A 46,952-nucleotide genomic window follows, 5' to 3' on the forward strand; every position below is an offset into this window, starting at 1 on the left:
TCCGGGTCAGGGGCGGCGCCAGGCGAGGGCGGCGGCCCACACGGCGGCGCCGGTCAGGACCAGCGCCAGCGGGACGTGCGCCTGGAGCGGGCCGTAGGTGCCCAGCGCCGCCTGGGGGAACCCCAGCAGGAACGCCAGCCCGCTGACCAGCAGCAGCGTCCGGGGGATCCCGGCGCCCCGGCCCGCCGAGTTCCAGTACCAGAGCGCCGCCGCCACCTGGAGCACCGCCATCGCGTGCACCCCGAACGCCCCGTAGTAGTGCAGCGGCAGCGCGGCCTCGTTGAACGTCACCAGCTGCCCCGCCGTCGCCCCCTCCCACAGGATCGCGGCCAGGTGGGCCAGGGCGGCGACGCGCACCGCCCACAACTGTGCCGGTATCGCGGTGGTCGGAGTGGTCCTGTCGTCCATGGCGGGCCTCTTCGTCTGTGCTCTTCTGCGCGGATACAGCCGACCCGGCCATTGTCCCTCCGAGGGGTGTCCCCGCTCTGCCTACAAGACGACACAGGCGCCACATGTCGCAGACCGGCTCCGGGCCCTTCCCCGCTCCCGAATCCCGCTACGATCGGTGCCCATGTCCCGTCTCGACAGCAAGGCCGTGCTCCAGGGCCGCCGCTCCCGCCATTCGATCACCCTGATCCTGGGCATCACCGTCAGCCTCGTCTGCATGGCGGGCATGCTCATCTACCTGTGGCTCCTGGCCCTGGCGGGCGGCGCCGCCGCGGGCATCGACGGCGCCACCGGGTTCGTCGTCGCACTCGTCGCCGCGGTCATCCCGGCCGGGATCCTGGTCCCGCTCATCCTCATGCTCGACCGCCTGGAACCCGAACCCGGCTGGGTGCTGTTCTTCGCGTTCGTCTGGGGCGCGGGCGTGGCCGTCGTGGCGGCCCTGCTGCTCAACACCTGGGGGTTCGCGGCGATCACCGTCCCGCTGTTCGGCCAGGAGGTGGGCGACTTCCTGGGCACCTCGGTGGTGGCGCCCCTGGTCGAGGAGAGCGCCAAGGGCGTGGTGCTGCTGATCCTGCTGTGGCGGCGGCGCAACGAGATCGACACGTTCACCGACGGGGTCGTCTACGCGGGCATGGTGGCGACCGGCTTCGCGTTCACCGAGAACATCCTGTACTTCCTCAGCGCCTTCTTCGACGGGACCCTGGTCGCCACGTTCGCGATCCGCGGCATCGTCGCCCCGTTCGGGCACCCGCTCTACACGGCGATGATCGGCATCGGCGTCGCCTACGCGGCGATGCGGCCGGGCTTCGGGCGCCTGTTCGCGCCGATCGTCGGCTGGGTGTTCGCGGTCCTGCTGCACGGCATGTGGAACGCCTCCACCTACTTCGGCTGGACCGGGCTGGGCCTGGCCTACCTCGTGCTGTTCGTCGTGCTGGTGGGCATCCTGGCGCTGGCCGCCAACGACCGCCGCGGCCAGGTGCAGGCGATCGCCCACTACCTGCCGCCCTACATCCCCACCGGGCTGGTCACCCCGGCCGACATCTCCATGCTCAGCACCCTCAAGGGGCGCAGCCAGGCCCGCGAGTGGGCGGCGCGCAACGCGGGCGCCAAGGGCCGCGAGGCGATGCGCGAGTACCAGCTCGCGGCGACCGAGCTGGCGCTGCTGCACAAGAAGCTGGACGCGGGGCTGCGCCGGGAGGACTGGAAGGTGCGCCGCGACGCGTTCCTGGCCCTGATGCACGTGTCCCGGGACGCGTTCCTGGGCCGCCTCCCCCAGCCGGTGACCCCGGGCTGGGCGGAGCGGCCCACGGACTCGGGTTTCCTACGCCGTGCGGACTTCGCCCACGTCATCGCCCAGGCGCGGGCTCAGCAGGAGTACTCTCCGCGGCACGGTCGCTGAGGGCGGGGCCATCGCCCGCCGGGACCAGGCGGGTGGTGGCGAAGTACAGCCGGGAGATCGCGATCCAGGTCAGCGCCGAGCCCAGCACGTGCAGGACGACCAGGCCCTCGGGCAGGGCCAGCGCGTACTGGACGTAGCCCACGACCCCCTGGCCGACCACCACGGCGACCAGCAGCAGCGAGCTGGTCCTGGCGGGGCGGCCGGCCCCGGTGCGGAACGCCAGCACGGCGGCCAGGACCGCGCAGGCCAGCGTGAGCCAGGCCAGCGCCGAGTGGAGCTTGGTGACGGTCTCCAGCACGAAGCCCCAGCGCGGCGCGGCGGCGTCGCCGCCGTGCGGGCCGGTGCCGGTGACGACGGTCCCGGCGACCAGCAGCAGGAACCCGATGACGACCAGGCCGATGCTCAGGGTGTGCAGCATCGGGTTCACGGAGACCCGCGGCGTGCCCTCGGGCTCGCGGGAGCGCACGTACAGCGCCACCGTGATGAACACCATCACCATGGACAGCAGGAAGTGCGCGGCCACGGACGCGGGGTGCAGGTCGGTCCACACGGTGATGCCGCCGACCACGCCCTGGCCCAGAACGCCGAAGGGGATGATCGCGGCCAGCCGCACCAGGTCGCGGCGGCGCGGCCGGGCCCGCAGGAACGCCACGAACGTGATGACGGCCACCGCGAGCACGATGAAGGTCAGCGTCCGGTTGCCGAACTCGATGGCGGCGTTGAGCGCGGCGTGCCCGGTGTCGATGGGCACGAAGCTGTCGGGCGTGCACCGGGGCCACTCCGAGCAGCCCAGCCCCGAGGAGGTCACGCGCACGGTGGCGCCGGTGACGGCGATGCCCGCGTTGACGGCGATGTTGCCCAGGGACCACAGGCGCAGGGACTTCGCGGTGGGGTTCCAGATGCTGCGTGCCAGCAGGACCAGGGCCAGCACCCCGGCGGCCGCGACGGCGATCTGCCATCCCCACAGGGGGACGCCGAGCAGGGCGATGTCCTCCGACGCGAGCGCGGGAGGGGTGATCGCGGCGGTCGCCGCGGAGGCCGGGGAATCAGACATACGACAGAGCGTAGTACACGGGTCGGGGAGTCGTGACGCGACCCCGCCGACCGGCGCGACCTGCACCGACGAGGAGGGCGCGGGGAGTTCCCGGCGGCGGCCGGGCACGTCGTGGTGCACGCGTCCCCGGGAACCGGGACCGGTCGACCGCCGTCTCACCCCCAGGACCGAACACCGGTCCACCCCGGCGCCCCCACCCCTTCGCGGCCCCGCTCGCCGCTCCGCACGTACAGGAGCCCTCATGTCCTACGGTCCCCCCACCGGCGGCTACTACCCCCCGCCCGGCGGAGGCGGTAACCAGCCGCCCACCGGCGGCTATCCGCCGCCCGGCGGATACCCCCCGCCCGGTGGCGGACAGCCCCCCAAGCAGGGGATGTCCACCGGCGCGAAGGTCGGCATCTTCGGCTGCGGCGGCTGCCTGCTCCTGGTGGTCCTGGGCTTCGTCGTCCTGATGGCCTTCGGCGCCTTCGTCACCACCACCAGCAGCGAGACCGGCACCGCGACGCCCGGGGCCCCGGTCCCCGCGGAGGAGGTCGACGGGGTCGTCATGACCGCCGTGCACGCGGGCACCGCGGGCGACACCATCGACGACACCGTGTACACCGTCATCGACATCGAGATCATCAACAACGGCGACGAGGCCCTCGAAGTCAACCCGGTCTACTTCTCGGTGACCCTGGAGGACGGCACCGTCGTCTCCCAGTGGGCCGACACGCTCTTCGCCGACATCGACCACCTCGACGCCGTCACCCTGCTCCCCGGGGAGAGGGCCGCCGGCCAGATCGCCGTCGTCGGCGAGGCCGACGTGGCGAGTGTCCGTATGGAGGAGCTCCTGGGCATGGGCCAGGACATCACCGCGGTCGTGGAGTAGCCCCGGGCCCCGGCGCGGCGCGGCCGCGCCGGGGCACCCCGCGCCTGCGAGGCCTGCGAGCGAGGCCTACGAGGTCTGCTCGGCGGTGCCCGAGGACGCGGAGGTGCGCGTGGACCCCGCGCTGGCGAGGATGACGCAGCCCACCGCCAGCCACTGCCAGACGGTGAGCATCTCGCCCAGCAGGACCAGGCCGACCAGGGCCGCTGCGGCCGGTTGCAGGCTCATCAGCACCCCGAACACCCGCGGCGGCATCCGGCGCAGGGCGTTCAGCTCCAGGGTGTAGGGGACCACCGACGACAGCACGCCCACCGCCAGGCCGAACAGCAGCACCCGCCAGTCCAGCAGTGCGGCCCCGCCCTCGGCGATGCCCGCCGGGGCCATCAGCAGCGCGCCCACCACACTGGCGATCGCGAGCCCGGACGCCCCGTCGAACCGCTGGCCGGTGGCGGCGCTGAGCAGGATGTACCCGGCCCAGGACACCGCGGCCAGCACCGCGAAGAGGATGCCGAGCGGGTCGAGGGAGCCCGACTCCAGGCCCAGGGCGGCCACGCCCAGCCCGGCCAGGCCCGCCCACAGCAGGTCGACCCGGCGGCGCGAGCCCAGGACCGCGATGGCCAGCGGGCCCAGGTATTCGATGGTCACCGCGATGCCCAGGGGGATGCGCGCGAACGCCTGGTAGATGAAGAAGTTCATCATCGCCAGCGCAACGCCGTAGCCGACCACCACCAGCCAGTCGCCGCGCGTGTACGCCTTCCAGGCGGGGCGCACCACCAGGGCGAGCAGCAGGGCGGCGGTCAGCAGCCGCAGCCAGACCACGGCGGCGGGCGGCAGCACGTCGAACAGGTTCTTGGCCACCCCGGCGCCGGTCTGCACCGAGACGATGCCGATGAGCACCAGCCACACGGGCGGTATCGCGTCCGCCGCGGTGCGCAGGGAGAACGGTGCCTTCGGTGTGGTCGGGGTGCCCATGGTCATTCATCCTACGTTTTGTGGCGCGTGCTCCGGGAGCCCGTCCTCCTCCACGGCCGCCGCGCCGACCGGGGCCCGCCCGGGGAAGACCGCGGCCCACAGCAGCAGGCCCCACGCCACCAGGGACACCGACGGCTGGACCAGCGTCATCACCAGCCCGTACACCGTCCGCTCCGCCTGGTCGACGACGACCTGCACCCCGATCCACAGGAACGGCAGCGCCGCCGCGAGCAGGTTCACCGCCAGCGCCGCCCAGATCGGCCCGGGGCGCGGCGGCCGCCGCCACAGCAGCAGCGCTCCGCCGGCCACGAGCAGGAACACGGGCGGGCCGAGCAGACGCACGGCTATGAACCAGGGCACTCCGAGGGCTTCCATGCGGGGACTGTACCGAGAACACCCCGCGCTCCCCGATTCCCGGGGGAACACAACAAAAGGCACGAAACGGTATGGCATGCTTCCTGGTGGACCGTCCCCCGCCGACTGGAGCCCGTTCCCCATGTCCCGATCCCGCCGCCGCGCCGCCCCCCGGGCGGCGACGGAACGGTACATCCCGCACTGGCCGGTGCTCGCCGGCGCCACCGCGCTGGTCCTCATCGCCGCCATCCTCGGCTACGTGGGCGGCCTGTTCGCCGCCGACGGCGCCCGCGCCGACGAGAGGGTGCTCGCCGTCTCGGGTGTCCTGGTCCAGCCCGGGGCGCCGGAGCCGGAGGAGTCCCCCGAACCCTCGCCGGAGCCCTCCCCGGAACCGGCACACCCCGCCGGAATCGACCCCGAGGTCGTCTACGTCCTGCAGAACGTGCACGGCGGCCGCGCCATGGACGTCGCCCAGGCCGCCACCCACAACGGCGCCCCCCTCCACCTGTGGGACCGCCACGACCAGGGCAACCAGCAGTGGCGGTTCATCCCGGTCGAGGACGGGTTCTACGAGATCGAGGGCGTGGCCAGCGGCAAGGTCCTGGAGGTCCCGGCCGATCCGGCCGCGCCCCCCGTGGCCAGCCTGCTCACCAGCACCGGGTCCGCCAACCAGCACTGGACCGTCGTCGACATGGGCGGCGGCATCGTCCGCCTGGTCAACCGGGCCACCGGCCAGGCCCTGGAGGCGCAGGGCGGCGGCCCGGACAACGGGACCGCCGTGACCCAGGCCCCCGACGGCGGACACGCCTTCCAGCAGTGGCTGCTCGTCCCCCTGGGCTGAACACCCCCGGAACCCCCGGGCCGAACGCCGGGCCGCGGCTCAGGCGAGCAGCAGCTCGCGCACCGTCTTCCAGCAGGTCTCGTCGGCGGCGTTGAGCAGCCCCAGCACGTCCTGGTCCTGGTCGGGCCGGTAGGGGGTGCCGTCCGGCCGCCGCGAGACCCCGCCCGCCTCGGCCAGCAGCAGCGCGCCGGGGGCGTGGTCCCAGGGCAGGGTCCGGTGGAACAGCAGGAAGTCCTGGCCGCCCTCGCACAGGAGCGGGTAGTCGACGGCGGAGCAGTGCGAACCCGCCCCCACCCCGGCGAACCGGGGCGCCGCCGCATCCGCGCGCCGCCTCGCCTCCGGGTCCAGGAACCGGGTGAGCACCGCGCCGCGCATCAGCCCGGGGTCGGCCGGCGCCGGATCCCGGTGCAGCCGCACCCCGTCGCGCCAGGCGCCCGCCCCGCGCTCGGCGGCGTAGGCGCGGTCCCACTCGGGCTGCACGATCCACGCCGCGACGGTCTCCCCGCCGCGCACCAGCGCCGCCATCACCCCGTACTCGCGGCGGCCCTCGACGAAGTTGCGGGTCCCGTCCAGCGGGTCCACCAGCCACGCCACCGGCTCGGTGCGCAGCACGTCCACCAGCGCGGGGTCGGCGGCCACCGCCTCCTCGCCCACCACCGGGGCGTCGAGCAGCCCCCGCAGCCGGTCCGTGATGACCCGCTCGGCCTCCTGATCGACGACGGTGACCAGCTCGCCCGGGGTCTTCTCCATGACCTCGCCCTCGGACAGCGAACGGGCCCGGGGCAGGATCACCTCACGGGCCACATCGCGCAGGATTCCGGTCACCGCGTCCATGTCGATCATGCCCGTCATCCTAGGGCGGGGCCCGGACACGCCTGATACCCTGGCCCCGTGTTCCACCCCTGTGCGTGATCCGGCACCGAACCGCCGCACCCTCCGTGCCCGCGGTTCCTCCGGTGTCCGTGCACATCCGCGGCGCCCCCGCGCCGCCGCCCCCTGAGGGAACACACCCATGTCATCGCCCCGCCGGGCCGACTCCTACCGTGCCGTCCTGCGCACGCCCGGAGCGGTCCGCTTCTTCGCGCCCGCCATGCTCGGGCGCCTGTCCTTCGGCCTGCTGGGCCTGTCCCTGGTCCTGGCCGTCACCGCCGCGGCCGACTCCTACGCGGTGGTCGGCGCGGCCACCGCCGCCTACGGCGCCACCGCCACCGCGCTGGCCCCGGCACGCGCCCGCCTCATCGACCGCCACGGCCTGCCCCGCACCCTGGTCCCGATGGCGGTCCTGGCCGCCGCCGGCCTGCTCGCCCTGGCGTGGCTGACCTGGCGTCCGGGCGCCCCCGCCTGGTCCCTCATCGCGGTCCCCGCCTTCATCGGGGTGGTGATCCCTCCGCTGGGGCCGGTCACCCGCACCCTGTGGAGCCGCCTGTTCCACGACCGCGACGGCCTGCGCCAGCGGGCCTTCAGCCTGGACTCGGTGGTGGAGGAGGCGGTCTTCCTGGCCGGTCCGCTGCTGCTGGGCGCCCTGCTGCCGTTCGCGCCGCCCGCGGCCGGCCTGGCCGGGGCCGCCGTCCTGCTGGTGGCCGGGGTCGTGTGGCTGGCGGGCGCGCCCCTGGCCAGGCGGGGGCCGCGGGAGGCCCGGGGCGCGGACACCGGTCCGGACGGCGGCCCCATGCCCTGGCGGGCCCTGCTGCCCGTGATGTCCCTGGCGGCGGCGCTGGGCCTGGCCCTGGGCTCGGCCGCCCTGGTCCACGTCGCCTTCGCCGAACGGCACGGCGACGCCGCCCTGCTGGTGTGGTTCGAGACCGCCCAGACCGCGGGCGGGATCATCGGCGGGCTGGTCTACGGGGCGGTGCTGTGGCGGTGCGGCCCGCGCACCCGCCTGATCGGGCTCGGCCTGGGCGTCGGGGCGGCCACGGCCCTGGCGGCGACCGCGTCCGGCCCGCTCGTGCTGTCGGCCCTGCTCTTCGCCGCGGGCGCCCTGGCCACCCCGGCGATCACCACCGCCTACCTGGCGGCCGACGCGGCGGCGGGCCCGGGGCGGGCCGTCCGGGCGGGCACCTGGGTCAACACCGCCTTCAACGCCGGGTCGTCCTCGGGCGGCGCGGCCGCGGGCGTGCTCGTCACCCTGGTCGCGCCCGCCCAGGGCTACCTGGCCGCCGCGCTGCCCCTGGTGGTCGTGGCCCTGCTCGCCGCCGGGGCCGCGGCGCTCACTCCCAGCGGAAGAGGCGGGCGGCCAGCGCTCCGCCGCCGACGGCCCACAGCAGCGGGACCGCGAACGTGCTCAGAGAGGGAAGGGAGCCGTCCGCCAGCACCGTCCGCAGACCCTCGCTGAGCGCGGTGATCGGCAGCGCAGAGGACACCGCCTCCAGCGGTCCGGGGAACGCGCTGACGGGGAAGAGCACCCCGCCCAGCCCCAGCAGCAGGATGTAGACCAGGTTGGCGGCGGCCAGCGTGGCCTCGGCCCGCAGCGTCCCGGCCATCAGCAGTGCCAGCGAGCTGAACGCGGCGGTCGCCAGCAGCACCAGGGCGGCCGCCGCGGCCGCGCCGGCGCGCGACAGCGCCGGGGACCAGCCCAGCGCCAGCGCCACGGCGCACAGCACCGCGATCTGGATGGCCTGCACGCCCAGCACCGCCAGCGTCTTGGCGGCCAGCAGCCCGAACCGCGACAGCGGGGTGGCGCCCAACCGCTTGAGCACCCCGTACCGGCGCTCGAACCCGGTGCCGATGGCCAGCCCGGTGAACGACGTCGACATGATCGCCAGCGCCAGGACGCCCGGGGTGAGCGCGTCCACCCGGGGGCCCTCGCCGACGTCCAGGACGGAGGTGAGGCTGAAGCCGACCAGCAGCAGCACGGGGATGACCATGGTCAGCAGGAACTGCTCGCCGTGGCGCAGCATCACCCGCAGTTCCATCCGGGCCTGCGCGGCGACCATCCGCCACATCGGCGCGGCGCCGGGGGCGGGGGCGAACGGGGAGGCGCCGCCGTCCGCCGGGCGCACCGCGCCCGGCGCGGGCGCGGTGGTGCTGGAGATGTGCTCGCTCATGATTCGCGCAGTTCCCTGCCGGTGAGTTCGAGGAAGACGTCTTCGAGGGTACGCCGTCGCACGCGCAGGTCCTCGGCCAGGACACCGGCGGACGCGCACCAGGCGGTCACCGTGGCGAGGAACTCCGGGCCCAGCGCCTCGGGGTCGTCGGTGCCGATCACGTACTCGCGGCACCCGCCCGCGCCGCGCGCGGAGGCGATCCGGGTCCCGGCGGGCAGCGCGTCGCGCAGGGCGTCGGCGTCGATGGGGGCGTCGGTGGAGAAGCACACCTCGCGGCGGCCCCCGGCCAGTCCGGCGGGGGTGCCCTCGGCCACGACGGCGCCGCGGTCGATGATGACCACGTGGTCGGCGAGGCGTTCGGCCTCCTCCATGTGGTGCGTGGTGAGGATGACGGCCACGCCCGCCTCGCGCAGTTCGGCGACCAGGTCCCAGGTGGCCATCCGCGCCTGGGGGTCCAGGCCCGCGGTGGGCTCGTCGAGGAAGACCAGCTCGGGGCGGCCGATCACGGCGCAGGCCAGGGACAGGCGCTGCTGCTGGCCGCCGGACAGGCGCCGGAACGGGGTGCGCGACACCGAGGTCAGGCCCAGCCGCTCCAGCAGCAGGTCCGGTGGGACGGGGGTGGCGTGGAAGGAGGCCATCAGGCGCAGCCACTCGGCCGCGCGGGCCCCGGTGGGCACGCCGCCGGACTGGGGCATGACCCCGACCCGGGGTTTGAGGGCGTCGGCGTCTGCGACCGGGTCCAGGCCCAGCACCCGCACGCTGCCGCCGTCGGCGCGGCGGAAGCCCTCGCAGATCTCGATGGTGCTGGTCTTGCCCGCACCGTTGGGTCCGAGCAGGGCCGTCACCGCGCCCCGGCGCGCCCGGAAGGTGAGGCCGGAGACGGCGGTGGTGGCGCCGTAGCGCTTGACCAGGTCGATGACCTCGACGGCGGCTGTGTCCATGGGCCCAGAGTCTACGTGCGCCCGCGCGAGGCCCTTCACCGCCCCGCGCGCACGGCGGGCGAGGGGGTGGTGGCGCGCCCGGGGGGAGGACCGGCGCGCCGTCCGTATCGCGGGACGGCGGTCTCATTCTCCGAGACGATCGACCAAAGGTGGGATGACCTGCGGTTATCCCGGCGAGGTTTCGCCGCGGTGAACTCCCAGTTAGGCAAGCCTGACCTTCGTGACGAAAGGCATGAAAGCGGGTTTGCCACGGTGGACTGATTTACGCCACACTGATGTTGTCAAAACCAGGAGCCGTTGTCCGAAGGGAGGGGATCGTCGTGCCCGAGGCCACCAACGTACCCCGCCCCCTGACCGGACCCGAGCGCGGAGCCGAGACCGGCACACGCGCGCGCGTGGCCCGGCTCATCCTGGAGCAGGGGCCGATCACGGCCTCCGCCCTGGGGGAGCGGCTCGGTCTGACCCCGGCGGCCATCCGCCGCCACCTCGACAACCTGACCGGCGAGGGCATGGTCGAGGCCCGCGACGCCCGGCCCCCGGGCGGCCGACGCGGCAGGGGCCGTCCCGCCCGCGTCTTCGCCATCACCGAGGCCGGTCGCGACGCCTTCGTCCACACCTACGACGACCTCGCCACCAGCGCGCTCCGCTTCCTCGCGGAGACCGCCGGTCCCGAGGCCGTCGGAGAGTTCGCCCGCAGTCAGGTCGCCGACCTGGAGAGGCGCTACAAACCGCTGCTCGACGCCGTTCCACCCGAACAACGCGTCCGGCTGCTGGCCGAGGCCCTGTCCAACGACGGCTACGCCGCCACCTCGGGCCGGGCACCGGCCCCCGGCGGCGGCGACCAGCTGTGCCAGCACCACTGCCCTGTCGCCCACGTCGCAGCCGAGTTCCCGCAACTCTGCGAAGCCGAGATCGAGGCCTTCGCGCGGCTGCTGGGCACCCCGGTGCGCAGGTTGGCCACCATCGCCCACGGCGACGGTGTGTGCACCACGCACGTCACCCCCAGGGGTGACGACGGGGCGGGCGGGGACGACCACGCCCCCGCCACCACCAGCGCCCGCCGCACGGCGGGCGGAGGACCGCAACACCACTAGGACGTCTGAGTCCAGGAGGAGTCCGCGCATGACGTCTATCGCGCATCCCGAACTCGAAGGGATCGGTAACTATGAGTACGGCTGGGCCGACTCGGACCAGGCCGGTTCATCGGCCCGCCGCGGTCTGAACGAAGAGGTCGTCCGCGACATCTCCGCCAAGAAGGACGAGGCGGAGTGGATGACGAAGCTCCGGCTCAAGTCGCTGAAGCTCTTCGACAAGAAGCCCATGCCCAACTGGGGCGCGGACCTGTCCAAGATCGACTTCGACAACATCAAGTACTTCGTGCGGTCCACGGAGAAGCAGGCCACCTCCTGGGAGGACCTGCCCGAGGACATCAAGAACACCTACGACAGGCTGGGCATCCCCGAGGCGGAGAAGCAGCGCCTGGTCGCCGGTGTCGCCGCGCAGTACGAGTCCGAGGTCGTCTACCACCAGATCCGCGAGGACCTGGAGGAGCAGGGCGTCATCTTCCTGGACACCGACACCGCGCTCAAGGAGCACCCGGAGCTGTTCCAGGAGTACTTCGGCACGGTCATCCCGGCCGGCGACAACAAGTTCGCCGCGCTGAACACCGCCGTGTGGAGCGGCGGCTCCTTCATCTACGTTCCCAAGAACGTGCACGTGGAGATCCCGCTCCAGGCCTACTTCCGGATCAACACCGAGAACATGGGCCAGTTCGAGCGGACGCTGATCATCGTCGACGAGGGCGCCTACGTCCACTACGTCGAGGGCTGCACCGCGCCGATCTACAAGTCGGACTCGCTGCACTCCGCGGTCGTCGAGATCATTGTCAAGAAGAACGCCCGCTGCCGGTACACGACCATCCAGAACTGGTCGAACAACGTCTTCAACCTGGTCACCAAGCGCGCCATCGCCGAAGAGGGCGCGACCATGGAGTGGATCGACGGCAACATCGGCTCCCAGGTGACCATGAAGTACCCGGCCGTCTACCTGATGGGCGAGCACGCCAAGGGCGAGACCCTGTCCATCGCCTTCGCGGGCGAGGGCCAGCACCAGGACACCGGGTCCAAGATGGTGCACTGCGCGCCCAACACCTCCTCCACCATCATCTCCAAGTCGGTGGCACGCGGCGGGGGCCGCGCCTCCTACCGGGGCCTGGTGCAGGTGCAGGAGGGTGCCCACAACGCCAAGTCCTCCGTCAAGTGCGACGCGCTGCTGATCGACACCATCAGCCGCTCGGACACCTACCCCTACAACGACCTGCGCGAGGACGACGCCGAGCTCGCGCACGAGGCGACCGTCTCCAAGGTCAGCGAGGACCAGCTCTTCTACCTGATGAGCCGGGGCATGGACGAGGACGAGGCCATGGCCATGATCGTGCGCGGGTTCGTCGAGCCCATCGCGCGCGAGCTGCCCATGGAGTACGCGCTGGAACTGAACCGGCTGATCGAGCTTCAGATGGAAGGAGCGGTTGGTTAAGTTGACCGGCCCGAGCATCGAACCCAAGGCCCACAGCCACGGCCTCGGGGAAATCCCGTTCTCCAAGCTCGCGACCCACGGGTCGTTCGACGTGAACGACTTCCCCGTCCCCAACGGCCGTGAAGAGGAGTGGCGGTTCACCCCGCTGCGCCGCCTCAAGGGCCTGCACGACGGCAGCGCCGTCGCCGACGGCACCGACAAGGTCGACATCGACGCCCCCGAGGGCGTCACCGTCGAGACCGTCGACCGCGGCGACGCCCGTCTGGGAACCGCCGGCACGCCCGCCGACCGCGTCATCGCCCAGGCCTACTCGTCCTTCGAGCAGGCCACGGTGGTGACCGTCGCCCGGGGCACCGCGCTGGAGCGCCCGATCACGATCGACCGGGAGGCCCAGGGGGGCACCCGCTACGACCAGTTCGTCATCGACGTCCAGCCGCTGGCCGAGGCCGTCATCGTCCTCAACCAGACCGGCACCGGCGTGCGCGCCGGCAGCGTGGACGTCCACGTCGGCGAGGGCGCCCGGCTGACCCTGGTCAGCCTCCAGGACTGGGACCGCGACGCCGTCGACGTCACCCAGCACAACACCCAGGTCGACAAGGACGCCACGTTCAAGTCGATCGTCGTCACGCTCGGCGGCGACCTGGTCCGGCTCTCCCCGAAGGTGGCCTACAAGGGGCGCGGCGGCAACGCCGAGCTGCACGGCCTGTACTTCACCGGTGACGGCCAGCACCACGAGCACCGCTCGCTCATCGACCACAACGTCTCCAACACCCGCTCGCGGGTGGAGTACAAGGGTGCGCTGAGCGGCAAGGGCGCCCACGGCGTGTGGATCGGCGACGTCATCATCGGCGTGGGCACCACCGGCACGGACTCCTACGAGCACAACCGCAACCTCCAGCTCACCGACGACACCCGTGTGGACTCGGTGCCGAACCTGGAGATCTTCACCGGTGAGGTGGAGGGCGCCGGCCACGCCGCCGCCAGCGGTCGCCTCGACGACATCCACCTGTTCTACCTGCGTTCGCGCGGCATCCCGGAGGACGAGGCGCGCCGCCTGGTCATCCGCGGCTACTTCCTGGAGCTCATCAACCGCATCCCGGTCGAGGGGCTCGCCGAGGAGATCATGGCCAAGGTCGAGCGGAAGCTGGCCGCACATGAGTGATGCCGGTCGCTGGGTGAAGGTCGCCGAGCTCGACGAGATCCCCGAGGAAGGGGTTCTCGGTGTCGAGACCGACGACGAGACGCCCATCGCACTGGTCCGGTCCGAGGGCGAGGTGTTCGCGCTGCGGGACGTGTGCTCGCACGCGGAGGTCCGCCTGTCCGAGGGCGAGGTCGAGGACGGCACCATCGAGTGCTGGCTGCACGGCTCCTGCTTCGACCTGCGCTCGGGGGCGCCGATCAACCCGCCCGCCACCCGGCCGGTCCCCACCTATGACGTGAAGATCGACGGCGACGACGTGCTCGTGTCGTTGGACGAGAAGAATTCCTGAGGCTTGAAATGACGAAGTTCGAAATCCGCGGTCTGCGCGCCGACGTCCTGATCGGTGAGGACGAGCGCCGCGAGATCCTCAAGGGCGTCGACCTCACCATCAACTCCGGTGAGACCCACGCCATCATGGGCCCCAACGGCTCGGGCAAGTCCACGCTGGCCTACGCCATCGCCGGGCACCCGCGCTATGAGATCACCGACGGCGAGGTCCTCCTCGACGGCGAGAACATCCTCGACATGAGCGTGGACGAGCGCGCCCGCGCCGGCGTCTTCCTGGCCATGCAGTACCCGGTCGAGGTCCCCGGTGTGTCCATGTCCAACTTCCTGCGCAGCTCCGTCACCGCGGTGCGCGGCGAGGCCCCCAAGCTCCGCCAGTTCTCCAAGGAGCTGCAGGGCGCGATGAAGGACCTCTCCATCGACCCGGCGTTCGCCGCCCGCGGCGTCAACGAGGGCTTCTCCGGCGGTGAGAAGAAGCGCCACGAGATCCTCCAGCTGGAGCTGCTCAAGCCCAAGGTCGCCATCCTGGACGAGACCGACTCCGGCCTGGACGTCGACGCGCTCAAGGTCGTCTCCGAGGGCGTCAACCGCGCCAAGGAGAACAACGACCTGGGCGTCATGCTCATCACGCACTACACCCGGATCCTCAACTACGTGAAGCCGGACTTCGTCCACGTCTTCGCCAACGGCCGCATCGCCGAGTCCGGCGGCTCCGAGCTGGCCGACACCCTGGAGGCCGAGGGCTACGAGCGTTTCGTGAAGGCGGGCGCATAACCCATGACCACGGTCCGCGAGTTCGGTGGGGCCCAAGGCCCGCTCGACGTCGCGGCGATCCGGAAGGATTTCCCGATCCTGTCCCGGACCGTCCGCGACGGGCGTCCGCTGGTGTACCTGGATTCCGGGGCGACCTCGCAGAAGCCCCGCCAGGTGCTGGACGCCGAGCGTGAGTTCTACGAACGCCACAACGCGGCGGTGCACCGCGGTGCGCACCAGCTCGCGGAGGAGGCGACCGACGCCTACGAGGCGGCGCGGGAGACCATCGCCCGCTTCATCGGCGGCGACGCCGGCGAGGTGGTGTTCACCAAGAACGCCACCGAGGCGATCAACCTCGTCGCGTACGCGATGGGCAACGCCGCCACGGCGGACGAGGGCCTGCGCCGCTTCCAGGTGGGTCCCGGCGACGAGATCGTCGTGACCGAGATGGAGCACCACGCCAACCTGGTGCCCTGGCAGGAGCTGTGCCGTCGCACCGGGGCCACCCTGCGGTGGTTCCCGGTGACGGACCAGGGCCGCCTGGACCTCTCGGACCTGGGCACCCTCGTCAACGAACGCACCAGGGTGGTCGCCTTCACCCACCAGTCCAACGTGCTGGGCACCGTCAACCCGGTGGCCGACATCGCCGCCCGGGCCCGCGAGGTGGGGGCCCTGACGGTGCTGGACGCCTGCCAGTCGGTGCCGCACATGCCGGTGGACGTGGCGGAGCTGGGCGTGGACTTCCTGGCCTTCTCCGGGCACAAGATGCTCGGGCCCAACGGCATCGGCGTCCTGTGGGGGCGCCGGGAGCTGCTGGAGGCCATGCCGCCGTTCATCACCGGCGGGTCCATGATCGGTGTGGTCCACATGGAGTACTCCACCTGGGCCGAGCCGCCGCAGCGGTTCGAGGCCGGGGTGCCGATGGCGCCGCAGGCGGTGGCCCTGGCCGCGGCCTGCGACTACCTGTCGGCCGTGGGCATGGACCGGGTCGCCGCCCACGAGCACACGCTCGTGGAGTACGCGCTCAAGGCGCTCTCCGACGTCGAGGGGCTGCGCATCATCGGCCCGGCGGACGCCGTGGACCGCGGCGGCGCGGTGTCGTTCGAGGTGGAGGGCATCCACCCGCACGACCTGGGCCAGGTGCTCGACGACCGCGGGGTGGAGGTCCGGGTGGGCCACCACTGCGCCTGGCCGCTGCACCGCACCCTGGGGGTGCAGTCGACCACGCGTGCGTCGTTCTACCTCTACAACACCACGGAGGACGTGGACGCGCTCGTGGCGGCCATCAGGGACGCGCAGGGGTTCTTCGGAACCCGGGGCTAGGGCCCGCACCCGAACCCCGTTACGACGCGACCACCGAACGAGGAAAAACCCGCACATGCAGCTGGACGCGATGTACCAGGAGATCATCCTGGATCACTACCGGAACCCGCACCACAAGGGGCTGCGGGATCCGCACAACGCCGAGGCGCACCACATCAACCCCACCTGCGGGGACGAGGTGACGCTCCGGGTGGCGCTGACCCCGGCGCAGGGGGGCGGAGCGCTCGACGACCAGGCCGTCGTCAGCGACGTCTCCTACGAGGGCATGGGCTGCTCGATCAGCCAGGCCAGTACCTCGGTGCTGACCGACCTGCTGATCGGGCGCACGGTGGCCGAGGGGATGCGGACCCTGGAGGCCTTCAACGAGCTGATGCACTCCAAGGGCAAGGGCGAACCCGACGAGGAGGTCCTGGAGGACGCGGTCGCGTTCTCGGGGGTGTCCAAGTACCCGGCCCGGATCAAGTGCGCCCTCCTCGGGTGGATGGCGTGGAAGGACGCGGTAGCGCAGTCCCTGGAGAAGGAAGGCGTCTGATGTCAGTGAGCGAGAACGAGACCCCGACGACCGAGGCCGCCCCGGCCGAGGTCCCGCTGTCCCCCGAGGCCGAGGCGCTCATGGAGGAGATCGGCGAGGCCCTCAAGGACGTCATCGACCCCGAGCTGGGCGTCAACGTCGTCGACCTGGGGCTGTTGTACGGGGTGAACGCCGACGACTCGGTGATCACCCTGGACATGACCCTGACCAGCGCCGCCTGCCCGCTCACGGACGTGATCGAGGACCAGGCCACCAGCGCGCTGGAGGAGTTCGACCGCGAGGTCAAGATCAATTGGGTCTGGATGCCGCCGTGGGGTCCGGACAAGATCACCGACGACGGGCGGGACCAGCTGCGCATGCTGGGCTTCAACGTCTGAGTCGTCCGACGGCCGAACGGGCCGGGCACCCCTCGCGGGTGCCCGGCCCGTCGTCGTTCCGGCGCGCCTTCCCGATGACGGCGACACGGGCCGAAGCCTAGAAGGGGCCGCAGGAGTCGGGCAGGCTCGCCAGGGCGTGCACCTCGGCGGCGACGTCCTCGGGCCCCTCGGCGGGGCGGTCGAAGGGCAGCCGGACGTCGTGGTCGCCGTCGGGGCCCTCGAAGCGCAGGGTGATGCCGTAGCGGTCCACGCCCAGGGGGCGGGGCGGGACCGGGGGGACGTCCTCGGGGCAGGCCTCGGCCAGGGCGGCGAGCAGGTCCGGGTGGTCCTCCTCCAGGTGGCGCAGCCAGGGGCCCTCCCAGCGGCCCAGCGGGTCCGGCCGGGCGCGGAGGAACTCGTCGTTGCCGAGCAGGTGGCAGCCCTCGGTGTCGGAGTGCACCACCAGATACGGGTCCAGGGCGACCATGACGCGGCTGTGGCCGATGTCGAGCAGGCGCTCGTCGGGGTCGTCGCGGATGAGCCTCAGGGCCCGCATGCGCGCCGTCGCCTCGTCCAGGGCGGTGAGGGTGCCGCTGATCCACAGCAGGGAGCGCGTGGGGTCGCGCAGCGCCACCGCGCTGGTGTCCGTGAACTCGACGGTGGCGGCGGTGCGCCCGCGGGCCATCTCGTCCAGCAGGTGGTGGCGCCGGGGGAGTAGCAGGCTCACCGTGCCGCCGGGGTGGACGTGGCAGACCGGGTCGACCAGGTGGAGGGTGCCGCTCTGGGTCGTGACGGTGGCCGGGTTGGGCCGGCCCAGGACCGCTCTGGCGCGGTCGGCCGGGGAGGGGGCCAAATGCCGGGAAGTATGCAGGGGAACCACCTCAACTGTGCTTAGGTAAGGCTAACCTATAAGAATGGTGAGGTGGAGGGAAAGTCCCCGGGTGGTAAAAAACCAGGCCCCCGGTCGTGGGACCGGGGGCCTGGGAGGCGGATCTAGTGGGCGGCGAACAATCCGGCGCGCAGCTCGCCCGCGATGTCGTTGTCGCCCCGCCGCGTGAGCAGCTCGACCAGGGACTGCGGATCGGTCGGGGCCCGGTCGTCGCTGTCGGTGATCCGGCGGGAGAGGATCTTCAGCGCCTCCTCGGTGGAGGACGGCGCCGTGTACCCGCTCAGGTGCAGCGCCCGCGCGGTCGGCGAGTAGTTGCTCAGGTCGGTCGCGGGCAGCTTGCGCGCGTCCAGGCGGTCGCCCGACACGGTGATGAAGACGCGGTCGCCCGGCTGGGCGGCCTGGCGGCGCAGCAGCGGCCGCAGCGAGTCGAACGCCGGCTGGTCCCGCCAGACCAGGACCAGCAGGTCCGCGCCGGGCGCGGTCAGGCACAGCAGCCGTCCGGGCTGCAGGCCCAGGTGGGTGGCGTACCCGGCGGGCACCGCCACCGGGGCGCCGTTGAGGTGGTCGGCGGTGATGTCGATGCGGTGCCACCAGCGGCCGTCCGGTGCCCGGAAGCAGCGGGCCGCCATGGCCGGGTCGCCCGGGATCGGACGCCCCGGAGCGGCGGGCGGCGCCATCGGCGCGGGGGAGGGGGCCGTCGGGGGCGCCGGCATCCGCATGTCCGCGGGGACCGGGAACGGCGCGGGTGCGGGCGCGGGGCGTGCGGGCTCGGGCGCCGCACCGTCCAGGCGGCGGCGGATCGGCAGCCCGTTCTCCGTGGTGGCCCCCGAGTCGTCCGCGGTGTGCCCGGGCTGGCCGCCGGGCGCCTCCATCGGCACCGACGGGTCGACGAGCACACACCCGTCCTGAAGGCTCACCCCGGGGGTGCTCAGCAGCCAGGCGCGCAGCTCCTGCTGGCGGATGCCGATCCGGCCCAGCCGGATGCCCGCCTCGGTCAGGCCGGGGCCGTCGGACAGCAGCTCGCGGGTCTGCCAGCGCAGGCGGCCCGGGTCGTCGGCGATGAGCCAGCCGTTGTGCATGCGCCGGTCGGTGAACAGGGTGATGACCACCCGCCACAGCGGCGTGCTCAGGGTCGGCACCTCCACCGGGTGGTCCGGGTGGGCGTTGATCAACCGGTCGATCGTGGTGGCCGAGCCGAGCTGCTCCGACAGGTCCCGCAGGTGCTTGGTGATGGGGGCGCCCTCGGGCGAGTTCAGCCAGCGCAGCAGCCGCTCCTCGACCTTGCGCTGGGCGGACCGGATGTCGGTGACGTCCACGGCGATCTGCTCGGACAGCACCCGGATGCTGATCGGGTCGGTGGCGAACAGCCGCTCGGCGGCCACCGTGCGCTCCAGGTCGGGCCAGGAGCGGAACATCTCCTCGACCATGTCCACCAGGGGGTGCTCGCCCAGCGCCGGCGCCGGCGGGCGCTCCTCCGGCTCGGTCCGGTGCTTGGGCGGCCCGAAGCTGGGTCTGCGCAGGGTCCGCCCGGGACCCAGCAGCGAGCTGCGGAACTGCGAGCGCAGGTCGCCCACGCCGTTCGCGGCCGGGGCCTCGGCCTCCAGCGCCGACCCGGGGATCATCGCGGCGGAGCTCACCATGGCCATCGGCACCGGCTCGTGCCCGCCGACGGCGGCCGGCAGGACGGTCTCCTGCCGGTCCTCCTCGCGCTGGGCGCGCAGCGCCCGCAGCGTGCGGATGGCCCGGGTGGCCGGGGTCTGCGGCGGCGCCGGCTCGTTTCCGGCACCCCCGGAGGCCGCGGCCTGGTCGGAGCCGGTGGCGGTGGTCAGGTAGTCCAGGGCGTTGCGCACGTGCTCGGGCGCAGTGTCGGGCAGCCAGTGCGCGATGGTGCGCACCGCCTCCAGCATCAGCGCGGCCGAGGGGGTGGGCCCGCCGGGCAGCTCGCCGCAGGGCTGTAGGGCCCGCCAGGCCACGGTGCTCACCACGTCCATCAGGCGGCAGTCGCCCAGCGGCCAGGAGGCGATCTCCTGGGGCGGGCTGGAGACGAGGTGGTCCCAGTCGCCGGCCGTCGACAGCACCGCGGTGCGCACCGGCTCGGCGAGGTCCTCGCAGCGCACCTCCTGGGTGCGCAGGTTCGGCAGGAACTCGGCCAGGGGCACATGTCCCCACTGCTCCACGGCCAGACGTGCGATCCCGTGCGCCAGCCAGGGCGGACCGGCGATCTCCAGGACCCTGGCGACCGGCAGCGACTGCCACCAGCCGTCGATCAGCCGGTCATGGTGGAGCAGGGGTGCCACGTCCGGCGACCTCGACCAGCGCAGCGCGGGCGCGAGGTCGACGAGGCAGATCGGAGAGACGGCGTTCATCCGCTGGGGACCTCGACCTCCTGGTGTCTGCACGTGAATTGGGGAGGAACCGCACGGGCCTTCGGTTCGATGCACCACAGTACGCGCCCTTCACCCGCCGGGGGGACCCGCCCGGAAGGCGGATGGGGATGCCACGGGTGGGCACGGCGGCCGGGGGACAGGGGTGCCGTGAGCACTTCCCGAGATCGTACGTCCCTTGACGCCACATGGGTACCCCCAGGCCGCCCCGGTCCTCGCGGAGAACACCCCGTTCGTGGTGCGTCGGTCACCTCAGCACGGGATTCGCGCCACGGGGAACCGCAAGAATATGTGATCCACCTCATAAGGGACATTCGGCTCTTCCCCCGCCGTGCGGTCGTTGTTGTTCACGGAGCCTTCACGCCCGCTCCCCGTTCCCGAAACGGGGGCGAGCGATGGGAGGCGGAGGATGCGGGCGCGCCCACCAGCGCGTTCGGTGATCGGCACGGCCTTGCCGGTCCCGGGTATGCTGGACGGGCACTGTCCTCGCCCGAACGACCTTCGAGCCGGGTGGCCGCCCGCGGCCGCAGGGGTCGACGGTGTTTCGGAGACGGGGGGCGACCCACCGCGACCCGTACCAGGATTCCGTACCCGCGCACCCTACGGCGCCCAGTCGGCGTGGGACGGTCGAGCCGGATGATTGGTTGACGTGACAGACCTTGAGATGAATCCCCCCGTGACCGCTTCCTCGCACAGACCGGAGCCCATCCGGTCCTATGTGGCGATCGGTGACAGCATCACCGAGGGGATGGAAGACGACAGCGGCCCCGGCGGCCAGTACCGCGGCTTCGCGGACCGGCTCGCCGAGCACCTCGGCCAGGTGACCGCGGACTTCCGCTACGCCAACCTGGGCGTGCGCGGCCGCCGCATGAAGCACATCTTCGGCGAGCAGCTCGACCGGACCCTGGAGTGGAAGCCCGACCTGGTCACCGTGCTGGCCGGCGGCAACGACGTGCTGCGCCCGGGCTCCCACCTGGACGACATCGCCGAGGAGTTCGAGCGGGGCATCCGCCGCCTGCGTGACGCGGACATCCGCACCGTCATCATCTCCGGGCACGACACCGGCTGGATCCCCGTGCTGCGCTACTACCGCGGCCGCATCGCCGTGTTCAGCATGCATATGCGCGCGATCGCCGAGCGCACCGGGACCGAGATCGTCGACATGTGGGCGCTCAACGCCCTCACCGACCCCCGCGCCTGGAGTGACGACCGGCTGCACCTCAACGGCTCCGGCCACCAGATCGTGGCGGCCCGCATCGCCGACCTGCTGGGCTTCCCGATGGGGCCGCGCGAGTCCTGGGCCGACCCCTGGACCACCCCGCCCCGGCAGCTGCCCGCCATCCTGCGCCGCCGCGAGAACCGCCGCTGGGCCCGCCAGTACCTGGTGCCGTGGCTGCGCCGCCGCGCCATGGGCCGCTCCTCCGGCGACGGCCTGCTGCCCAAGCGCCCCGAGCTGGACTACCTCAACGACGAGGAGACCCGCGCGCGCATCGCCCGCGCCATCGCCGAGGGCCACTCCCCGCTGTCCCCGGTGGAGGACGCCGCCGAGCAGCCCACCAACAGCCCGTCCGGCGTCAAGGGCCCCGAGCCCCGGCGCTGACCCCGACCGCGCGCGCCCCGCCCCGGACCCCCGGCGCGGGGCGTCGCCGTTCCCGGTCACCGTCCGCGTCAGCTGCGGGAGAGGGACTGGATGAGGTCGCTGATGTGGACCACGCCCAGGCACTGGCCGTAGGTGTTGACCACCACGAGGTCGTCGTAGACGCGCTCGGTGTCCTGGCCGGCGATGCGCAGCGCGGCGATCGCCGACATCCACGCCGGGACCGTGCGCGGCGACTCCGCCAGCCGGATCGCGGGGCGCTTGGCGTGCAGGGCGTGCCCGTAGCGGCCGGTCACCGACAGCAGGAACCGGGTCCGGTCGATCACGCCCACCGGCCGCTCCCGGTGGTCGATGAGGATGGCGCTGTTGAGCGCCTTGTCGTCGGTGAACGCCTCGATGATCTGCTCGGTGGTGGTCTCGGCGTCGAACCCCACCGGCGGGACCATGAACTCGGCGACCCGCGGGCCGTCGTCGTCCGTCCGCCCCTGCCCGGCGGTCGGCTCGGGCACCGGGTTCACCTGTTTCCCGGGCCGCCAGGCGGCGTCGGCGAAGAACGGGCCGGTGCCCACCTTCACCCCGCAGCGGCGCAGCCGCACCACGTCCTCGGCGGTGTCCACCCCCGCGGCCATGGCGTACACCCCGCTGCCGCGGCCGATCCGGGCCAGGCCCTCCACCACGGTGGCGTGCCGCTGGTCGGTGGCCACCCCGGCGACGACGCCCGGGTCGATGCGCATCAGGAAGGGCGTCGCCTCGACCACGAGGTCGGGACGCACCATCGCGGTGCCGAAACCGCACCGGAAGCCCGCGCTGCGCAGCCGGGCCACCCCCGACACCAGGACCTTGCGGGGCAGGTCGGCCAGCTCGGCGCCGAGCATGAACGTGATGTCGCGGGGCCGCCGCCCGGCCCGGCGCAGCAGGCTGTCCACCAGGTCGACGAACCCGTTGCGGGCCATCAGGGCCCGCGCGGGCAGCGGCAGCACCAGCGGCAGCAGGCTCTCGGTCTCCGCGGACTCGCGCACCAGGGCCAGCAACCACTCCGCGATCGCCTCCAGTTCCCCCGGAGGCATCTCCAGGGGCCCGCTCCGGACCCCGGCCGGGGCGGGCGAGATGATCTCGACGGCCACGACGGTGCCCGAGTCCAGGTCGACGATCGGCTGGAAGCCCAGGGGCGGCCGGTCGGGAGCGGGCATGGGTCCGGTCGATCGGGGAGCGGTCACCGTGGGGGCCCGGTGCGGGTTCGCTGTGGTCACCCCTCCATGGTGGCGACAGGCCCGGCCGACCTGAAGGCGTTTTCTCGGGTGTTCAGCTCACCTTCACGGGCCGTTGGCCGGGTGCTCCCCCAATGAGGACAAGGGCCCCGCCAACCCGGCGGGGCCCTCGTGCGTCCGCGGACGCGGTGTCCGGGTCAGGCCCGGCGGAACACCAGCGCCACGTTGTGGCCGCCGAACCCGAAGGACTCGTTGATCGCGGCGACATCGCCGGAGGGCATGTCCCGGGGCTTGTCGCGGACGATGTCCACGGCCACCTCGGGGTCCAGCTCCTGGATGTTGATGGTCGGCGGGATGCGGCCGTCGTGCAGCGCCAGGATGGTGGCGATCGACTCCACCGCGCCCGCACCGCCCAGCAGGTGGCCGGTCATGGACTTGGTGGAGGTCACCGCGATCCGGTCGGCGGCCGAACCCAGCGCGGCGCGGATGGCGCGGGTCTCGCCCACGTCGCCCGCCGGGGTGGAGGTGGCGTGCGCGTTGACGTGCACGATGTCCTCGGGCGCCAGGTCGGCGTCGGCCAGCGCCTGGGTGATGGCGCGGGACTGGCCGGCGCCCTCCGGGTCGGGCTGGACGATGTCGTAGGCGTCGTTGGTGTAGCCGACACCGGAGGCGTGGGCGTACACCCGGGCGCCGCGCTTGGCGGCGTGCTCGGCCGACTCCAGGATGACGATGCCCGCGCCCTCGCCCATGACGAAGCCGTCACGGTCCTTGTCCCAGGGGCGCGACGCCGTCTGCGGGTCGTCGTTGCGGGTGGACAGGGCGCGCATCGACGCGAACGAGGCGATGTTGAGCGGGTGGATCGCCGCCTCGGTGCCGCCCGCGATGACGATGTCGGCGCGGCCGGCGCGGATCATGTCGACACCGTTGGCGATCGCCTCGGCGCTGGAGGCGCAGGCGCTGACCGGAACGTGCGAACCGGCGCGGGCGGTGTACTCCAGGCTGATGGCGGCGGCCGGGCTGTTGGGCATGAGCATGGGCACGGTGAACGGGGAGACCCGCCGCCAGCCCTTCTCACGGAAGGTGTCGTACTGCTCCAGGATGGTCAGGATGCCGCCGATGCCGCTGGAGACCACCACGCCCAGGCGCAGCGGGTCGACCTCGGGGGCCCCGGCGTCGGCCCAGGCCTCCTCGGCGGCGATGAGCGCGAACTGCTGCGTGCGGTCCAGCCGGCGCAGCCGCGGCTTGGGGAGCTTCTCCGAGGGTTCCTGCGCGATGCGCCCGGCGAAGTGCACCGGGAGGCTCTCGTGCCATTCCTCGGGCAGCGTGCTGATGCCGGAACGGCCGTCGAGGAGCGCGGACCATGTGGTGGCGACATCACCCCCGAGCGGGGTGGTGGCGCCGAGGCCGGTGACGACGACATCGGTCTTTGTCATGATCCGATCGCCCTTCGTGGGTCGGTCCCGGCTGCGGGGCCGGGCGTGGCGGAAGGCTGTGACTGGGGTGGTCCGGCGGGGTGGGCCGGTCGGGTCGCCGGGGCCGGGGTGACGGCCTCCCGGCGACCCGGACGGGTCACTTCTGGATGAAGGTGATGACGTCCTGGACCGTCTTGAGGTCCTTGAGCTGCTCGTCGGGGATCTCCACGCCGAACTTGTCCTGGGCGGCGACGGCGATCTCCACCATGGACAGCGAGTCGATGTCGAGGTCGTCCACGAAGCTCTTCTCCGGGGTGACCTCGGAGGGCTCGGTGCCGACGATCTCCTCGATGATGACGCCGAGGCCTTCCAGGATCTCCTGCTCGCTGTGAGCCATGTGCTTCTTCTCCTTGTTGCGTGTGTTCTGTGAACGGGGAGGCGGTCCGGATCTTCGGCCGCGTGCCGTCAGGGGATGCGGATCACCTGTGCGGCATAGACCAGCCCCGCGCCGAAGCCCAGGGTGAGGACGGTGCTCCCCGACGGGAGCTCCCCGCGTCCGATCATGCGCGACAGCGCGAGCGGGACGGATGCGGAGGAGGTGTTGCCAGCGGTGACGATATCGCGGGCCACGAGTGCCTGGGGCGCGCCCAGCTTCTTGGCGATCGACTCGACGATCCGCAGGTTGGCCTGGTGCGGGACGAACGCGGTGAGCTCCTCGGGAGCCACCCCCGCCCGCTCCAGCGCTTCCAGCGCGGTCTTGTACAGCTCGGTGGTGGTCCAGCGGAAGACCGCCTGCCCCTCCTGCCAGAGGTACTTGTGGTCGCGCAGGTAGATCTTGTCGGCGCGCTCGCCGGAGGAGCCCCACACCACCGGGCCGATGGCGTTCTCCTCCGAGGCGGAGACCACGGCCGCGCCGGCGCCGTCGGCGAAGATCACACAGGTGGAGCGGTCCTGCCAGTCCACCCAGTCGGAGAGCTTCTCCGAGCCGATGACCAGGACGTTGCGGGAGCTCCCGCCGCGCACCATGTCGGCGGCCACGCCCAGGGCGTAGCAGAACCCGGCGCAGGCGGCGTTGAGGTCGAACGCGCCCGGGGCGACGATGCCCAGCCGGGCGGCGACGGTCGCCGCGGTGTTGGGGATCTGGTCCTGCGGGGTGCAGGTGGCCACGATCACCAGGTCGATGTCCTCCGGGGACAGCCCGCCGGCGGCCAGGGCCTTGCCGCCCGCGGCCACGGCCATGCTCGCCACGGTGTCCTCGGGACCGGCGATGCGCCGCTCCTTGATGCCGACGCGGCTCTGGATCCACTCGTCGCTGGTGTCGACCCGCTGCTCCAGGTCGGCGTTGGTGACCACCTGGGCGGGCTGGTACTCGCCGAAGGAGCGGATCGCCGCGCCGCCGGGCACGCTCGGGGTGGGGAACATGAGGTCAGCCTTCCTGGTCGGTGCCCGCGGCGGAGGTCCCCGCGTGCTCCTTGATGAGGGCGCCGGCGCGCTCGATGTCCTCGGGCGTCTTGACCGCGAGGGTGTCGATGCCGCGCAGGGCGCGTTTGGCCAGACCGGTGAGGGTGCCCGCGGGGGTCAGCTCGATGAGGGCGGTGACGCCCAGATCCGCCAGGGTCTGCGTGCAGGCGTCCCAGCGCACCGGGGAGGAGATCTGGGAGACCAGCCGGTCCAGGTACTCCTTGCCGCTCTCGACCACCGCGCCGTCGGCGTTGGACAGGATCGGCACCACCGGGTCGGAGGGCGACAGGGTGTCGGCGGCCGCGCGCACCCGCTCCACGGCCGGGGCCATGTGCTCGGTGTGGAAGGCGCCCGCCACTGACAGGGGGCGCAGCCGGGCCTTCTCCGGCGGGTTCTCCGCGAACGCCGCCAGCTGCGCGGTGGTGCCCGCGGCGACGATCTGCCCCGAGCCGTTGTCGTTGGCCGGGGTGAGCCCCGCGGCGGCGATGGCCGCCAGCACCTGCTCGCGGTCGCCGCCCAGGACGGCGGTCATACCGGTCTCGGTGCGGGCGGCGGCGTCGGCCATGCCGCGGCCGCGTTCGGCCACCAGGGACAGCGCGTCCTTGGGGGAGAGCACACCGGCCACCGCGGCGGCGGTGAACTCGCCGACACTGTGTCCGGCGACGGCGTCCACGAGGGAGGCCTCCGCCGGCAGGGCCGGGGAGGGCGAGGTGAGCGGACCCAGGACCGCCGAGGCCGCGACCAGGCCCGCGCCGACCAGCAGCGGCTGGGCGACGGCCGTGTCGCGGATCTCGTCGGCGTCCGCGGTGGTGCCGTAGCGCACCAGGTCGAGCCCGACGACCTCCGACCACGCGGCGAGCTGCGCGGCGACGCCGGGCAGTTCGAGCCACGGGGAGAGGAAACCGGGGACCTGGGCACCTTGGCCGGGAGCAACGATTACAAGCACGACATCCACCTTGCCCTGTAGGAGATCACCGGTTGGAGGGGGAGGCACACGAAGTTCGCTCGGAGGTGCTTGTGGGAACCCCACAAACCCGTGTCCGACGTGTGTCCACAAGCCCGCAGGCCGGTGAGAGGGGTCACCCTCCGACGGTACATCCCCGCAGTCAGGGGGCCTTCCCGCCGCGTCCCGGAGGGCTTCAGCCCCGGAGCGCCGGGGTTGAGAGCGATCCCCGGGGGCGGGGGATGCGAACCTAGAGGGGTGAACACCGATGAGAACGCCGGGATCGACGAGCAGGAGCGCGTCCGCGCCGAAACGGTCCGCCGCCTGGAGCGCTCCATGGGCACCCTGGGCACCGCCGCCGTCGCCCGTATGGAGGAACGCCTGGGCTGGTTCCGCCGCATGTCGGCCCAGGACCGCTCCTGGGTGGGCCTGGTCGCGCAGTCCGGGGTGGCGGCCTTCGTCGACTGGTTCCGCAACCCCAGGCGGGGCCGCCCCGCCATCACCGTCGAGGTCTTCGGCACCGCCCCGCGCGAGCTGACCCGCTCGGTGTCCCTACAGCAGACCGTCGACATGATCCGCGTCGTCATCGACGTGGTCGAGGGCCAGGTCGACGAGCTGGCCGCCCCCGGCGGCGCCCAGCAGTTGCGCGAGGCCGTGCTGCGCTACACGCGCGAGGTGGCGTTCAGCTCCGCCAAGGTCTACGCCCGCGCCGCCGAGGCGCGCGGGGCCTGGGACGCCCGGCTGGAGGCGCTCATCGTCGACGCCCTGCTGCACGGCGACCGGGAGGACGGGCTCCAGACCTGGGGGTCGGCGCTGGGCTGGTCGCTCGCCCCGGTGATCACGGTGGCCGGGGAGATCGCCGAGGGCGACGACGAGGCCAAGGTCCTGGACGACCTGCGCTCGGCCGCGCGCCGCCTGAGCCACGACGTCCTGGCCGGAACCCAGGGCCGGCGCGTGGTCGTCGTGGTGGGCGTGGGGGAGCGCTACCCGGCCGAGGACCTGCCCGGGGCCGCCGCCGAGCCGCTGACCGGGCTGTTCGGCCCGGGGCCCGTGGTGGTCGGCCCGGTCGTGCCCGACCTGCGCTCGGCCGGGGCGTCGGCGCGGGCCGCCGTCAGCGGGCTGCGGGCCGCGGTGGCCTGGCCGGACGCGCCGCGCCCGGTGTCGGCCGCCGACCTGCTCCCGGAACGGGCGTTCCAGGGGGACGCCGAGGCGCGCGCCCAGCTGGTGCGGGAGGTGTACCTGCCGCTGGCCGGGGCCGGGTCGCCGCTGCTGGACACCCTGTCGGTGTACCTGGAGCACGCGTCGTCGCTGGAGGCGACGGCCCGCATGCTGTTCGTCCACCCCAACACGGTGCGCTACCGGCTCAGCCGGATCGCCGAGCTGACCGGCCACACGCCCTCCGACGGGCGGGGCTCGTTCGTGCTGCGGGTCGCCGTCGCGCTGGGGCGACTCTCCGAGGCCGCGGAAGGTTGACGTGGGATGTGTCATTCGTCCTGAAACCGCCGGGACCCTACCGGGAAGGGAACCCGGGACGTAACCTGATCGTTAGTCCACGATGCGCGCCCCCTTATCCGAGTTTCACCTGCGCCGGGTATGTCTATTACTGCCCGTGTGCGCCCGGGGACCGCATGAAAAGGGATAGCTTTGTAACGGTGAAGCGCGAGGTCCGTCCGGTCTGAGGGCACTCCCGGGTGGGGGCCCGCGCACACCGTCGGGTCACGACGTTCTTGGGGGGTCAACGCTGTGGTCGAACGGCCGAGGAAATGGTCCTGGACGGATAATCCGGTGACCGAGTTCGTGTTCCAGCCGACACAGGAGGGCGAGCTGCGCAGACGGGTGCTCTTCTGGCTGCCCGCGCCGCTTCCCGTGGTCGGTCTGGTCGCCCTGCTCGTGGGCGGTGCGCTGTCGGCCTCGGGGTGGACGATCCTGCTGGCGACGAGTGTGGGCGTTGGCACGCTGCTGATGTCCCTCATCGTCCAGCCCACACCGCTGCCCGAGGGGCTGGCTCCGCCGGTGTCCGCCCGCCGGGCGCTGCACCGGTTCCGCCAGTTCACCGGGCTGCGCATCGCGCTGGCCCTGTCCACGATGGTGATCGGCGCCGCCGCGGCGCTGGTGGGCGGCGGGCTGTACCCGCTGCTGGCCGCGCTGGCGCTGGCACTGCCGCAGCTGCTGCTGGCGATGCCCACCTTCTTCACCATCACCCGGGCCCGCCGCGCCATGGAGGCGTGGGGGACCACCGCCTACCTGTGGCACGCGCTCTCCCGCCCGGCCAAGGTCACCTGGCCGGTCCTCACCCCGGCGGCCAGGGCCTGGCGTTCGCGCCGGGTCGAGCGCTCCCGCGAGTCCATGCGCCAGAAGCTCGCCGAGCGGGCCTGGCGCAAGGCCGTGAGCGAGGAGGTCGAGCAGGCCGCGCAGGAGGACGCGGTGTCCGCCAACGAGCGCACCGACCTGCTGCGCCCGGTGGCCCCGCCGACCGTGTCTGCGGCGCCCGCGGCGCCTACGGCCGGCCCGGACGAGCCCACCGCGGTCGTCCCGCACCTGGGCGGCGACACGGCCGGGAAGGACTCCGGGAAGGACGGTGAGGAGCCCACCGCGGTCCTGCCGCACCTGACCGAGGAGAAGCCGACCGCCGTGCTCCCGCACCTGGGCGGGCCGGCCGCCGACGAGGACGGGCCGTCCGCCGACGGGGAGTCCGAGGACGCGGCGCAGAAGAAGCGCGAGGGCTCCGGGCCGCGCGCCACCGTCAACCGGGCCGCCCGGCAGTTCATCGAGCGCGGCAGCGGGGCCCTGGGCCTGGCCGTCCGCAAGACCCGCCGCGGCCACTCCAGCACCCGTCCCCACCCGCACAAGCCCTGACTCGTACGAGCTCTGATCCGTACGAGCACTGAGCCGTTCCCGAGCCGGCCGCCCCGACCCCGCGGCCCGCTCCGGACCCGCCCGGCCCGGCCCTGTGGCCCCGGAGGGCACCACGGGATTTCCGGCGGGTCAGACGTCCACGGTGGAGTGCACCTCGGGCAGGGCGTCGGGCCCGCCCTCGACCACGTGGTACCAGCGGGCCTGCGCGGTGCGGCCGGTGAAGGACACCTCGCCGATGGTGTTGCCGAAGTAGAGCCCCGAGGACAGCCGCCAGCGCAGCGACGGGGACGGCACCCGAGCCAGCCACGTCAGGACCCGCCCCGCCAGGTGCACCGGCGCGCTCGCCGACAGCCGCGCCATCCGGCGGAAGTTCACCGGCAGCCGGTTGCACAGCGGCGAGGACACCAGCTGCAGGATCGTCGACCCGCCCGCGCCCACGTCCCGGTGCCGGGCCGGGGCGGTGTAGGAGAAGTGGACGTCGCCGCTGAGCAGCAGCACCGACGCCGGGGCCGGACCGCGCTCGCCGCGCGCCACCCGGCCCACCGCGTCCGCCAGCCGCTCCAACGAGTACCGGAACGCACCCCAGTGTTCGAGGTCCAGGGCCTGGCGCAGCCGCTCGGCGGGGCCGCGCAGCCACCCGCCCCAGGCGCCCGCGCACACCGCCTCGTTCCACGCCTCCAGGTGGTGCACCGCGGGCGGCAGCAGCACCGGCACCGTCGAGGCCACCACCACGTGGTCGGGCCCGCCGGTCAGGTGCTCGTCCAGCCAGGCGTGCCCCGACGCCCCCAGGATGGACCGGGAGCCGTCCGAGGGGTCGCCCTCGCCCAGGGCGCGGCCGCACCGGGTGTCGAGCATCAGCACCCGCACGCCGCCGATGTCGTGGCGGTGGCTCCACCGGTAGGACTCCGGCTCCTCGTGCGCCCGCAGCGCGAACGCGTCCACCTCCTCCCCGGCGTCGGCCCGCGCGGCGCGCACACGCGCCCACAGGGGGTCCTTGTCGCGTTCGTCGGGGGAGAGGTTGCCCAGGTGCTGGTAGACCCAGTAGGCGCCCAGCCCCGCCGTGATCCGGGTGCGCCACCAGGGGTGGCCGTCCATGGCGCGCCGCCAGGCCGCCGAGGTGTTCCAGTCGTCCCGGACGTCGTGGTCGTCGAACACCATCAGGGTCGGCACCGTCGACAGCAGCCACCGCACCTGCGGGTCGCTCCACGACTGCCGGTACAGCTCGGCGTACTCGTCGAAGTGGACGACCTCGTCCTCGGGGCCCTCGCCGCCGGTCTCCTCCCGGTGCCCGCGCAGGAACGCGCGCATCGACTCCTGGATCTCGTCGGCGTACACCTGGTCGCCGATGAGCAGCAGCACCAGGTTGTCCTGCGCCGACTCCGCGGCCAGCCGCCGGGCCGTCGCCCGCAGCAGGTCCGGCCCGTAGCGGACCACCCCCTCGGGGGCGCCACCGGTGGGGGTACGGCACGAGCCGTACAGCAGCCGGGCCGGGGCGTCCGGGTCCAGGGTGCGCAGCGTGCTCGGCGGGAACGCCGACCCCGGCTCCGGCCACACCCGCTCCTCGTCCAGGAACACCTCGTACGGCAGCGCCGAGCCCGGTTCCAGGCCGGTGATCTCGCACACGGCGTAGTGGTGGCCGTGCACGGTGAACGTGTCCGCGGCCGCCGTCACCCCGCCGTCCGCCACCACGCGGACCCGGCCGGGCGCGGACGCCTGCACCCACACGGTCGCGGTGGTCGGGCCGACGTGCCGCAGCACGGGCCCCAGCGGTAAAGAGGCGGTCACCGTTCTCCCTCGTTTCGGCCGGGTCAGCACACGTAGTGGACGAGTATGGCCCCTCCCGGACCGTATCGCCATCCACAGGCCGAAAACGGGATGGTTGCACGAGAGCCCAGCCTGCGCGAAGGTGACGCTATGCGGACACAGATCCTGGAGTTGCACACCGGCGGATCGGAGAGCATCACCGACATCACCCGCCAGTGCGACGAGTTCGTCGCCGATAATGGAGGCGACGGCCTGCTCAACGTCTTCGTCCCGCACTCCACCGCGGGTGTGGCGATCATCGAACTCGGCGCGGGCTCCGACGACGACCTCCTGGCCAACCTCGACGACCTGCTCCCCGCCGACGACCGGTGGCGGCACGCACACGGGACGCTGGGACACGGCAGGTCGCACGTCATGCCGGCCTACGTCGCCCCGCAGACCACCGTTCCGGTGTTCTCGGGCCGCCTGGGACTGGGAACATGGCAGTCCATCGCGGTGGTCGACCTCAACGTGGACAACCCCGACCGCACGGTCCGGCTGTCCTTCCTCCCCTCCGGGTGAGGCGCTGGGGCGGCCCGGCGACGGGAACACGTTGACGGACGGGCCCGCTAGCGTGTGAACTAGGCCATCAGCGATGGTCGCGGGCACACGTGACGGGTGGCGGAAAAGGCCCGGCATCGTTGTGACAACTGCTTCGTGCAGGCAAGATTGAGAAAAACCATCTGTGGAGGAGAACTTTCGTGAGCGCGACCGCGGGCCAGGCACAGAGCGAGCGTGACTTGGCTGACCGACTCGGATTCAAGCCGGGTCAGGTGGTGCAGGAATTCAGCTTCGACGACGACGTCGACGAGAACCTGCGCGCATCCATCGCCGAGCTCACCGGTGAGGAGCTGGTCGACGAGGATTACGACGGCGACGTCGACGCCGCACTGCTGTGGTGGAGGTCCGACGAGGAGGGCGACCTGACCGACGTCCTCGTGGACGTGGTGACCACCATCGCCGACGGCGGCACGATCCTGGTCCTGACCCCCAAGGCGGGCCGTGAACTGCACGTGTCCCCCAACGATGTCGCCGAGGCGGCCACCACCTCCGGTCTGTCCCAGACCAGTGCGGTGAGCGTCGGAGCGGACTGGTCGGGAACGCGCCTGGTCGTGCCCAAGCGGTGACGGACATCACCCGTACGGGGTGACGCATCCGGTGCCGCGCGTCCCGCCTGCGGGCGCGCGGCGCTGACGGACGCCCGCACACGACCGAACGAACGAGTAGATGACCGACATCGTGCCGGGGGCCGCCGCCCCCGACTTCACCCTCCCGGACCAGTACGGGCGGGACACCGCGCTCTCCGCGCTGCGCGGCCGGCCGGTCCTGGCGGTGTTCTACCCGCTGGCGTTCTCCGGCGTGTGCTCCGGCGAGCTCGCCGAGCTGAGCGCCCGCCACGCCGAACTCGCCGAACTGGGCACGGTGCTGGCCATCTCGGTGGACTCGGTCTTCGCCCTGCGCACCTGGTCGGACCGGGAGGCGTTCCCGTTCGCCCTGCTGTCGGACTTCTGGCCGCACGGGGCCGTCGCCGACGCCTATGGGGTCTTCGACCCCACCCGCGGCACCGCCCGCCGCGGGACCTTCCTCATCGACGCCGAGGGCGTCGTCCGCTGGAGCACGCTCACCCCGATCTCCGAGCCCCGCGACACGGACGCCTACCTCGAACACCTGCGCGCCCTGGCCTGAACCGGGACGCGAAAACCGCGCGCGGGCCGCCGCCCCGAAGCGGTATGATCGCCTGCGACGCAGGGGCGCGTAGCTCAGCTGGTTAGAGCAATTGCCTTACAAGCAATAGGTCAGGGGTTCGAGTCCCTTCGCGCCCACTCCACTCTCACACGACCCTGCTCGGGGGCCTCCGGCCACCTCGCAGGGTCGTTGCGTCCCGCCTACCGGGGGGAGACCCCCCGAACCCCCCGAGGTACCCCCCTGCGGCCGGGACCGCGGTGATCGGCGGGGTGGATGGGGCCCTCTCTTACAACGCGAGGCCGCGCCTCGTGGGTTGTAGTTGGTTTGCGCAGGGTCCATTCCACTCTCACACGACCCTGCTCGGGGGCCTTCGGCCACCTCGCAGGGTCGTTGCGTCCCGCCTACCGGGGGGAGACCCCCCGAACCCCCCGAGGTACCCCCCTGCGGCCGGGGCCGCGCAGATCGGCGGGGTGGGCGGAACGATCCCTGACAACGCGAGGCCGCGCCTTGACGGCCCCGCCGGACCGCTCCGTCGCTTCGGCCGGGGTCAGGGTGCCGGGTATGCGGATGCTGCACCTGGGCCTGCGGGTCACCGACCTGGAGCGCTCGCTCGCCTTCTACACCGGGCTCGGGTACGTCGAGCTGGGCCGGCTGCCCGACGACCCGTTCGTCAGCCTTGAACTCGTGCACGACCCGGCGCGGCCGGTCCGGGGCACCGGGGCTGTGAACCACCTCGTCATCCAGGTGGACGACCTCGACGCCGTGATCGCCGACCTCGCGGGCAGGGGCATCGGGGCCGGGTTCCCCGCGGAACCCGGCCCGGGGGGCCGGACGTCCCGGGTGGACGACCGCGACGGCCACCGCGTCGAGCTGGTGCGGTGGCCGCCGGGTCGTCCCGCGGGGATGACGGAGGCCGACTTCGCCTGAGTCCGTCCCCCCGCGGGCGCTAGTCGGTGATGGTCCAGGTGCCGCGGCGGTGGTTGCGGGCGTTGCCGTCGGGGTTGTAGCCCCCCTCGACGTTGCCCGCGATGTCCACCGCGAACCAGTGGACGGTGGTCGTCTCCTCCAGGGTGAGGGTCTCCAGGTCCCCGCGCACGCCCGTCAGTTCCAGGCGGGGCGAGCTGTAGTCCGGGCGGCTGCCGTCGAGGGTGTAGTAGATCTCGGCGGGTTCGTTGGTCCGGAAGGCGACCTCCACCGGGCCGGTGTGCGCGCCCGCGCGCGGGGAGGCGTCCGAGCGCGGCCTGTACCGGTCCTTCTGGTATGCGAGGGCGACTTCGAGCATGTCGTAGAGGCCGTTGGCGTACTCCATGCCCTGGGCGTGGGCCTCGTCCCAGGGCGGCTGGAAGCCCGCCTGGCCCAGCTCGAAGTTCCAGGCGAAGATCCCGTTCTCGTACCAGAGGTGATCGCCGGAGTTGCCCGCCGCGGAGTACAGCACGTCGATGATCGGGCCGGTGCGGGCCGGGGTCACCACGGTGCCGCGGTGCTCCTTGATCGCGCCGAGGATGCTCGCCGACGACTCCCAGAAGTAGGCCTCCTGCATCGCGGTCGGCCGGGGCGTGGGGACGCGCCCCTCGACGATGTAGGCGCCCGGGGACCACATGAAGTAGTCGCCGGAGGAGTGGATGTTCATGGAGAAGTCGATGTTGTCGTGGGTGTCGACCAGCCACACCAGGTTCTTGTTCTCGGGCTGCGACAGCGGCCCCAGCTCCTCGGGCCCGGCGAAGGTACCACTGGTGCAGCTGAAGGAGGCCCCGGAGTAGCCGTCCCACAGGGTGTAGGCGCCGTAGTTGCGGTTGTTGTCCACACCCCACTGGGCGCCCTGTTCGACGGCCCACTGGTCGCGGGCGCCGTCGGTGGGGCAGTAGTTGGTCATGTTCTTGCGGTGCAGCGGCACGTCGTAGAACGAGTAGTTGGCGCCGTCGGGGTTGAACGACGGCATCAGGAAGATGTCGAGCTCGTCCACCAGCTCGGTGGTGGTGTCGTGGATGCCGTAGTTGCGCACCAGGCGCTCGGCGGTCTCGATGGTCACCAGCGGGGTCTGCCACTCGCGGGCGTGCTCCTGGGCGTAGCCCAGCACGCCGGTCTTGGAGCCGTCCCGGGTGGCGCCGATGCGCAGCGCGTAGACCGGCGCGGGTTCGCGGGAGACGTCGTCGGGCGCGTTGAGGAAGTCGCTCGCCCGGACCCGCTCGGCCTGCACCACCCCGGCGCCGGCGTTGTTCCGGTAGGTGAAGGCGCGGACCAGGCCGCCGGCCTCGGCGTTGACCGCCGCCACGACCTGGGCCGCGGTCGTGGTGACCGCGCCGGAGCCGTCGGTGGCCAGGGACACGGTGATCTCGGAGCCGTCCACGCCCACGGACAGCCCCGCGTCGGGGGCGCCGGGGTCGACCAGGTCCACGACGACGTCGTTGCCGCCCTCGTGGCCGTAGGCGAGCGACTCCACGATGACGCCGCGGTTCGCGTTCTGGCCGTTGACGCCCACGCCGAGGATCGCCTGCGCGTGGCGCCGGTAGCCGTTGGTGCGGTGCGGGAGCTCGATGACCTCGGCGATGTCGGGGTACTCGGCGGCGATCTGGTGGATCCGCTCATAGAGCTCGCCCGGGGTCATGTAGGCGTTGAGGAAGTCGGTGTAGGGCAGCGGGTCCCCGGGGCCGCGCGGGTCGGGCAGCCATTCGGTGACCTCCGCGACGGCGGTCCCCCCGTGCGGGCTGGTCACCCGGATGCGCTCGGGCCGCTCGTCCACCGTGGCCTGGCCGCGGTGGTACATGTACACCCCGACGTCGACGAACCGGCTCAGGGTCTGGGTCCCCCCGTCGCCGAACTCGGTGCCGGGCCCGGCGTCGCGCTCCACGGTCAGCTGGAAGTTCTCGGCCTGCCCGAAGTCGGAGCGGACCTCCACGGACAGGTGGTCGCCGGTGCGGCTGCGGAAGTAGTCCGCCCGCAGGATCTCCAGCCCGTCGGTGGCCGCCAGCGTCCGGGGGGTGTCGTGCGGCCCGTTCTCGGCCTGGAGCCGTTCGATGGTCTCCTCGCGCTCGTCGATGCGGTCCTGCGCGTCGGCCTCGGTGTAGATCACCTCGCCGAAGGTGAGCCCGGCGTCGCTGTAGGCCTCCACGTCGAAGGGGCCGACCACGGCCTGGGCGACGAACCCGCCGCCGTCCGCCGCGTCCAGCCGGGCGATGTCGCCGCCCAGTTCCACGAGCCGGTCGAGGTCGGCGCGGTCGTCCAGGAGGACCTCCACCACCGCGGGCCCGTCGAGGTCCGGGGCCGTCGCCCGGGGTGCGGCCGCCGCGGGCACCGCCGTCGGCAGCAGTAGCGCTGCGGCCGCCCCGAGGGCGAGCCCGGTGCGGCCCGCACGCCGCGACCCGTTCCATGTCATGCGTCCCATTGCGTCCTTTTCGCTCGGCGCGGAGCGGGCGGATGGCCCGGCGTCCACGGCAAGTGGCGCCACCGCCGTTCGGGCGGGGGCGGACGGGAGTGATCGGATCGGCCGCGGGACCACGGGACGGCACTCACACCGGAAGGGGGTCGACTGCTCGGGATCGGGGGGGCTGGGTCGGGGGAGGGGGACGTGGGGGAAGTGCCCGGGTGGACGGCGCGGCCGCCGTCGCACACCCGAATCGGCTGTCGGTCAGAGGCTTCCGTGGTGCCGGGGGCGCGTCAAGGACGGTAAGGCGAAAAATGTGCGCGGAGTGCCCCCGGGCTCACCGGCGCCCGCCCGCGCGGTAGCGCGTCGGGGTGACGCCCAGGCTCCGGCGGAAGACGCGGCGGGCGTGGTCGGGGTCGCTCCAGCCAGCGCGCCGCGCCACGACGACGACGGGGTCGTCGGTGGTCCGCAGCAGGTGCGCCATGCGTTCGGTCCGGACCGTGGCCAGGTACGCCATCGGGCCGCAGCCGAAGGCCTCCGCGAACACCCGGCCGAGCTGGGACGGGGACAGGTGCACCCGGTGCGCGAGCCCGTCCAGCGTCCAGGGCCCGGCCGGGTCCTCCCGGAGCAGGGCCGCGGCGCGGCGCGCCTCCGCGCGCAGGGACGCCAGGTGCCCCGCGGGCGGGTCGGTGCGCCGGGAGCGCCGGCGCCGTTCCGGGGAGGCGAACGTCGCCGCCCCGACGAACGGGCGGACCAGGTCGAGCACGGTGAACAGCAGGGCCTGGGCGCGGTAGAAGGCGGCGGGGCTCGGCTCCCGGCCGCTCAGGTCCGCCAGCTCCTCCAGGAGCGGGAAGACCCGCCCGGCCGTCTCCTCGTCCAGGGAGAGGACGCGCGCGGGGCGGACGTAGACCGCGTCGAGGATGTCGTGCGCCTCGTCCCGGCCGTCCACCCACGGCCGGTGCTGCCAGTACAGCTGGTCGAGCACGTAGTCGCGGTCCAGCGCCACGGTCACGACCTCGACGGCGGTGTCCGGCTCCCAGCCGCACAGGGCGTGCGCCCCCAGCATGACGACGCCGCCCCGCTCCACCCGCCGCTCCCCGAACCCGCCCAGGAGCACGGCCGCCCCCGACCGTACGAAGGCCAGGGTGATCCGCTCCGAGGCGGTCGGCCGCACCGGCGCGGTGACGGTCCGGACGTCCACGGTGACCGACTCCGGTCGCGCGTCCCCGTCCGCCGTCCCCCGCCGCCCGTTCCGCACGGGACGAGCATAGGCGCGGCTACAGCCACTCCCGCAGCCGCCCCGCGAGCAGGTCGGGCCGCTGGAGGGGGATGCCGTGCCCGCACCCCTCGACGATGTCGGCCTCGCTGCCGGGGAGCGCCTCGTGGAGCACGCGGACGGAGTCACGCATGAACCTCCGCTCCCGGGCGCCCGCGAGCACCAGGGCCCGGCCGGGGAAGTCCGCCCAGCCCGCGGGCACCGTGAACCGGATGTTCTCGCCGACGACCGCCGTCAGGGTCCGCCGGGAGATCCCCGCGGAGGTGCGCAGGTAGTCATCCATCAGCGGCTCGGGGATGAACAGCTCCCTGGCCTGGAGTTCGGCGAACCGCCTGTGGCGGGCGAGCCCGGCGGTCGCGCCGACCAGGCCGACCGTCAGCGCGGGGAACGGGGTGGGCACCGCCTGCGCGCTCACCACCACGGCCCGGTCGACGAGGTCGGGCCGGTGCGCGGCCAGCAGCACCGCGAGCTGGGCGCCGAGCGAGAACCCGACGACCGCCGCGGGGCCGCCCCGCTCCTGTTCGAGGAGGTCGGCCAGCTCCCGCACCGTCCGCTCGTGCGAACGGTACGGTGCGTCGGCGCCGCGGTCGTGCCCGGGCAGGTCGGGGACGACCAGCCGCACCCCGTCCCCGAGCCGCTCCCGCAGCGGGTCCCACATCCACCCGGCGACGCCCCCGCCGTGCAGGAGCAGCACGGCCGGGGCCCCGGCCGGCCCGAACGTCCTCACGTACACCCTCGGATCCCCTCTGCGCGCGGGTGCGGGCCGCCCCCGGCACCTGTACCGATTCTGGTCCCGCCGGGCCCCGTGCGCCGCCGATCCGGGGCCGCGCGCGCGGATCCGGCGGCTCCCTGCGCGGATCCGCCGGTTCCGGCCGCCTCGCGCCGCCTCGCACCGCCACCGGCGGCGGGCACGCGAAAGGGCCCGGCGGCCCATATGAATTCACACGGCGCCGGGCCCTCTCAGGCGCCGGTCAGCGCTTGAGGCCGTGCTCGATGGCCTCGATGATCCGCGGCCGCAGCTCCGCCGCGCCGATGATCGCGTCCACCGAGCCCACCTCGACCGCGCGCTGGATGCTGTGCACCCGGTCGAACTCCGCGGCCACCTCGCCGAGCTTCTCGGCCCGCACCGAGGCGCGCACCTCGGCCAGGCTGGTGTTGAGCCCGGCCCGCTCGGCGCCGCTGGTCTCGGCCACCCGGTTCTGCAGCTCCACCACGCGCGGGTCGCGCGCGGTCCGGTTGTCCACCTCGCCGGAGAACACCACGGCCGCCGCCGGGGCGCCGCCGAGCACCGACGCGAACGAGCCCTCCAGGGCCAGCACCGTCATGTTCGGGTTCAGCGCCTTGGAGAACACCACGAACGCGCCGCCGTGGTAGCGGGAGATCACGCAGAACACGATCGGGCCGTCGAAGTTGACGATCGCCCGGCCGATCTCCGCGCCGTACTCCAGCTGGAGGGCGCGCATCGACTCCGGCGAGCCGTCGAACCCGGACAGGTTCGCCAGCACCACCAGCGGCCGGTTCCCCGACGCCGCGTTGATCGCCCGGGCGACCTTCTTGGACGACTTGGGGAACAGCGTGCCCGCCGTGTAGGTGTCGGGGCCGTCGGCGGGCGGGAAGCCGCGCCGCGGCACCGACCGCGACTCGATGCCGACCAGGCAGACCGGCTGCCCGCCCAGGTGCACGTCCTGCACCACCGCGGTGTCGGCGTCGGCCATGCCCGCCCAGCGCTCCAGCACCGGGTGGTCCAGGTCGGACAGGGCGCGCATGACCGTGCGGATGTCGAAGGGCTTCTTGCGGTCCGGGTTGTGCTCGGCGGAGAAGATCTCCCCGACCGTGGTGAAGTCGCTGCCGTCGACCCGGTGCGGGTAGTCGGACACGTCGCGGCCGACGGGGTCGGTCGTCTGCGCCCGGCGCGGCTTCTCCTCGCCCGGGGCGATGTAGGTGTGCTCGTAGTGCGCCATCAGCACGTCGCGGGCGGCCGGCAGGTCGGGCGCCCAGTACTGGGCCTGGCCGTTGGGGCCCATGACCCGGTCGTGGCCGCCGATGCCGAAGTTGTCCTCGGCGGACACGCCGCCGGAGAAGTCCAGCGACTGCTTGCCGGTGAGCACCATCGCCGAGTCCGGCGTCATCACCAGGATGCCCTTGGTGTGCATGAGCATCGTCGCCTCGGCGTTCCAGTACGGCTGGGCGCCGACGTTGATGCCCGCGACCACGATGTTGATCTCGCCACCGGCCTGGGTGAACTCGACGATGCGCCGGAGCGCGGCCGCCACCCAGTCCATGTTCTCGGTGCCCGAGGACATGGAGATGCGGGCGCCCGCGGACAGGGCGAACCACTCCAGCGGCACCCCCATCCGCTCGGCCAGGTCCAGGGCGGCGATCACCCGCGAGCACTCGGGCTCGGACAGGGCGCCCAGCGCCTTGGTCGGGTCGCCGAACAGCACCACCCGGGTGACGCCCTGCGGGTGCAGCGCGGTGGGCGTGGTGACGACGCCCGCGACGAGCGCCGCGGTGTTGCCGCCCTTGGGGCGGTCCACCGGCACCAGGTTCCCGTCGCCGTCGAGGTCGTGCTCGACGAAGGAGCCCTGAGGGCCGGTGAGCATGCCGGTGAGCTCGTAGGGGTAGACGGTGCCGCGGCGGGCCGCGCGCAGCACCTTCTGGCGGTAGTTGTCCAGGACCGGGACCGGCTCGGTGGAGGGCCGGTCGATGTGCACCTGCGGACCCTGGGCGGGGTCCAGGGTGATCCGCACCGCGACCTCGGCCAGCTCGCCGCCGGCGTTGCGCTGGCGGGCCACGAATTGGACCTCCTCCAGCCCGGCGCCCTCGGTGGTGGGCAGGATGCGCTGCACCAGGGTGTCCAGCTCATCGAGGTCGATCTCGGTCGACGGCCAGACGTACATGAGGATGCGGTTGGTGTCGAACCTCTTGTGCTGGGGCCGCCGCGCCTGGACGTTGCGGATGGCCTCCAGGCAGCCGCTGAGGGTGTCCTCCACGGCGGGCAGCGCGATGAGGCGGCCCTCGGAGTCGCGCAGCGGGGTGAGGTCGCGGACCTGGCTCAGCGCGATGAGCCGCTCGTCGGCCGGGTTGCTGCGGGCCACGGCCTTGAACAGATAGATCTCCTCGTCGGCGGAGGACAGCCGGGTGAGGTCGAACTCCTGGAGCCGCTGCAGCTGGAGCCGCTGGGCCAGCTGGGGGTGCAGGCCGCGGATGAGCCGGTCCTCGGACAGGCCGTCCTCTCCGGGGCGGAACGTGAAGTGGTGGTGCATCACGGTGCCGCCCGCGCCGGCCACGGTGGTGGTGATGCGGCGCACGCCCGCCGGGAACTCCCGGCCGGCCAGCAGCTCGCCCAGGCGCACCGCCATCGCGTCCACGTCCGGCTGGTCCTCCCAGCCGATGTAGAGGTCGGCGACCAAGCCCCGCTCGGGCGCGCCGACCGCGGCCGCGGCGACGGCCTCCAGCGCTGCGGGCAGCGCGGAGATGTCCACCGCGGTGGTGAACAGGCGGGTGGCGCCCCGCGGGTCGGCGTGGTCGGCGGTGACCGTCCGGCAGCCCGCGGTCTCGCCGACCGAGACCGCGGACAGGCCGCGGTTGCCGTAGTAGCGGCGGGTCAGCACCTCCAGCAGCGGCCCGTGGTCGCGGCCGGGTCGCCCGATGCGCTGCCCGATGAGGCGGACCAGCGGCTCGGACCCGGCCACCATGGCCTGGATGCGCTCGGCGCGGTCCGGGGCGTCGGGGTTCTTGTCCAGGTGGCGCAGGTCGTCGCGGACCGCCGCGTACACCTCGGCGCGGTTGCGGCGCAGCAGCGGCTGGGTGAACCAGCGGAACACGGCGCCGCGGGCCAGGTCGGACACGGCCGGGAAGCGGACCTGGGTGGCGGCCACCAGGTGCTCCAGGGTGAGCCCGGCGCGCTCGGCGATGGCCTGGGCGGGCTGTGCCCCGGCCAGCCAGGCGCGCAGCAGCCCGGACACGGCCTCCACGTGCGCGGCCATCCGCTGCTGGGTGAGGAAGATCCGGAAGACCGCGTCCTCCAGCTCGGGGGTGCGGTCCAGGCCGGTGACGCCGTAGCGGGCCAGGACCGCGGTGAGTGTGGCCTCGAACGCCGGGGTGACCGCGGCGCGCTCCACGTCCAGGCTCTGCAGGTAGCCGTGGAACAGCTCGCGGGGGCTGTGCACCTGGGCGTCGCGCTCGGCGTCGGAGGCCCCGGCGGGCCGGTTGCGGCTCAGTTCGGACAGGTCGGCGAACAGCGCGACCAGCTCCAGCTCGCCCTCGGAGGGGCGGTCGCCCAGTTCGGCGCGGGCGGCCAGGTAGCCGGCCAGCGCCCGGTCGACCTCGGCGCGGTCGAAGTCGTAGCCCAGCAGCGCGGCGCGCAGGTCCCGCAGGCCGCGTTCGGCGCGCTCGGCGGCGGTGGGGGCGGCGGCCTCGGCGGGCAGGTCGATCTCCACGGCGGAGCCGGACTCCTGCGCGGTGCCCTCGTCCTCGTCGGCCAGCGGCTCCAGGCGCATCAGCGGGGCGCCGGTCTCGACCTGGCCGCCCACGGACACCGGGCACTCGCGGACGCGGGCGCGGAACGGCGCGCGCAGCACCGTCTCCATCTTCATGCTCTCCAGCACCAGGATGGGGGCGCCCGCCTCGACCTCGTCGCCGACCGCCAGCGGGGTGGCGACCACCAGGGCGGGGGCGGGGGAGCGGACCACGCCGCCCTCGTCGAGGCTGATCCGGTGGGTGACGCCGTCGATCTCCACCAGGTGGACGGGGCCGTGCACGGCCGACACCATCCGGTACCGGTGGCCGTTGACCGTGATCCGGCCGCTGTAGGCGTCGAAGCGCTCCAGCGAGACGTCGGCGGGGTGGACGTCGCCGCCGCCGGAGACGCCGACGCGGAAGCGGTCCGGCCCGGTCCGGGCGACGCTCACCCGGTAGCCGACCCCGCGGAGCTTGAGGTCCAGGGGGCGGCCCGGGTCGTGCTGCACCTGGGGACGGCCGCCGTGCGCGGTGGACAGCAGCCGGCGGCGGCTCACCTCCTCGGTGTCCAGGTAGGCCTCGATGGCGGCCGCGGCCAGGGCGACCGCGGAGTGCCGGTGGTCGACCAGGCGGCCCTCGGCGCGCACGCGGTCGATCCAGCCGGTGTCGGCGCCGGCGTCGATGACCTCGGGCTGGTCCAGGAGTTCGAGCACGAAGCCCTTGTTGGTGGCGCCGCCCTCGATGACGACGGTGGTCTCGGCCATCGCGCGGCGCAGCCGGGCCAGCGCCTGCTCGCGGTCACTGCCGTAGGCGATGACCTTGGCGATCATCGAGTCGAAGTCGGCGGGGATCTCGTCGCCCTCGCGCACGCCGGTGTCCACGCGGATGCCGGGGCCGACGGGGAAGCGCAGGTGGGTGATGCGGCCGGGGGAGGGGGCGAAGTCGCGGTCGGGGTCCTCGGCGTTGAGGCGGGCCTCGACGGCGTGGCCCTCCTCGCGGGGCGGGGCGCCCTCGAGGCGGCCGCCGGAGGCCACGTGCAGCTGGAGCCGGACCAGGTCGGTGTCGGTGGTGACCTCGGTGATGGGGTGCTCGACCTGGAGGCGGGTGTTGACCTCCAGGAACGCGAACAGCTTCTCGCCGGGGTGGTAGAGGAACTCCACCGTGCAGGCGCCGCGGTAGCCGACGGCGACGGCGAGCCGCTCGGCCGAGGCCTTGAGGTCGGCGACCTGCTCGGGGGCCAGGACGGGGGAGGCGGACTCCTCGATGATCTTCTGGTTGCGGCGCTGCACGGAGCAGTCGCGCACGCCCAGTGCCCAGGCGGTGCCCTGGCCGTCGGCGATGACCTGGACCTCGACGTGGCGGGCGCCGGTGACCAGGCGCTCCAGGAAGACGACGCCGGAGCCGAAGGCGCGCAGCGCCTCCTGGCCGGTGCGCTCGTAGGCCTCGGCCAGCTCCTCGCCGGAGGACACCTTGCGGATGCCGCGCCCGCCGCCGCCCGCGGTGGCCTTGAGCATCAGCGGGTAGCCGATCTCCTCGCCCGCGCGCAGCGCGTCCTCCAGGGTGGCGACCTCGCCGCGGCTCCACGGGGCGACCGGGACGCCGACCTCCTCGGCGATCAGCTTGGCGCCGATCTTGTCGCCCAGGCGGCGCATCGCGTCGGCGCTGGGGCCGATGAAGGTGACGCCGACCTTCTCGCACAGCTCGGCGAAGGCCGGGTCCTCGGCGACGAAGCCCCAGCCGACCCAGGCGGCGTCGGCGCCGGTCTCCACCAGGGCGCGTTCGAGGACGGCGAGGTCGAGGTAGGGGCGGGCCGCGGCCGGGCCCAGGGAGTAGGCGATGTCGGCCTCGCGCACGAAGGTGGCGTTGCGGTCGGCGTCGGTGTAGAGGGCGACCGTTTCGATCCGTGCCCCGGTTTCGGCGGAAAGCTCTCGGACGGCGTGGATGAGCCGCATCGCGGCCTCTCCACGGTTGACGATGGCGACACGACCGAACACCGGCCGACCTCCCCGATTGTTTGACGACAGAAGGCGACCTCCGGGGTGTGGAGGCCGCCTTTCCCAGCTTGTTCCTCTACTCTCCTGGATCACTCTCGGGCATGCGATATTCCGAATCACTCACAGCTGGGGCCGAACCTTGTGGGAACTCCACAAATGGCACTCGGGTCCATCCGCTTCACGTGACCGATCCCACCCGGGGCCGCGCCCCCGGCGTCACCTGGGGGCGTGCCGGGGACCCGCCGGGGGCCGGAGCGGCCTTCAGGCCGGGGCCCCGCCGCGGGCGGCGATCACCGCGCGCCCGCGCTCGGAGTCGGGGAAACGCGTGATCATCTCCCGCAGCTCCCCGGCGCCGACGTTCGCGCCGAAGGCCGGGGTGCCCGGCTCCAGGCGCACGCCCGCGGCCAGCGGACCGGCCACCACCGGGTCGAACCCGAGCGCGTCCACCAGGCCCGCCACCAGGTCCACGTCGGCCGGGTCGTCCCCGGCGACCGCGATCGCCCGGCGCCCGGGGGAGCCGGCGGGCAGTGCCCCGTCCTCCAGGTCGTGGTAGCCCATGTGGTTGAACGCCTTGACGACCCGGGCCCCGGACAGGAACCCCTGGACGATCTCGCTGGAGGAGGTGCGCGGGTCCACCAGGTCCTCGCGGATCCCGTCCACCTCCCACCAGTAGTTCATCGCGTCGATGACGACCTTGCCGGCCAGCGCCCCGGCCGGGATCGCCCGGTACTTGCCCAGCGGCAGCGCCAGCACCACCACGTCGGCCTTGTCCGCGGCCTCCTCCCCGGTCACCGCCTCGGCGCCCGGGGCGAGCACGGACACCGTCAGCTCGATCTCCGCGGGGTCGCCCGACCCGGCGATCAGCACCCGGTGCCCGGCGGCCAGCGCCAGCCGGGCCAGCACCGTGCCGACCTTGCCCGCGCCCAGGACGCCCAGGGTGAGGGCGCCCGCCTGTTCCATCCCGTTCATGGGTCTTCGCCTTTCCGGTCGGGAGTCAGCCTGCGAGGATGTCGCGGACCATCGGGACGACCCGGGTCCCGTACAGTTCGACCGCGCGCATGCGGTCCTTGGCCGGGGTCGACCCGGAGGAGTAGATCAGGTCGAACCGGCCCACCCCCAGGGCCCGGACGGCCGCGGCCATCTTGCGGGCCACGGTCTCGGGCGAGCCGACGTACATCGACCCGTGGGCGATCTCGGACTCGAACTCCTCCGGGCGCAGCGGCGGCCAGCCGCGCTGGGCGCCGATCCGGTCGCGGATGACCTTGTACCGCGGGTAGAAGATCTCCCTGGCCCGCTCGTCGGTGTCGGCGACGAACCCGGGGGAGTGCATCCCCACCGGGTGCGCGACCGTGCCGAACTGCGCCGCGGCCCGCTCGTACAGCTCGGTGTAGGGCTTGAAGCGCTCCGGGGACCCGCCGATGATGGCGAGCATCAGCGGCAGCCCGTGGCGCGCGGTGCGGATGACCGACTGGGGCGAGCCGCCGACTCCGACCCAGGTGTTCAGCCGCCCGGACTCGGTCTTGGGGAACACGTCGGCGTTCTCCAGGTCGGCGCGGACCGTGCCGCTCCAGGTCACCGGCTTCTCGTCGAGCAGCTTGACGAAGAGGTCGATCTTCTCCTCGAACAGCACGTCGTAGTCGCGCAGGTCGTAGCCGAACAGCGGGAAGGACTCGGTGAACGAGCCGCGGCCCAGGATGACCTCGGCCCGCCCCCGTGACAGGGCGTCCACGGTGGCGAAGCGCTGGAAGACCCGCACCGGGTCGTCGGAGCTGAGCACGGTCACACCCGACCCGAGTTTGATGCGGGAGGTGCGTCCGGCGATCCCGGCCAGCACGGTCTCCGGGGTGGAGATGGCGTACTCGGGCCGGTGGTGCTCGCCCAGGGCGATCGCGTCGACGCCGATCTCGTCGGCGAGGACGGCCTCGTCGACGACCTGGCGGATGGCCGCCCCGTAGGAGAGCAGCTCTCCGTTGTCGCCCTCGGGGACGTCGCCGAAGGTGTCGAGTCCGAACAGCAGGTCAGACATGGGTGTCCTCCTTGACGGGGAGGCGTCGGCCCCCGGCCGCATATTGATTGACGCGTCAATTATGCAATCATATGATTGACGTGTCAATCAGGTGGTCGAGAGGGAGGCCCTCAGATGAGCGACGACACCCGGGTGCGGCGGCGCCGACGCCTGCCCACCCGCGGGGAACTGCACGACTGGCGCGCGTTCACCGAGACCACGGAGGCCCTGCGCGCCGAGCTGGCCGCGCGCCTGCAGAACGAGACCGGGCTCTCGCCGTCCGACTACACGGTCCTGCTCGCCCTGTCCGAGGCCGAGGGGGAGAGACTGCGCTCCTCCGAGCTGGCCGACGCCGTCGGCTGGGAGCGCAGCCGCCTCTCCCACCACCTCAAGCGCATGGAGCGGCGCGGGCTGATCCGCCGCGAGGACTGCGCCGTCGACAACCGGGGCGCCGAGATCGTCCTGGAGAAGGAGGGGGCGGCGGCCTTCCACGGCGCGACCGTCCCGCACCTGACCGCGGTCCGCGAGCTGTTCGTCGACGCCCTCACCCCGGAGCAGATCGCCGCCGCCGGGGAGATCGCCCGCGCCCTGCGCGCCCACCTGGACGTGCACGCCCCCTGACCCGCCCCGCCACCCGCCGCCGGGCCGCGGGGCGGGTGCGACCGGGAGACGGGGGCGGCCGGGCGGGAGGGCGCCGCACGCCCTCCCGCC

General features: G+C 73.1%; 40 protein-coding genes, 1 tRNA gene and 1 pseudogene. 21 read left to right on the forward strand and 21 right to left on the reverse strand.

Annotated elements, in window-relative coordinates; translation table 11 throughout:
• Positions 1 to 6 precede the first annotated feature (6 nt).
• Positions 7 to 408: a hypothetical protein gene (locus ACJOT3_RS09445; RefSeq protein ID WP_406970969.1), complete on the reverse strand. Its 402-nt coding sequence runs from the start codon at positions 406 to 408 to the stop codon at positions 7 to 9.
• A 163-nt stretch (positions 409 to 571) separates the two neighbouring features.
• On the opposite strand from ACJOT3_RS09445, the gene ACJOT3_RS09450 reads away from it, so the two are divergent.
• A complete protein-coding gene (locus ACJOT3_RS09450; RefSeq protein ID WP_406970971.1) occupies positions 572 to 1,846 on the forward strand; it encodes a PrsW family intramembrane metalloprotease in 1,275 nt (424 codons plus the stop codon).
• Here the strand turns inward: ACJOT3_RS09450 and ACJOT3_RS09455 are convergent.
• The gene (locus ACJOT3_RS09455) at positions 1,794 to 2,900 is read right to left on the reverse strand and encodes a COX15/CtaA family protein (RefSeq protein WP_406970973.1); all 1,107 of its coding nucleotides are present in this window, start codon (positions 2,898 to 2,900) and stop codon (positions 1,794 to 1,796) included. The two genes, ACJOT3_RS09450 and ACJOT3_RS09455, sit on opposite strands and share 53 nt — an antisense overlap.
• Before the next feature lie 241 nt (positions 2,901 to 3,141).
• Between ACJOT3_RS09455 and ACJOT3_RS09460 the strand changes: the two genes are divergently transcribed.
• Positions 3,142 to 3,771, forward strand: coding sequence for a hypothetical protein (locus ACJOT3_RS09460; protein ID WP_406970975.1), 630 nt, complete (start codon positions 3,142 to 3,144; stop codon positions 3,769 to 3,771).
• A gap of 66 nt (positions 3,772 to 3,837) precedes the next feature.
• Here the strand turns inward: ACJOT3_RS09460 and ACJOT3_RS09465 are convergent, their stop codons facing one another.
• Both ACJOT3_RS09465 and ACJOT3_RS09470 read right to left on the reverse strand, forming a co-directional pair.
• Positions 3,838 to 4,740, reverse strand: a complete 903-nt coding sequence (locus ACJOT3_RS09465) for an EamA family transporter (RefSeq protein WP_406970977.1) — start codon at positions 4,738 to 4,740, stop codon at positions 3,838 to 3,840.
• A 6-nt stretch (positions 4,741 to 4,746) separates the two neighbouring features.
• The gene (locus tag ACJOT3_RS09470; protein ID WP_406970979.1) at positions 4,747 to 5,115 is read right to left on the reverse strand and encodes a hypothetical protein; all 369 of its coding nucleotides are present in this window, start codon (positions 5,113 to 5,115) and stop codon (positions 4,747 to 4,749) included.
• A 121-nt stretch (positions 5,116 to 5,236) separates the two neighbouring features.
• Between ACJOT3_RS09470 and ACJOT3_RS09475 the strand changes: the two genes are divergently transcribed.
• On the forward strand, positions 5,237 to 5,935 hold the full coding sequence (locus tag ACJOT3_RS09475) for an RICIN domain-containing protein (protein WP_406970981.1): 699 nt from the start codon (positions 5,237 to 5,239) through the stop codon (positions 5,933 to 5,935).
• Positions 5,936 to 5,974: 39 nt separating this feature from the next.
• Here the strand turns inward: ACJOT3_RS09475 and ACJOT3_RS09480 are convergent, their stop codons facing one another.
• Positions 5,975 to 6,778, reverse strand: a complete 804-nt coding sequence (locus tag ACJOT3_RS09480) for an inositol monophosphatase family protein (RefSeq protein ID WP_406970983.1) — start codon at positions 6,776 to 6,778, stop codon at positions 5,975 to 5,977.
• A 247-nt stretch (positions 6,779 to 7,025) separates the two neighbouring features.
• On the opposite strand from ACJOT3_RS09480, the pseudogene ACJOT3_RS09485 reads away from it, so the two are divergent.
• Positions 7,026 to 7,649: pseudogene (locus ACJOT3_RS09485) on the forward strand (MFS transporter); the annotation flags it as partial.
• 493 nt (positions 7,650 to 8,142) lie between these two features.
• On the opposite strand, the gene ACJOT3_RS09490 reads toward ACJOT3_RS09485, so the two are convergent.
• Entirely contained in the window at positions 8,143 to 8,979 is an 837-nt protein-coding gene (locus ACJOT3_RS09490; RefSeq protein WP_406970985.1) for an ABC transporter permease, read from the reverse strand.
• On the reverse strand, positions 8,976 to 9,920 hold the full coding sequence (locus ACJOT3_RS09495; RefSeq protein WP_406970987.1) for an ABC transporter ATP-binding protein: 945 nt from the start codon (positions 9,918 to 9,920) through the stop codon (positions 8,976 to 8,978). Before ACJOT3_RS09495 ends, ACJOT3_RS09490 begins: the two co-directional genes overlap by 4 nt.
• A gap of 275 nt (positions 9,921 to 10,195) precedes the next feature.
• Here ACJOT3_RS09495 and ACJOT3_RS09500 point away from each other — a divergent pair, with 275 nt between their 5' ends.
• From ACJOT3_RS09500 to ACJOT3_RS09535, 8 genes are read left to right on the forward strand one after another with little or no spacing between them, the layout of a single operon-like run.
• The gene (locus ACJOT3_RS09500) at positions 10,196 to 11,014 is read left to right on the forward strand and encodes a helix-turn-helix transcriptional regulator (protein WP_406970989.1); all 819 of its coding nucleotides are present in this window, start codon (positions 10,196 to 10,198) and stop codon (positions 11,012 to 11,014) included.
• 28 nt (positions 11,015 to 11,042) lie between these two features.
• Entirely contained in the window at positions 11,043 to 12,455 is a 1,413-nt protein-coding gene (gene sufB / locus ACJOT3_RS09505) for a Fe-S cluster assembly protein SufB (protein WP_406970991.1), read from the forward strand.
• A gap of 1 nt (position 12,456) precedes the next feature.
• Positions 12,457 to 13,617 carry a Fe-S cluster assembly protein SufD gene (gene sufD / locus ACJOT3_RS09510; RefSeq protein WP_406970993.1) on the forward strand — a complete coding sequence of 387 codons (1,161 nt, stop codon included), beginning with the start codon at positions 12,457 to 12,459 and terminating at the stop codon, positions 13,615 to 13,617.
• Positions 13,610 to 13,945 carry a non-heme iron oxygenase ferredoxin subunit gene (locus ACJOT3_RS09515; protein WP_406970996.1) on the forward strand — a complete coding sequence of 112 codons (336 nt, stop codon included), beginning with the start codon at positions 13,610 to 13,612 and terminating at the stop codon, positions 13,943 to 13,945. Before sufD ends, ACJOT3_RS09515 begins: the two co-directional genes overlap by 8 nt.
• An 8-nt stretch (positions 13,946 to 13,953) precedes the next feature.
• Entirely contained in the window at positions 13,954 to 14,715 is a 762-nt protein-coding gene (gene sufC, locus ACJOT3_RS09520; RefSeq protein ID WP_406970998.1) for a Fe-S cluster assembly ATPase SufC, read from the forward strand.
• A 3-nt stretch (positions 14,716 to 14,718) separates the two neighbouring features.
• Positions 14,719 to 16,017 carry a cysteine desulfurase gene (locus ACJOT3_RS09525; protein ID WP_406971000.1) on the forward strand — a complete coding sequence of 433 codons (1,299 nt, stop codon included), beginning with the start codon at positions 14,719 to 14,721 and terminating at the stop codon, positions 16,015 to 16,017.
• A 55-nt stretch (positions 16,018 to 16,072) separates the two neighbouring features.
• Positions 16,073 to 16,549: a Fe-S cluster assembly sulfur transfer protein SufU gene (sufU, locus tag ACJOT3_RS09530; protein WP_406971002.1), complete on the forward strand. Its 477-nt coding sequence runs from the start codon at positions 16,073 to 16,075 to the stop codon at positions 16,547 to 16,549.
• 5 nt (positions 16,550 to 16,554) lie between these two features.
• Entirely contained in the window at positions 16,555 to 16,926 is a 372-nt protein-coding gene (locus tag ACJOT3_RS09535; RefSeq protein ID WP_406971051.1) for a metal-sulfur cluster assembly factor, read from the forward strand.
• 97 nt (positions 16,927 to 17,023) lie between these two features.
• Here ACJOT3_RS09535 and ACJOT3_RS09540 read toward each other — a convergent pair whose 3' ends face one another.
• Together ACJOT3_RS09540 and ACJOT3_RS09545 are read right to left on the reverse strand one after the other, a co-directional pair.
• A complete protein-coding gene (locus tag ACJOT3_RS09540; protein ID WP_406971004.1) occupies positions 17,024 to 17,758 on the reverse strand; it encodes a DUF2470 domain-containing protein in 735 nt (244 codons plus the stop codon).
• A gap of 140 nt (positions 17,759 to 17,898) precedes the next feature.
• Positions 17,899 to 20,160, reverse strand: coding sequence for a hypothetical protein (locus ACJOT3_RS09545; RefSeq protein ID WP_406971007.1), 2,262 nt, complete (start codon positions 20,158 to 20,160; stop codon positions 17,899 to 17,901).
• A gap of 682 nt (positions 20,161 to 20,842) precedes the next feature.
• Here ACJOT3_RS09545 and ACJOT3_RS09550 point away from each other — a divergent pair.
• Positions 20,843 to 21,778 carry an SGNH/GDSL hydrolase family protein gene (locus ACJOT3_RS09550; protein ID WP_406971010.1) on the forward strand — a complete coding sequence of 312 codons (936 nt, stop codon included), beginning with the start codon at positions 20,843 to 20,845 and terminating at the stop codon, positions 21,776 to 21,778.
• Between the two features lie 68 nt (positions 21,779 to 21,846).
• Here ACJOT3_RS09550 and ACJOT3_RS09555 read toward each other — a convergent pair whose 3' ends face one another.
• The 5 genes from ACJOT3_RS09555 to ACJOT3_RS09575 form a co-directional block, all read right to left on the reverse strand.
• A complete protein-coding gene (locus ACJOT3_RS09555) occupies positions 21,847 to 23,025 on the reverse strand; it encodes an EAL domain-containing protein (RefSeq protein ID WP_406971012.1) in 1,179 nt (392 codons plus the stop codon).
• Between the two features lie 155 nt (positions 23,026 to 23,180).
• Positions 23,181 to 24,416 (reverse strand): beta-ketoacyl-ACP synthase II, encoded by a 1,236-nt coding sequence (gene fabF, locus ACJOT3_RS09560; protein ID WP_406971015.1) that lies wholly within the window; start codon positions 24,414 to 24,416, stop codon positions 23,181 to 23,183.
• Positions 24,417 to 24,552: 136 nt separating this feature from the next.
• Positions 24,553 to 24,792: an acyl carrier protein gene (locus ACJOT3_RS09565; protein ID WP_406971017.1), complete on the reverse strand. Its 240-nt coding sequence runs from the start codon at positions 24,790 to 24,792 to the stop codon at positions 24,553 to 24,555.
• Between the two features lie 68 nt (positions 24,793 to 24,860).
• Positions 24,861 to 25,817, reverse strand: coding sequence for a beta-ketoacyl-ACP synthase III (locus ACJOT3_RS09570; protein ID WP_406971019.1), 957 nt, complete (start codon positions 25,815 to 25,817; stop codon positions 24,861 to 24,863).
• A 4-nt stretch (positions 25,818 to 25,821) separates the two neighbouring features.
• Positions 25,822 to 26,802 (reverse strand): ACP S-malonyltransferase, encoded by a 981-nt coding sequence (locus tag ACJOT3_RS09575; protein ID WP_406971021.1) that lies wholly within the window; start codon positions 26,800 to 26,802, stop codon positions 25,822 to 25,824.
• A 255-nt stretch (positions 26,803 to 27,057) separates the two neighbouring features.
• Between ACJOT3_RS09575 and ACJOT3_RS09580 the strand changes: the two genes are divergently transcribed.
• Together ACJOT3_RS09580 and ACJOT3_RS09585 are read left to right on the forward strand one after the other, a co-directional pair.
• Positions 27,058 to 28,272: a PucR family transcriptional regulator gene (locus ACJOT3_RS09580; protein WP_406971023.1), complete on the forward strand. Its 1,215-nt coding sequence runs from the start codon at positions 27,058 to 27,060 to the stop codon at positions 28,270 to 28,272.
• A gap of 312 nt (positions 28,273 to 28,584) precedes the next feature.
• Positions 28,585 to 29,655 (forward strand): hypothetical protein, encoded by a 1,071-nt coding sequence (locus tag ACJOT3_RS09585; protein WP_406971025.1) that lies wholly within the window; start codon positions 28,585 to 28,587, stop codon positions 29,653 to 29,655.
• A gap of 129 nt (positions 29,656 to 29,784) precedes the next feature.
• Here ACJOT3_RS09585 and ACJOT3_RS09590 read toward each other — a convergent pair whose 3' ends face one another.
• Complete coding sequence (locus ACJOT3_RS09590) at positions 29,785 to 31,440, reverse strand: alkaline phosphatase D family protein (protein ID WP_406971027.1); 1,656 nt, start codon at positions 31,438 to 31,440, stop codon at positions 29,785 to 29,787.
• A gap of 129 nt (positions 31,441 to 31,569) precedes the next feature.
• Here ACJOT3_RS09590 and ACJOT3_RS09595 point away from each other — a divergent pair, with 129 nt between their 5' ends.
• The 5 genes from ACJOT3_RS09595 (at position 31,570) to ACJOT3_RS09615 (ending at position 34,071) form a co-directional block, all read left to right on the forward strand.
• On the forward strand, positions 31,570 to 31,980 hold the full coding sequence (locus ACJOT3_RS09595; RefSeq protein WP_406971029.1) for a secondary thiamine-phosphate synthase enzyme YjbQ: 411 nt from the start codon (positions 31,570 to 31,572) through the stop codon (positions 31,978 to 31,980).
• A 179-nt stretch (positions 31,981 to 32,159) separates the two neighbouring features.
• On the forward strand, positions 32,160 to 32,585 hold the full coding sequence (locus ACJOT3_RS09600; RefSeq protein WP_406971031.1) for a DUF3052 domain-containing protein: 426 nt from the start codon (positions 32,160 to 32,162) through the stop codon (positions 32,583 to 32,585).
• 100 nt (positions 32,586 to 32,685) lie between these two features.
• Positions 32,686 to 33,144: a peroxiredoxin gene (locus tag ACJOT3_RS09605; RefSeq protein ID WP_406971033.1), complete on the forward strand. Its 459-nt coding sequence runs from the start codon at positions 32,686 to 32,688 to the stop codon at positions 33,142 to 33,144.
• Between the two features lie 63 nt (positions 33,145 to 33,207).
• Positions 33,208 to 33,281, forward strand: a tRNA-Val gene (locus ACJOT3_RS09610).
• Positions 33,282 to 33,705: 424 nt separating this feature from the next.
• Entirely contained in the window at positions 33,706 to 34,071 is a 366-nt protein-coding gene (locus ACJOT3_RS09615) for a VOC family protein (protein ID WP_406971035.1), read from the forward strand.
• Between the two features lie 19 nt (positions 34,072 to 34,090).
• Here ACJOT3_RS09615 and ACJOT3_RS09620 read toward each other — a convergent pair whose 3' ends face one another.
• From ACJOT3_RS09620 to ACJOT3_RS09645, 6 genes are all read right to left on the reverse strand, one after another.
• Positions 34,091 to 36,526 (reverse strand): M14 family metallopeptidase, encoded by a 2,436-nt coding sequence (locus ACJOT3_RS09620; RefSeq protein WP_406971037.1) that lies wholly within the window; start codon positions 36,524 to 36,526, stop codon positions 34,091 to 34,093.
• A 316-nt stretch (positions 36,527 to 36,842) separates the two neighbouring features.
• Positions 36,843 to 37,763, reverse strand: coding sequence for a helix-turn-helix transcriptional regulator (locus tag ACJOT3_RS09625; RefSeq protein WP_406971039.1), 921 nt, complete (start codon positions 37,761 to 37,763; stop codon positions 36,843 to 36,845).
• Between the two features lie 19 nt (positions 37,764 to 37,782).
• Positions 37,783 to 38,508, reverse strand: coding sequence for an alpha/beta fold hydrolase (locus ACJOT3_RS09630; protein ID WP_406971041.1), 726 nt, complete (start codon positions 38,506 to 38,508; stop codon positions 37,783 to 37,785).
• Between the two features lie 244 nt (positions 38,509 to 38,752).
• On the reverse strand, positions 38,753 to 44,236 hold the full coding sequence (locus tag ACJOT3_RS09635; protein ID WP_406971043.1) for an ATP-binding protein: 5,484 nt from the start codon (positions 44,234 to 44,236) through the stop codon (positions 38,753 to 38,755).
• Positions 44,237 to 44,497: 261 nt separating this feature from the next.
• The gene (locus ACJOT3_RS09640) at positions 44,498 to 45,205 is read right to left on the reverse strand and encodes an NADPH-dependent F420 reductase (protein ID WP_406971045.1); all 708 of its coding nucleotides are present in this window, start codon (positions 45,203 to 45,205) and stop codon (positions 44,498 to 44,500) included.
• Between the two features lie 25 nt (positions 45,206 to 45,230).
• A complete protein-coding gene (locus ACJOT3_RS09645) occupies positions 45,231 to 46,262 on the reverse strand; it encodes an LLM class flavin-dependent oxidoreductase (protein ID WP_406971047.1) in 1,032 nt (343 codons plus the stop codon).
• A 114-nt stretch (positions 46,263 to 46,376) separates the two neighbouring features.
• Between ACJOT3_RS09645 and ACJOT3_RS09650 the strand changes: the two genes are divergently transcribed.
• Positions 46,377 to 46,862 (forward strand): MarR family winged helix-turn-helix transcriptional regulator, encoded by a 486-nt coding sequence (locus ACJOT3_RS09650; protein ID WP_406971049.1) that lies wholly within the window; start codon positions 46,377 to 46,379, stop codon positions 46,860 to 46,862.
• The last annotated feature ends 90 nt before the right edge of the window (positions 46,863 to 46,952 follow it).

This window comes from Nocardiopsis protaetiae, assembly GCF_045446735.1.
Lineage (GTDB): Bacteria > Actinomycetota > Actinomycetes > Streptosporangiales > Streptosporangiaceae > Nocardiopsis > Nocardiopsis protaetiae.

Coding starts and splice junctions, on each gene's coding strand:
- ACJOT3_RS09605 (WP_406971033.1), top strand. CDS start 32,686: ATGACCGACATCGTGCCGGGGGCCGCCGCCCCCGACTTCACCCTCCCG.
- sufU (WP_406971002.1), top strand. CDS start 16,073: ATGCAGCTGGACGCGATGTACCAGGAGATCATCCTGGATCACTACCGG.
- ACJOT3_RS09450 (WP_406970971.1), top strand. CDS start 572: ATGTCCCGTCTCGACAGCAAGGCCGTGCTCCAGGGCCGCCGCTCCCGC.
- ACJOT3_RS09645 (WP_406971047.1), bottom strand. CDS start 46,262: ATGTCTGACCTGCTGTTCGGACTCGACACCTTCGGCGACGTCCCCGAG.
- ACJOT3_RS09550 (WP_406971010.1), top strand. CDS start 20,843: ATGAATCCCCCCGTGACCGCTTCCTCGCACAGACCGGAGCCCATCCGG.
- ACJOT3_RS09545 (WP_406971007.1), bottom strand. CDS start 20,160: ATGAACGCCGTCTCTCCGATCTGCCTCGTCGACCTCGCGCCCGCGCTG.
- ACJOT3_RS09495 (WP_406970987.1), bottom strand. CDS start 9,920: ATGGACACAGCCGCCGTCGAGGTCATCGACCTGGTCAAGCGCTACGGC.
- sufB (WP_406970991.1), top strand. CDS start 11,043: ATGACGTCTATCGCGCATCCCGAACTCGAAGGGATCGGTAACTATGAG.
- ACJOT3_RS09640 (WP_406971045.1), bottom strand. CDS start 45,205: ATGAACGGGATGGAACAGGCGGGCGCCCTCACCCTGGGCGTCCTGGGC.
- ACJOT3_RS09525 (WP_406971000.1), top strand. CDS start 14,719: ATGACCACGGTCCGCGAGTTCGGTGGGGCCCAAGGCCCGCTCGACGTC.
- ACJOT3_RS09500 (WP_406970989.1), top strand. CDS start 10,196: ATGTTGTCAAAACCAGGAGCCGTTGTCCGAAGGGAGGGGATCGTCGTG.
- ACJOT3_RS09515 (WP_406970996.1), top strand. CDS start 13,610: ATGAGTGATGCCGGTCGCTGGGTGAAGGTCGCCGAGCTCGACGAGATC.
- fabF (WP_406971015.1), bottom strand. CDS start 24,416: ATGACAAAGACCGATGTCGTCGTCACCGGCCTCGGCGCCACCACCCCG.
- ACJOT3_RS09470 (WP_406970979.1), bottom strand. CDS start 5,115: ATGGAAGCCCTCGGAGTGCCCTGGTTCATAGCCGTGCGTCTGCTCGGC.
- ACJOT3_RS09490 (WP_406970985.1), bottom strand. CDS start 8,979: ATGAGCGAGCACATCTCCAGCACCACCGCGCCCGCGCCGGGCGCGGTG.
- ACJOT3_RS09460 (WP_406970975.1), top strand. CDS start 3,142: ATGTCCTACGGTCCCCCCACCGGCGGCTACTACCCCCCGCCCGGCGGA.
- ACJOT3_RS09445 (WP_406970969.1), bottom strand. CDS start 408: ATGGACGACAGGACCACTCCGACCACCGCGATACCGGCACAGTTGTGG.
- ACJOT3_RS09570 (WP_406971019.1), bottom strand. CDS start 25,817: ATGTTCCCCACCCCGAGCGTGCCCGGCGGCGCGGCGATCCGCTCCTTC.
- ACJOT3_RS09650 (WP_406971049.1), top strand. CDS start 46,377: ATGAGCGACGACACCCGGGTGCGGCGGCGCCGACGCCTGCCCACCCGC.
- ACJOT3_RS09455 (WP_406970973.1), bottom strand. CDS start 2,900: ATGTCTGATTCCCCGGCCTCCGCGGCGACCGCCGCGATCACCCCTCCC.
- ACJOT3_RS09615 (WP_406971035.1), top strand. CDS start 33,706: ATGCGGATGCTGCACCTGGGCCTGCGGGTCACCGACCTGGAGCGCTCG.
- ACJOT3_RS09480 (WP_406970983.1), bottom strand. CDS start 6,778: ATGATCGACATGGACGCGGTGACCGGAATCCTGCGCGATGTGGCCCGT.
- ACJOT3_RS09620 (WP_406971037.1), bottom strand. CDS start 36,526: ATGGGACGCATGACATGGAACGGGTCGCGGCGTGCGGGCCGCACCGGG.
- sufC (WP_406970998.1), top strand. CDS start 13,954: ATGACGAAGTTCGAAATCCGCGGTCTGCGCGCCGACGTCCTGATCGGT.
- ACJOT3_RS09475 (WP_406970981.1), top strand. CDS start 5,237: ATGTCCCGATCCCGCCGCCGCGCCGCCCCCCGGGCGGCGACGGAACGG.
- ACJOT3_RS09465 (WP_406970977.1), bottom strand. CDS start 4,740: ATGGGCACCCCGACCACACCGAAGGCACCGTTCTCCCTGCGCACCGCG.
- ACJOT3_RS09565 (WP_406971017.1), bottom strand. CDS start 24,792: ATGGCTCACAGCGAGCAGGAGATCCTGGAAGGCCTCGGCGTCATCATC.
- ACJOT3_RS09595 (WP_406971029.1), top strand. CDS start 31,570: ATGCGGACACAGATCCTGGAGTTGCACACCGGCGGATCGGAGAGCATC.